36 protein-coding genes and 1 pseudogene are annotated in these 40,642 nt (G+C 71.4%); 16 read left to right on the forward strand and 21 right to left on the reverse strand.

Annotation, left to right across the window (positions count from 1 at the left end; translation table 11 throughout):
* Nucleotides 1–549 precede the first annotated feature (549 nt).
* Nucleotides 550–1,656, forward strand: coding sequence for an acyltransferase family protein (locus ADK36_RS39590; RefSeq protein ID WP_048580854.1), 1,107 nt, complete (start codon nt 550–552; stop codon nt 1,654–1,656).
* Between the two features lie 8 nt (nt 1,657–1,664).
* Here ADK36_RS39590 and ADK36_RS39595 read toward each other — a convergent pair whose 3' ends face one another.
* From ADK36_RS39595 to ADK36_RS39605, 3 genes are all read right to left on the reverse strand, one after another.
* A complete protein-coding gene (locus ADK36_RS39595) occupies nt 1,665–2,261 on the reverse strand; it encodes a TetR/AcrR family transcriptional regulator (protein WP_048580853.1) in 597 nt (198 codons plus the stop codon).
* A gap of 19 nt (nt 2,262–2,280) precedes the next feature.
* Complete coding sequence (locus ADK36_RS39600) at nt 2,281–4,344, reverse strand: discoidin domain-containing protein (RefSeq protein ID WP_048580852.1); 2,064 nt, start codon at nt 4,342–4,344, stop codon at nt 2,281–2,283.
* 174 nt (nt 4,345–4,518) lie between these two features.
* Complete coding sequence (locus ADK36_RS39605; protein WP_048580851.1) at nt 4,519–5,295, reverse strand: class I SAM-dependent methyltransferase; 777 nt, start codon at nt 5,293–5,295, stop codon at nt 4,519–4,521.
* 207 nt (nt 5,296–5,502) lie between these two features.
* On the opposite strand from ADK36_RS39605, the gene ADK36_RS39610 reads away from it, so the two are divergent.
* Nucleotides 5,503–6,204, forward strand: coding sequence for a CPBP family intramembrane glutamic endopeptidase (locus ADK36_RS39610; protein ID WP_053201078.1), 702 nt, complete (start codon nt 5,503–5,505; stop codon nt 6,202–6,204).
* A gap of 16 nt (nt 6,205–6,220) precedes the next feature.
* Here ADK36_RS39610 and lpdA read toward each other — a convergent pair whose 3' ends face one another.
* The 3 genes from lpdA to ADK36_RS39625 all read right to left on the reverse strand — a co-directional run bounded on the left by lpdA (nt 6,221) and on the right by ADK36_RS39625 (nt 11,969).
* Nucleotides 6,221–7,633: a dihydrolipoyl dehydrogenase gene (gene lpdA, locus ADK36_RS39615; protein WP_048580849.1), complete on the reverse strand. Its 1,413-nt coding sequence runs from the start codon at nt 7,631–7,633 to the stop codon at nt 6,221–6,223.
* Between the two features lie 154 nt (nt 7,634–7,787).
* On the reverse strand, nt 7,788–8,645 hold the full coding sequence (locus tag ADK36_RS49265) for an SCO2400 family protein (RefSeq protein WP_048580848.1): 858 nt from the start codon (nt 8,643–8,645) through the stop codon (nt 7,788–7,790).
* A gap of 132 nt (nt 8,646–8,777) precedes the next feature.
* Nucleotides 8,778–11,969 carry an amidohydrolase family protein gene (locus tag ADK36_RS39625; RefSeq protein ID WP_053201080.1) on the reverse strand — a complete coding sequence of 1,064 codons (3,192 nt, stop codon included), beginning with the start codon at nt 11,967–11,969 and terminating at the stop codon, nt 8,778–8,780.
* A 186-nt stretch (nt 11,970–12,155) separates the two neighbouring features.
* Between ADK36_RS39625 and ADK36_RS39630 the strand changes: the two genes are divergently transcribed.
* Both ADK36_RS39630 and ADK36_RS39635 read left to right on the forward strand, forming a co-directional pair.
* A complete protein-coding gene (locus ADK36_RS39630; protein ID WP_048580846.1) occupies nt 12,156–12,866 on the forward strand; it encodes a ThuA domain-containing protein in 711 nt (236 codons plus the stop codon).
* Nucleotides 12,836–13,948: a Gfo/Idh/MocA family protein gene (locus tag ADK36_RS39635; protein WP_048580845.1), complete on the forward strand. Its 1,113-nt coding sequence runs from the start codon at nt 12,836–12,838 to the stop codon at nt 13,946–13,948. Before ADK36_RS39630 ends, ADK36_RS39635 begins: the two co-directional genes overlap by 31 nt.
* Nucleotides 13,949–13,978: 30 nt before the next feature.
* Here ADK36_RS39635 and ADK36_RS39640 read toward each other — a convergent pair whose 3' ends face one another.
* A complete protein-coding gene (locus tag ADK36_RS39640; RefSeq protein ID WP_048580844.1) occupies nt 13,979–15,457 on the reverse strand; it encodes a glutamate-cysteine ligase family protein in 1,479 nt (492 codons plus the stop codon).
* Nucleotides 15,458–15,723: 266 nt separating this feature from the next.
* Here ADK36_RS39640 and ADK36_RS39645 point away from each other — a divergent pair, with 266 nt between their 5' ends.
* Both ADK36_RS39645 and ADK36_RS39650 read left to right on the forward strand, forming a co-directional pair.
* A complete protein-coding gene (locus ADK36_RS39645; protein ID WP_048580843.1) occupies nt 15,724–16,911 on the forward strand; it encodes an MFS transporter in 1,188 nt (395 codons plus the stop codon).
* A 154-nt stretch (nt 16,912–17,065) separates the two neighbouring features.
* On the forward strand, nt 17,066–17,881 hold the full coding sequence (locus tag ADK36_RS39650) for an SAM-dependent methyltransferase (protein WP_048580842.1): 816 nt from the start codon (nt 17,066–17,068) through the stop codon (nt 17,879–17,881).
* Between the two features lie 54 nt (nt 17,882–17,935).
* On the opposite strand, the gene ADK36_RS39655 is transcribed toward ADK36_RS39650, so the two are convergent.
* Nucleotides 17,936–18,841, reverse strand: a complete 906-nt coding sequence (locus ADK36_RS39655; protein ID WP_053201081.1) for a helix-turn-helix domain-containing protein — start codon at nt 18,839–18,841, stop codon at nt 17,936–17,938.
* 229 nt (nt 18,842–19,070) lie between these two features.
* Here ADK36_RS39655 and ADK36_RS39660 point away from each other — a divergent pair, with 229 nt between their 5' ends.
* Together ADK36_RS39660 and ADK36_RS39665 are read left to right on the forward strand one after the other, a co-directional pair.
* Nucleotides 19,071–19,460, forward strand: a complete 390-nt coding sequence (locus ADK36_RS39660) for a VOC family protein (protein ID WP_048580840.1) — start codon at nt 19,071–19,073, stop codon at nt 19,458–19,460.
* A gap of 46 nt (nt 19,461–19,506) precedes the next feature.
* Complete coding sequence (locus tag ADK36_RS39665) at nt 19,507–20,253, forward strand: maleylpyruvate isomerase family mycothiol-dependent enzyme (protein ID WP_048580839.1); 747 nt, start codon at nt 19,507–19,509, stop codon at nt 20,251–20,253.
* Nucleotides 20,254–20,297: 44 nt separating this feature from the next.
* Here ADK36_RS39665 and ADK36_RS39670 read toward each other — a convergent pair whose 3' ends face one another.
* On the reverse strand, nt 20,298–20,678 hold the full coding sequence (locus tag ADK36_RS39670) for a MarR family winged helix-turn-helix transcriptional regulator (RefSeq protein WP_048580838.1): 381 nt from the start codon (nt 20,676–20,678) through the stop codon (nt 20,298–20,300).
* Between the two features lie 85 nt (nt 20,679–20,763).
* Between ADK36_RS39670 and ADK36_RS39675 the strand changes: the two genes are divergently transcribed.
* Together ADK36_RS39675 and ADK36_RS39680 are read left to right on the forward strand one after the other, a co-directional pair.
* On the forward strand, nt 20,764–22,242 hold the full coding sequence (locus ADK36_RS39675) for an MFS transporter (protein ID WP_053201083.1): 1,479 nt from the start codon (nt 20,764–20,766) through the stop codon (nt 22,240–22,242).
* Between the two features lie 81 nt (nt 22,243–22,323).
* The gene (locus tag ADK36_RS39680; protein ID WP_048580836.1) at nt 22,324–22,608 is read left to right on the forward strand and encodes a DUF6332 family protein; all 285 of its coding nucleotides are present in this window, start codon (nt 22,324–22,326) and stop codon (nt 22,606–22,608) included.
* On the opposite strand, the gene ADK36_RS39685 is transcribed toward ADK36_RS39680, so the two are convergent.
* The 4 genes from ADK36_RS39685 to ADK36_RS39695 form a co-directional block, all read right to left on the reverse strand.
* Entirely contained in the window at nt 22,569–23,234 is a 666-nt protein-coding gene (locus ADK36_RS39685; protein WP_048580835.1) for a response regulator transcription factor, read from the reverse strand. The two genes, ADK36_RS39680 and ADK36_RS39685, sit on opposite strands and share 40 nt — an antisense overlap.
* Nucleotides 23,231–24,490, reverse strand: coding sequence for a sensor histidine kinase (locus ADK36_RS39690; protein ID WP_107083666.1), 1,260 nt, complete (start codon nt 24,488–24,490; stop codon nt 23,231–23,233). The genes ADK36_RS39685 and ADK36_RS39690 overlap by 4 nt, the downstream gene beginning before the upstream one ends.
* Before the next feature lie 185 nt (nt 24,491–24,675).
* On the reverse strand, nt 24,676–24,810 hold the full coding sequence (locus ADK36_RS51100; RefSeq protein WP_267887442.1) for a hypothetical protein: 135 nt from the start codon (nt 24,808–24,810) through the stop codon (nt 24,676–24,678).
* A gap of 69 nt (nt 24,811–24,879) precedes the next feature.
* Nucleotides 24,880–25,584: a TetR/AcrR family transcriptional regulator gene (locus ADK36_RS39695; protein WP_048580833.1), complete on the reverse strand. Its 705-nt coding sequence runs from the start codon at nt 25,582–25,584 to the stop codon at nt 24,880–24,882.
* 143 nt (nt 25,585–25,727) lie between these two features.
* Between ADK36_RS39695 and ADK36_RS39700 the strand changes: the two genes are divergently transcribed.
* Entirely contained in the window at nt 25,728–26,177 is a 450-nt protein-coding gene (locus ADK36_RS39700) for a nitroreductase family deazaflavin-dependent oxidoreductase (protein ID WP_048580832.1), read from the forward strand.
* 34 nt (nt 26,178–26,211) lie between these two features.
* On the opposite strand, the gene ADK36_RS39705 is transcribed toward ADK36_RS39700, so the two are convergent.
* Entirely contained in the window at nt 26,212–27,462 is a 1,251-nt protein-coding gene (locus ADK36_RS39705; RefSeq protein ID WP_048580831.1) for a geranylgeranyl reductase family protein, read from the reverse strand.
* 133 nt (nt 27,463–27,595) lie between these two features.
* Here ADK36_RS39705 and ADK36_RS39710 point away from each other — a divergent pair, with 133 nt between their 5' ends.
* Nucleotides 27,596–28,951 (forward strand): dipeptidase, encoded by a 1,356-nt coding sequence (locus ADK36_RS39710; RefSeq protein WP_048580830.1) that lies wholly within the window; start codon nt 27,596–27,598, stop codon nt 28,949–28,951.
* A gap of 25 nt (nt 28,952–28,976) precedes the next feature.
* Nucleotides 28,977–30,035 carry a hypothetical protein gene (locus ADK36_RS39715; RefSeq protein ID WP_048580829.1) on the forward strand — a complete coding sequence of 353 codons (1,059 nt, stop codon included), beginning with the start codon at nt 28,977–28,979 and terminating at the stop codon, nt 30,033–30,035.
* Here ADK36_RS39715 and ADK36_RS39720 read toward each other — a convergent pair.
* The 4 genes from ADK36_RS39720 to ADK36_RS39735 all read right to left on the reverse strand — a co-directional run bounded on the left by ADK36_RS39720 (nt 30,002) and on the right by ADK36_RS39735 (nt 33,763).
* A complete protein-coding gene (locus ADK36_RS39720; RefSeq protein ID WP_048580828.1) occupies nt 30,002–31,045 on the reverse strand; it encodes an NUDIX hydrolase in 1,044 nt (347 codons plus the stop codon). The genes ADK36_RS39715 and ADK36_RS39720 overlap by 34 nt on opposite strands.
* Nucleotides 31,046–31,188: 143 nt before the next feature.
* Complete coding sequence (locus ADK36_RS39725) at nt 31,189–31,455, reverse strand: hypothetical protein (RefSeq protein ID WP_037796093.1); 267 nt, start codon at nt 31,453–31,455, stop codon at nt 31,189–31,191.
* 52 nt (nt 31,456–31,507) lie between these two features.
* A complete protein-coding gene (locus tag ADK36_RS39730) occupies nt 31,508–32,494 on the reverse strand; it encodes a TIGR01777 family oxidoreductase (protein WP_048580827.1) in 987 nt (328 codons plus the stop codon).
* Nucleotides 32,495–32,809: 315 nt separating this feature from the next.
* A complete protein-coding gene (locus ADK36_RS39735) occupies nt 32,810–33,763 on the reverse strand; it encodes an ROK family protein (protein ID WP_048580826.1) in 954 nt (317 codons plus the stop codon).
* 168 nt (nt 33,764–33,931) lie between these two features.
* Between ADK36_RS39735 and ADK36_RS39740 the strand changes: the two genes are divergently transcribed.
* Entirely contained in the window at nt 33,932–35,026 is a 1,095-nt protein-coding gene (locus ADK36_RS39740; RefSeq protein ID WP_199830348.1) for a LacI family DNA-binding transcriptional regulator, read from the forward strand.
* Nucleotides 35,027–35,033: 7 nt separating this feature from the next.
* Nucleotides 35,034–35,936: pseudogene (locus tag ADK36_RS39745) on the forward strand (hypothetical protein).
* On the opposite strand, the gene ADK36_RS39750 reads toward ADK36_RS39745, so the two are convergent.
* On the reverse strand, nt 35,867–37,819 hold the full coding sequence (locus tag ADK36_RS39750; protein ID WP_048580824.1) for a serine/threonine-protein kinase: 1,953 nt from the start codon (nt 37,817–37,819) through the stop codon (nt 35,867–35,869). The pseudogene ADK36_RS39745 and the gene ADK36_RS39750 sit on opposite strands and share 70 nt — an antisense overlap.
* 104 nt (nt 37,820–37,923) lie before the next feature.
* Nucleotides 37,924–39,228 (reverse strand): DUF6986 family protein, encoded by a 1,305-nt coding sequence (locus tag ADK36_RS39755; RefSeq protein WP_048580823.1) that lies wholly within the window; start codon nt 39,226–39,228, stop codon nt 37,924–37,926.
* A gap of 204 nt (nt 39,229–39,432) precedes the next feature.
* Here ADK36_RS39755 and ADK36_RS39760 point away from each other — a divergent pair, with 204 nt between their 5' ends.
* Nucleotides 39,433–40,341, forward strand: coding sequence for an endonuclease/exonuclease/phosphatase family protein (locus ADK36_RS39760; RefSeq protein ID WP_053201086.1), 909 nt, complete (start codon nt 39,433–39,435; stop codon nt 40,339–40,341).
* 57 nt (nt 40,342–40,398) lie between these two features.
* Here the strand turns inward: ADK36_RS39760 and ADK36_RS39765 are convergent.
* Nucleotides 40,399–40,642 (reverse strand): electron transfer flavoprotein subunit alpha/FixB family protein (locus ADK36_RS39765; protein WP_199830349.1); only part of this gene is annotated, 244 nt, incomplete at its 5' end.

Below are 40,642 nucleotides of genomic sequence, written 5' to 3' on the forward strand. Positions count from 1 at the left end.
ACTTGCTGTCCTTGCCGTGCTCCTCGTCCTTGGAGCCGCTCCAGTCGTCCTCGTCGTTCAGGAGAGTGAGCGCTCCGCCGCCCGTGTGCACACCGCCACTGGGCCCGTCGTGCTTGCTCTCCTTGCCGTGCTCCTTGCTGTAGGACTGGTCGTGGTCCTTGCTGTGGGAGGAGTCCTCGTCCTTGCTGTGGGACGAGTCCTCCTTGTCCTTGCTGTGGGACGAGTCCTCGTGGTCCCAGTCACCCGTCGTCATGGCGTAGGCTGCGGGCGCGATCGCCAGCGCGGCCGTGGCCGTCGCGGTGGCGAGCAGCATGCGGACAGAGCGCATAGTGAGTCCTTCCGTCACGGCCTGGGCGGCTGACGCTTCATCACCACTGGGGCCAGGCCTGACGTGATCCACCGTCAGCCATTCCTTCCGGTCGCACCATTCGGAGCGTTCACACGGGTTACGGCCCCACCCTGACGGCCCTACGGCCGGGCCCCCGGCCTGCGAGAAGCCGTGTCCCGCCGGAGAGGTTTGCCTCGTCCATAAGTGGTGAGACGCGTGGGATGCCGAAGCACAGCGTCACAGCCGTGGCCACCTCTCCCGCTGCCGCCACGCCGCCGCCACCTGCGCTTTCGAAGCAGCGCGACGCCTTCTTCGACAATGTCAAGTACGCGGCGATCGTGCTGGTGGCGATGGGCCATGCGTGGGAGCCACTGCGGGACGGCAGCCGGACCGTCGACGCGCTGTACATGCTCGTGTACGCCTTCCACATGCCGGCGTTCATCGTGGTCTCCGGCTATTTCTCCCGCGGCTTCGACGGCCGCCCGGAACGGCTCGAACGGCTGGTGACCGGCCTCGTCGTGCCGTACGTCGTCTTCGAGACGGCGTACACCCTGTTCACCAGGTGGACCGACCAGGAGCCGGACCGCCCGGTCAGCCTGCTGGACCCGCTGTATCTGACGTGGTTCCTGGCGGCGCTGTTCCTGTGGCGGCTGACCACACCGCTGTGGCAGCGGGTGCGCGCGCCGCTCCCCCTGGCCCTCGCCGTGGCGATGCTGGCCACCCTGTCGCCGTCCATCGGCAACGACCTCGACCTGCAGCGCGCCCTTCAGTTCCTGCCGTACTTCGTGCTGGGGCTGTCCCTGAAGCCGGAGCACTTCCGGATGGTCCGGCGCCGCGCGGTGCGGATCGCGGCCGTGCCCGTCTTCGCGGGCGCGTTCGTGGTGGCGTACTGGGCGGTGCCCCGGATGACCGGCAGCTGGTTCTACCACCGGGACAGCGCCGAGGAGCTGGGCGCGCCCGCGTGGTACGGGGCCGTGATGACACCGGTCCTGTTCGCCTGCTCGCTGGTCCTGGTGGCCTGCTTCCTCTCCTGGGTGCCCGGACGGCGGCTGTGGTGCACCGTGCTGGGGACCGGCACGCTGTACGGCTATCTGCTGCACGGATTCGTCGCCCAGGGGTCCAAGCACTTCGGCTGGTACGACCCCGCCTGGATCCACCGGCCGCTCGGCGCGATCGTCGTCACCGCCGTCGCGGCCGTGGTCGTGACGCTGCTGTGCACACCGCCCGTCCGGCGGGTGCTGCGCTGCGTGGTGGAGCCGGACATGCGGTGGCTCTTCCGGCGGGAGGCGACCGAACCGGCGCGCGACCGGGCCGCCGTCCGGGGGTGACGGCCCCGTCAGGTCTCGTGAGCCAGCCCGGCGATGTGCGCGGTGACCGTGTCGAGGATGCCGGTCCAGGCCGCGTCGTCGCCGAGCACGAGGTAGTTGAGGGTGAGGCCGTCGGTCATGGCGGCCAGGTAGCGGGCCAGTACGGGGACGGGGACGCGCAGCCGGAAGCCCATGGTCTGCCGCAGCTGCTCGATGAGCTCGGCGTACGTCTCGGCGTACAGCTCGTACTGGCGGCGTGCCAGATGCTCGAAGCCGGGCTGGCGCAGCGCGTACTGCGTCAGCTCGTAGGTGAGCATGTGCTCGTCCGGGTGGGCGCGGACGTGGTCCCAGTACGCCTGGAAGCCGGCCCGGACGGTCCCCTCAAGGGTGGCTCTGGGCCGTATGGCTTCCTTCACCACCGTCACGGAGTGGTCGGTGAGGGTGGTGATGACGGACTCGATCAGCTCCTGCTTGGAGTCGAAGCAGTAGTGGAAGACGCTCAGCGAAACGCCCGCCTCGGCGGCGATGGACCGGGTCGTCGTCCTGGGGACGCCGTCCCGGCTCATCGCCCTGATCGCCGCTTCGGTGAGCTGTCGCCGCCGCTCGGCGGACGGCAACCGTGCCATGGAGCCCCTCTCGTGGGTGTCAGCTGCTGTGGACGCCGACCTCGTGGAGGGAGTAGCCCCAGTCGGTGCCGCGCTCCAGCCCGTGGACGCGTACGTATCTGGCCGGTGTGCCGGTGAACCGGGCCGTGTCCAGGCCGCCGTCACCGGCTGTCGTGGACCAGGCGGTCCGCCAGTTCACTCCGTCGGTGGAGAGCTCGATGCGGTACGCCTTCCCGTACGCGCGCTCCCAGTCGAGGGTGACCCGCTTGACGAGCTGCGTGGACCCGAGGTCGACCTGGTACCACTGGTCGTCGCTCCAGTCGCTGGCCCAGCGGGTGCCGCTGTCGCCGTCGACGGCGCGGTTCGGCTGGTAGCTGGTGAACAGGCTCCACTCCGAGGAGCTGGCGGACGTGGTCGTGCCGCTCGCGAGGTTCACCCCGGCGGCGTGGTTCTCGGAGGCCGCCCAGGTGTCGAGGTAGGACTCTGCGCCCCGGAAGAGGTCGTCGACCACGTCCTGGCCGCCGACGCGGCGGATGTCCTCGATCCAGTCCGGGACGAGCCCGTAGTGGGCGGCGCCGTCGGTGTTCAGGTCCCAGGTGCGCTCGCCGGTGGTCTGCCGGTCGATGACGGAGCCGCCGTCGACGCTCTTGAAGGGGTACGTCACCTTGTTGGGTGCGTCCGCTCCGCGCGGTCCGGGCCAGCCGCCGACGCCGTTCATGTCGGTGCCGTAGCCGTAGCCCACGCCGTACTTGTCGCGCAGGGCCTCGGTGCGCTTCGCCTCCGCGATGAAGCCCTCGGAGCCGTGCATGTACTGGGCGATGAAGCCGCCGAGGCCGTAGACCCGTTCGGTCCAGTCGAGGTCCATCCAGCTGTGCGAGGAGAGCACACCGGGGTAGGACGCGGACTCGAAGATGTCGAGCACCCGGCCGGTGGCCTTGACGCTCATGTGGTCGATCTCCAGCATCATCTTGCGTTTCATCATGCCGCGGACGGCGTACTCGCCGAGGTCGGTGAGCCCTCGGACGTTGCACTGGGCGTCAGCGCTGTACGAGGGGACCTCCTCGCCCACCGGGAGCTTCGCCTCGGCCGCGGCCGCCGTCGCGTTGCCGATGGGGTTGTCGTGCTGCGGGCCCGTGCACTTCTCGGTCTTCCAGTAGGTGCCGGTCGACAGGAACTGCCCAACGTTGATGGCCGTTCCGAGCGAGCCGGAGTCGAAGCGCACCCCGCACAGGGCGTTGTCGAACTTGTGGCACAAGAACATGCTGCGCACTCCGAGCGCGTGCAGTTCGTCGAGGCCCTTGTCGATGTCGGCCTTGCTGCACTGCGCGATGTCCAGGATCTGCTTGCAGCCGAAGGGCTCCGAGGTCTCGACGCCGAGGATGACCGCCAGCTTGCCCTGTTCGATGACCTGGCGGGCCTGGGCGCTGTCGGTGACGATCCGGAACCAGCCCTTTCCGGTGCCGCCGTACATCTTGTCGACGAAGGCCTGCATGTCGTACGTCAGCTTGGCCTGGAGCCGGATGGACGTCATCTCGTCGCAGCTGCGGTCCTTGAAGAAGTACACGGAGCAGATCACGCCGTTGGTGACGAGGTCGTTGACGAGCACGCGCTGGCCGCCGCGCCAGGCCCGCTCCACCCAGGCGTAGTAGTTCTGCTGGTGGGTCAGCGAGTCGTGGGCGGGCCAGTCCTTGAAGGTGGGCCAGCCGTTCGGGTCGTGCTTGCCGTCGCCGCCGTTGGTGATGAAGTCGAAGATCGCGAGGGAACCGTCGGGGTAGTGCTCGGGGCAGTCCTTGAGGGCGTCGGCGACGCCCTGCTCGGAGAACGGCTTTCCGCAGATCAGACGGCCGCCGAAGGCCTCGTTGGAGAAGATGTGGTCGTGCGCGTCGACGAAGCCGCGCACCTCGCCCTTGGCGTTGGTGCCGGTGAAGGGCTCCCCCGTGACATTGACCTGCGAGTCCGGGGCCGGCCGCGCGGTCGGGTTCCACCAGTCGGTTCCGGCCGCCGAACTCGGCGTGGGGCCGAGCGTGACGGACAGCACGAGCAGGAGGAGCGACACCACGGTGACGTGTTTGCGTCTACGGTACGGGCGTCCGGCACTGGTCACAGCCCACGTCCCTCGGTCGGCGGGATGGCGGGGTCGGATTGTCATGACCTCGCAATACGTGCGACGAGGATGGCCACTACCGCTTTACGAGTCAAGAGTCCGGGACAGATGACCTACTGCGGACTGCCGGGACCCACTGGCCGGAACTGGTTGAACTTCTGACGGGCCGTCGGTTCACCCCGCGTGGGTGACCCGGATCTTGGACTGGCCGTGCGGGAGCTCCTCCCAGTCCGCCATGAAGCGGGCCCGCAGGCCATGCCTCTCGGCCAGCGCCAGGAGCGTCTCCGTGCGGTAGTAGAAGTCCTCGCGCAGGACGTGGTGTTCCTGCCCCTCGGTGCGGTCGAAGGTGAAGTCGAACCAGCCGCCGGGGGTGAGCACCCGGCCGACGTTAGCCAGGCACTCCTCGATGACCGGCAGCGGCGAGTGCGAGAAGACGCTGTGCGCGTGCACCACGTCGAAGTGGGCGTCGGGCAGGAACCGCAGCCGCAGGTCGCGTACCGGGGTCAGCGTGGGGAGCCGCTGCTGCAGCCCCATGTCCACGAGGGTGTCCTGCGCGGCGAACAGGATGTCGGGCGAGATGTCGATGCCGTAGTAGTGGCCGGGGTCGAGGTGCCGGATGAACCGCCAGCCGCCGCGCAGGTTGCCGCAGCCGATCTCCAGCATCCGGTGCTCGGGACGCAGGCCGTGGCCGAGCAGGTAGTCGAACTGCATCGCCCCGAGCGCCAGCCACCGCTCACGGTTGTGACTGCCGACCGCGGCGTCCGGGTCGGCCCGGGTGTCGGAGCGCATCACGGCACGGTAGTAGGAGACGTGGTCCGGGTGACGGCGGCGCAGCCACATGTCCCGTGCGGTGCGGGCCAGATGACGGGGCACACGGTCGGGATGGCGCAGGGCGTAGGCGACGCGATGGCCGAGGGCTGCGCGGTTGGCGGTGAGGTTCTTGGCCGGCATGGGTGGGGCCTCCCTGGGGACGCGGTACCACCGAGGATGCTCAACGGGGCGGCGCGGCGCCACAGGTGCGGGCGGGCGATACCGGACGGCCGTGCGGACGAGTTGTCGGCCGGATGAGTGAGGAATTCGTGGTTCGCCGTGGAAGATCCTCGCCGGACCCACCCCAGGACCGCGGGCAGGACCGTGACGGGGGATGCTGGACGCCGGATGCCGATCGTGTGTGCTGTCGCCGTTCTCGCCGTCGCGAACCTGCTGAACAACTGGCTCGCGCGGGGTCCTGCCCTGTACGTGGTCGTCTGCGTGACCGCGACGGCGGTCCTGCTGCTGATCGCCCGCTGGGACGGGCTCACCCTGACCGACCTGGGGCTCGACGCGGCGGCGGTGCGCAGGGGACTGCGCTGGGCGCCCGTGCTGGTCGGGGTCGTCCTGCTGGTGCTGGTGCTGCTCCTCGCCGTTCCGGCCGGGCGCGAGGCGTTCCGGGACGCCAGGGCGGCGGATCTGTCCGTGGGGCGGCTGTTGTGGGTGACGCTGGTGCGGGTGCCCCTCGGGACCGTGCTGCTGGAGGAGACGGCCTTCCGCGGCGTGCTGTGGGCCATGATCCGGCGGCGGCGCGGCACGGCGTGGGCCACCGCCGTGTCGTCGCTGCTGTTCGGGCTGTGGCATCTGATGCCCTCTCGGGGCATCAACCGCTCCAACGCCGCCGTCGCCTCGGTCTTCGGGGACGGCCCGGCCGGTGTGGCCCCGACGGTGGCCGTGGCGATCGCCGCCACGGCCGTCGCCGGGGTCGTCCTGTGCGAGCTGCGCCGCCGCTCCGGGAGCCTACTGACGCCCATGGCCCTGCACTGGGCGGTGAACAGCCTCGGTTACGCGTTCGCCTGGGCGGCCGCCCGCTGGTGGCTCGCCCGCTGAGTTCCGGGCTCCGGCATCAGAAGTTGATCATGTGACCGGCGAGGCCGTGCACCGCTTCCTTGACCGCCTCGCCGAGGGTGGGGTGCGCGTGGACGTTGCGGGCGACCTCGTGCACGGTCAGGTCCCACTGCTGGGCCAGGGTCAGCTCGGGCAGCAGCTCGGTGACGTCGGGTCCGATGAGGTGGCCGCCGAGGAGTTCGCCGTACTTGGCGTCGCTGATCAGCTTCACGAAGCCGGTCGCGTCGCCGAGGCCGTGCGACTTGCCGTTCGCGGTGAAGGGGAACTTGGCCACCTTGACGTCGTGGCCGAGTTCCCGGGCCTGCGCCTCGGTGTAGCCGAAGCTGGCGATCTGCGGCTGGCAGTAGGTGGCGCGCGGGATCATCACATAGTCCAGCTCCATCGTCTCGGCGTCCGCGATGGTCTCGGCGGCGATGATGCCCATGGCCTCCGCGGCGTGCGCGAGCATCAGCTTCGCGGTGACGTCGCCGATGGCGAAGATGTGCGGGACCGAGGTACGGCAGCGGCCGTCGACGTCGATCGCGCCGCGTTCGGTGACGGTCACGCCGGTCTTGTCCAGGCCGTAGCCGTCGATGTTCGGCTGGAAGCCGATCGCCTGGAGCACCTTGTCGGCCTCCAGGACCTGCTGGGCGCCGTCCTTGCCGGTGACCGTGACGCGCACCTGCTCGCCGGACTCGTCGACCGCGTCGACCCGGGTGGAGGTCAGCACGTCGATGCCCAACCTGCGGTACTGCTTGGCGAGTTCGGCGGAGACCTCGGCGTCCTCCAGCGGGGCCATCCGGTCCAGGAACTCGACGATGGTGACCTTCACGCCGTAGTTGTGCAGGACGTAGGCGAACTCGACGCCGATCGCGCCGGCCCCCGCGATGACGATCGAGCGCGGCAGCTCCTCGGCCAGGATCTGCTCCTCGAACGTCACCACGCGCGCGCTGCGCCGGGTGCCGGGCAGCAGCTTGGGCGAGGCGCCGGTGGCGATGATGCACTGCTCGAAGCCGATGGTGCGGGTCTCGCCGTCGTAGCCCGCCACCTGGAGGGTGTGCGGGTCGAGGAAGGTGCCGCGGCCGTCGATCTCGGTGATCTTGTTCTTCTTCATCAGGTAGTGGACGCCCTTGACCCGGCCGTCCGCGACCTTGCGGCTACGGCGGAACGCCTCCCCGAAGTCGAAGGTGACCTGCCCGTCCACCTTGATGCCGAACGTCTTCGCCTCGCGGGTGAAGATGTGCGCCAGTTCGGCGTTGCGCAGCAGCGCCTTGCTGGGAATGCAGCCCACGTTCAGACAGACGCCGCCCCAGTACTTCTCCTCCACGACCGCCACCCGCTTGCCCAGCTGGGCGGCGCGGATCGCCGCGACATAGCCGCCGGGGCCCGCTCCGAGTACGACGACGTCGAAGCGCTCGTCCTGCTCGACCATGGGGAGTTTCCTTCCTGAGGGCATCGTCCTGCTCTGCTGGTGCCGACCGCCGTCAGGCGTCCGGCTGCTTCCAGCATGACCGCATCCACGAGGTTGTGTGGGGTTGCGGGAGGGTGACGGTGATCTCAGGTGGCAGGCGTGTTGCAGGCCGTCATCAGCCGAGGCACACCACGTTGAGCACGCAGAGCTGCGCCGGGGAGGTCTCCTCCGGGGCCGGGCTCGTCGGCGCCGGGGTCGCCCCGGAGTCGGCGTTGTCGGTCGGTGTCGGGTCCGGCGTCTGCTGCTCGGCCGTCTCGCCGCCGGTGTTGTCGCCGGAGTTGGTCCCGCCGGGGTTCGAGGAGACGGTCTGCGTCTGCGGGACCGTGGTCGCGCCGGGACTCGGCGTGGAGGCGACGTCCGGTCGGGTGAACTGCCGGGTGGCGCGCGGCGTGGTGACGGGCTCCCGCGCGGCGTCGGTCGGGGACACATGTGTGGAGGGTGTGTCGGTGCGCGGGGCCTTGCGGGTGTCCGGCGGAGTGGACACCGGGCGGGTGAATTCCGTGGCCTGCTGCTCCGTGGCCGCCGTCTTCGGGTTCTCCGGCGCGGTGGCCGCCTGTGCCTTGTCGGTGGTCCCCCGGTTCATCGCCGAGACGGTCAGGCCGCCTCCGACCAGGGCGACAGCGGTCGCGACCACGGCCCGGCGCTGGTTCTTCTTCCAGCGGGCCCGCTGGCGACGCCGCGCGGCCCGGCCCTCCGGGGCGACGGGCACGCCTTCCCCGTCGGCGGGCGGGGCGACGGGCGCCGTCTCGTCCAGGTCGGCGGACGGCACCGTCTCGTCCCGGAAATAGCCGTCGTACCAGGTGTCGGCGGCGGAGGGTTCCCATGCGGCCGTTCCGGTCGCCACCGCGCTCGGCGCGGCCGGCACCGTCGGCCCCCCGATCGCGGAGGGATCGATGTCCGGGGCGTAGGCGCCGCACCCAGGGCACACGAGGGCCCCGTTGAGATGCCGTCGGCACGAGGAGCAGTAGTCCATCTGCGTTCATCCTGGGGGTCGCACGGGGAATCGAACGGCTCGCAACGCTAACGAGGCTTTGGACGGGCTGTGTGCAGCCGGAGTGATGCTCCTGCGCAGATGTCCCAGGAAGTGTGTGTGGACCATGACCACTCAGACTTCACAGCACCCCTCGCGGCGCATACGGCGGCTCACCTCCAGCCACTCGCTCGCTGTGCCCGTGTCGGTCTCGAAAGCGTCGACCAGATCCATCTGCTCGAAGAGCACCCCGCCCCGCAGGACCGCCGTCGTACGGATGAGGGTGGCGAAGTCGGTGAACGGGTCGCCGTCCACGACCGTGAGATCGGCGAGCTTGCCCTCCTCCACCGTGCCCAGGTCGGCGTGGGCGCCGAAGGCCCGCGCGGGCAGCAGGGTCGCGGTGCGCAACGCCTCGGCCGGTGACAGGCCGGCGCGGTGCAGGGCGCGCAGGGCGAGGTGCAGATGCAGGCCGACCGGGACGAGTGGCTGGTCCGTGCCGAGCGCGACCAGTCCGCCGCCCGCGAGGATACGCCGGTAGACGCTCATCTCCCTTGCCAGCGTGCCGAGTTGGGCGTCGGTCGGTGGCTGCCCGGCCCCCTCGCGGACGAGCGCGGTGTCCCACGGCGGCATGAGGGCGGTGACCCGCGGGTCGTCCGCGAGCGCGGGGTCGGCGCCCAGCAGGGCCAGTGCGGTGAACGGCGTGGCGACGAGGTGGAAGTCGGTGGCGGTGTAGATCTCCACCACATCCTGGTACGTCCGCCCCGCCGCGGAGGTCGCGTGCCCGAACTCCAGCCGCTGAGTCGCCTGGAGGTGGGTCGTCAGGTCCTGCCCCACCTGCACACCGGGACTGCACAGGTGGCTGCCGCTGCGCACCCCGAGCCGCTCGTGCCCGAAGTCCGCGGCCTCCTTCATCACCCACCCCGGAGCCCGGACGTACGTCTTGACGAAGTCCCAGTCCAGCGCGGCCCCGCGCGCCAGCGAGCGGCGCAGGCCCTCGCGGGTGCGGTGGGCGCGGCCCATGCTGTAGGCGACCCTTGCCCCGTCGAGCAGTTCGCCGGTGGTCAGCAGCCGGGGTCCGGCGAGGGCACCGGCGGCCACCGCCTCCCGGATGCGGGCCTGTTCGTAGGCGAAGCCGCCCAGGGAGACGGCCGTCGTGATGCCGTACGCGAGTTGCAGTGCGGTCTGGCGGCCGCCGTACGTGGTCTGCCACGGGTGGGTGTGCGCGTCCCACAGGCCCGGGATCACTGTGCTCTCGCTCGCGTCGACCCGGTGTGCGGCCGGGCGGCCGGTGCGGTGCGCGGAGACCTCGGCGACCCGTCCGTCGCGGATCACGACGTCGATGTCCTCGCGGACGTCCTCGCCGGTTCCGTCCCAGAAGCGGCCGGCGCGCACGACCGTGTCCGCCGGGCGGGTCCTGCGGTAGTCCAGCGGGACGCGGACGGTACGGGTCCTGCCGCTGCGGATGTCGACGAGGCGCAGGGTGCCCGCGGAGAGGTAGAGCAGGGTGCGGGCGTCGGCGGACCAGGACGGGTGGTCGGCCGGTTCGGTGGTGAGCCGGCGTGGCGCACCGTGCGGGGTGCCGTCGGCCCGGACCGGGAGCAGCCACAGCGCGGACTCGGCGATCACCGCCATCCAGCGGCCGTCCGGCGACCAGACGGGGCCGGAGTCGTAGCGGTCGGAGAGCGAGGTGTGCGGGGCGAGGGCGTGCAGGGCGGTGGCCCGGGTGGTCGTGTCGACGACGCGGATGAGGTTGTAGCCCTCGCGGAAGCGCTGGTTGAGGCGGTTGCGGTCGCAGAGCGCCACATAGCGGCCGTCGGGCGACCAGCTGGGCCGGCCGGGCAGCCCGCCCGCGCCGAGCGGGGCGGCCAGGACGCGTTCGGCGCCGTCGAGCAGGTCGCGCACCACGAGGTTGCCGGACACGTCCAGGCAGGCCAGCCGCGTCCCGTCCGGCGAGAGCGCGGGGAATACCCGGCCGCCCGCCGCGAGCACGGTCTCCGCGCCGGAGCCGAGGTCGCGGCGCCGTACGGCGAACAGTCCGTCCCGGTCGTCGGCGTACACGAGTGCCGTGCCGTCGGGTGTCCACGTCGGCGCCGACACATAGCGCGTGGCGGGCACTTGAAGCACTTTGCGGGGCGCTCGGCCGCCCGTCGTCCCGGCGGTCCACAGCGCGTTGAGCGCGGCGAAGGCGACGCTGCGGCCGTCCGGCGACAGGGCGGGCAGGTGCAGCGCGCGGACGGGCCGGGCGCCCGCGCCCTCGAAGTCGTACGCCTTGCCGCGGTAGCGGGGCCGGTTCACCGGCAGCGTGGCCGTGAAGGGAATCTCCTCGCCGTCCCCCGGCGCGTCGGGGTCGACCAGGCGGAAGTGTCCGTCGACCGTGAGGAGCAGCCGCTCGGTGTCGGTCCAGCGGGGCGGGGCGGGGAGGACGTCGCCCGCCACGGCGACCGGCTCGCCGTCCACGACGAGGGTGCAGGAGGCGGCGGGTGCGGCTGTGGTCCGCAGGTGGGCCAGGCGCCCGGCGGGCGAGACGGCCGGGGTCATGAGCTGGGCGCCGGAGTCGTCGGTGTACTCCACGGTGACGGGGCCCGACCCGTCGGCGGCCACGGACGCGATGGTGGTCGCCCGGAGCGTGCCCGTCGCGGTGACACCGGCCCGTACGAACAGCACCCGCTCGCCGTCGGGCGACCAGGCCGGGTCGAAGTCCTCCCAGCGGGCGTCCTGTCCGGGGCCCTGCTGACCGGGGCGCCCGGTGAGCCGGGTCGGCGCGCCGGTGCGCACGTCCACGACCCAGATGCGGTACGGGGCGCCGGTGACGGTGTCTCCACCGCGCTCGGAGGCGAACGCGATCCGGGTGCCGTCCGGCGACCAGGCGGGACCTCGGTCGTCCCAGGGTCCGTCGGTGAGCTGCCGCAGCCCGGTGCCGTCGGGCCGCAGCGTCCAGAGGTGGAAGCCTCCGCCGCGGTAGGCGCAGACGACGAGGCGGCTGCCGTCGGGCGAGAACTGGGGGCGGGTGGGTTCGAGTCCGGGCGCGCTGACCGGGACCGCGGTGCCGCCCTTCCTCGGGAGGGACCAGAGGACGTTCTGAACCTCGGCGACCAGCCGGTCACCGGACGGGGCGAGGGTCGCGGAACCACCTGTGGCGGCGGTGAAGGAGAGGGTGGTCGCAGCGGAGGCGGCGGCCGCGGCCGGCGTATCGCCCATCACCGACGCCGTGGCCGTGGCTGCTGCTGTCGCGGTGGCGGTGACCTGGAGGAATCTACGGCGGGAGAGCGGGCCGGAACGGCGGGCGTCTGCGGTGACTGACGTGGCTGACGTGTCTGCGAGGTCCAAGAGAGCTCCCAGGACGCGGAGTTGACGAGCCGGACAGGAGAGACCACTGATGGCAACGTACGTCGCGGAACCCGGTTACGGGCCCCGCCCCCGAGCGAAAATTTCGCGGAATCCGGCGACTCTTTCCTGAGGGCGGGCGCCTGGCGCATAGTGAGGGCGCTGCTCTGCGACCCATGAAGGGACGAGATGACGCGGAAGAAGGCCCTGGTGGTCCGAGGCGGATGGGAGGGGCATCAGCCGGTCCGGGCCACGGAGCTGTTCCTGCCCTTCCTCCGAGGCAACGGATACGCCGTCCGGATCGAGGAGACCACCGACGTCTACGCCGACGCCGACGAGATGGCCGACACGGATCTCGTCGTGCAGTGCGTGACGATGTCGCAGATCAGCGCCGAGCAGTTGGCGGGGCTGAGTGCGGCGGTCGTGGCCGGCACCGGCTTCACCGGCTGGCACGGCGGGATCGCCGACTCGTTCCGCGCCTCCTCCGACTACCTCCATCTGGTGGGCGGGCAGTTCGCGACCCATCCGGGCAAGGAGCCGTGTGAGCGCCGGGGCGGCGAGGAGGACAACTACCTGCCCCACGTCGTCAACATCACGGACCTGGGCCGCGAGCACCCGGTCACGGCCGGCATCGAGGACTTCGAACTGGACACAGAGCAGTACTGGGTGCTCCACGACGACCTGATCGACGTACTGGCCACCACCACGCACCCCGCCCGGCCGTGGCAGCCGTGGCACCGCCCCGTCACCTCGCCGGCGATCTGGACCCGGCAGTGGGGCGACGGCCGGGTCGTGGTGACGACGCCGGGGCACAGCCTGGACGTCCTGGAGAACCCGAGCGTCCGCACCGTCATCGAGAGGGGCATGCTGTGGGCGACGCGCACCGCATCGGCGTCGTAGGGCTCGGGGTCATCTCCCGCGCCTACCTGGACACGCTCGTCGGCCATCCCGCCGTGCGGGTCACCGCGGTCGCCGACCTCGACGCCTCCCGGTCGGCCGCGGTGGCCGCCGAAGTGCCCGGCGTCGAGGCGCTGACCGTCGCGGAGTTGCTGAGCAGCCCGGACGTGGACACGGTACTGAACCTCACCGTCCCCGCCGCCCATGCCGAGATCGCCCTCGGCGCCATCGGCCACGGCAAGCACGTCTACGGCGAGAAACCGCTGACCGCCGACCTCGCCGACGCGCACGCCGTGATCGAGGCCGCCGCGAAGGCGGGGGTCGGTGTGGGGTGTGCGCCGGACACGGTCCTGGGCACCGGCGTCCAGACGGCCCGGGCGGCCGTGGCAGCGGGGAGCATCGGACGCCCCCAGTTCGCCACCGCCGTGATGGTCACGCCGGGGCACGAACGCTGGCATCCCCACCCCGACTTCTACTACACGGCCGGGGGTGGCCCGCTGCTGGACATGGGGCCGTACTACCTCGCCTCCCTGGTCCATCTGCTCGGTCCGGTGCGGGCGGTGGTCGGGGCCTCCGGCCGGCTGCGCGCCGAGCGCGTCATCGGGTCCGGGCCGCGCGCGGGCGAGCGGATACCGGTCGAGGTGGACAGTCATGTCTCCGGAGTGCTGGAGCACGTGAGCGGGACCCTGACGACCATCACGACGAGCTTCGACGGTGTGGCGACGACCGCCGCGCCGATCGAGGTGCACGGCGAGACGGGCACCCTCACGGTTCCGGATCCGAACCGCTTCGACGGTGAGGTGCGGCTCTTCGAACTCGGCGCCACCCAGTGGCGTGCGCTCCCGCCCTCGGCGGGCTACGTCGACGGAGCCCGGGGCGTCGGACTGCTCGACTTCGTCGCCGCCGACGAGCGGCGGGCGCCCCGCGCGAACGGCGAACTCGCCCTGCATGTACTGGAGACGATGAGCGCGCTCCTCCGCTCGTCGGCCGAGGGGCGCCGTATCGAGCTGTCGACGTCGGCGAAGGTGCCTGTTCCCGTTCCTCTGACGGCTGCGGAGGTCTGGAGGGGGCGCGGAGCCTCCTGACCCGCGCCGCGGTACGCGCGGTGAGCGCGGTCAGTCCACGGGCCACGTGTGCGCGGCCGCGTTCAGATGCATGTAGTCCATGTACGTCGTGGTCATGCGCCGGAGCGCCTCGCCCCGGTCGGAGACGCCGGCCTTCTCCAGATGGTGCACCGTCTCCGCCTGCCACAGGGCCCCGTTGCGGGCGGTGAGGCAGCGCTGCTCGACGATGCCCAGCAGGGGTTCGCGCCACGCCGCGTCCAGGCCGGCCAGCTCCAGGCCCCGATGGGCGAGAGGCAGCAGACGCCGCAACACCAGTTCCGGGACCGGCACTTCGCCCATGCCGGGCCAGTACAGCCGGGCGTCGATGCCGTCACGGGCCGCGGTGTGGAGGTTCTCCTCGGCGACCGAGAACGACATGCGCGTCCAGATGGGGCGGTCCTCGTCGACCAGGGCGCGGGTGAGGCCGTAGTAGAAGGCTCCGTTGGCGATGATGTCGGCCACGGTGGGGCCGGCGGGCAGGACCCGGTTCTCGATGCGCAGATGCGGGCCGCTGTCGGTGACGGCGTAGACGGGACGGTTCCAGCGGTAGATCGTGCCGTTGTGCAGCGTCAGTTCGCCCAGTTGCGGAGCCCCGCCGTCGTCGAGCGCCTGCTGCGGGTCCTCGTCGTCGCACAGGGGCAGCAGCGCCGGGAAGTAGCGCACGTTCTCCTCGAACAGGTCGAAGACGCTGGTGATCCAGCGTTCGCCGAACCACACCCGAGGGCGTACGCCCTGGGCCTTGATCTCCTGCGGGCGGGTGTCGGTGGCCTGCTCGAAGAGGGGGATGCGGGTCTCGCGCCACAGCTCCTTGCCGAAGAGGAAGGGCGAGTTCGCCGCGAGGGCGATCTGCACGCCCGCGACGGCCTGGGCCGCGTTCCAGTAGTCGGCGAAGTCCTTCGGTGCGACCTGCAGGTGGAACTGGGTGCTGGTGCAGGCGGCCTCGGGGGTGATGGTGTCGGCGTACGTCGACAGTCGCTCGACGCCGTCCACCGTGATCCGCAGGTCCTCGCCGCGGGCCGCGAAGATCTGCTCGTTGAGCAGCCGGTAGCGCGGATCGCCGGACAGGGCCCGCTCGCCGACGTGCGCCTCCCCCAGGGTCGGCAGGATGCCGATCATGATCAGGTGGGCGCCCACGGCCGCGGCGCGGTCCTCGGCGTGGTTGAGCGCGTCACGGATCGCCTGTTCCCAGGCGCCGGGGCCACCGGTCGTGAGCTCCCGGGGCGGGATGTTGATCTCCAGGTTGAAGCGGCCCAGCTCGCTCGACCAGGCGGGATCGGCGATCGCCTGGAGCACCTCGGTGTTGCGCATCGCCGGCAGCCCGTCGGCGTCCACCAGGTTGAGCTCGATCTCCAGTCCGACCCGGGGGCGCTCGCTCTCGAAGGTCGACTCGCGCAGCATCTGCGCCAGCACGTCGAGGCAGCTGTGCATCTTCTCCCGGTACCGCCGGCGATCCTCGCGTGTGAACACCAGGGCCGGCACATCACGTCCCATCTGTGCCCTCCCGAGTTCCCTCGGCGGATACGTACTCGTCCCAGAGTCGCACTTCGGAAGCCACCCGGACAGTCGGCCCGCGTACGCGGTCCCGCAGCGCGGTACGACCAGGCGATGCCAGGCTCCCTGAGGCCCCTGCGCCGCCGCCCGTGCCTCCCCTCCGGTCGCCCTCCCGTCTCCCCTTGCCATCTCCCCTTGTCGTCTCCCCCGCACCCACCTAGCCTGAATTTGTGCCGCTGATAAACAAAACCCGAACGCACAACGCCGTGCCGGGCCCCCCGAACGACCTCACCCTCCTCCGTATCGCCCTGACCACCTTCTTCGCCCTCGACGGCTTCATCTTCGCCGGCTGGGTCGTCCGTATCCCCGCCATCAAGGAGCAGACCGGCGCCTCCGCCAGCGCCCTGGGCCTCGCCCTCCTCGGTGTCTCCGCCGGAGCCGTCGTCACGATGGTGCTCACCGGCCGCCTCTGCCGCCGCTACGGCAGCCACCTCGTCACCGTCATCTGCGGCATCCTGCTCTCCCTCAGCGTCGCCCTGCCCCCGCTCACCCACTCCGCACCGGCCCTCGGCGCCGTCCTGTTGCTCTTCGGCGCGGCCTACGGAGGCATCAACGTCGCGTTCAACAGCGCGGCAGTCGACCTGGGCAGAGCCCTGCGGCGGCCCATCATGCCCAGCTTCCACGCCGCCTTCAGCCTCGGCGGCATGATCGGCGCCGGCGCCGGCGGGCTCGTCGCCGGGGTGCTGTCCCCCGCGTGGCATCTGCTCGGCCTCACCGTGATCGGGCTGGTCGTCACCGCCCTGGCGGGCCGCGTCCTGCTGCGCGTGCGGTCCCCGGAGCCTCCCGAGAGCTCACCGGCGGACGAGGCCGTACCCCGCCGACTGGACGCCCGGACCCGTCGGCTCGTCATCACCTTCGGCCTGATCGCCCTGTGCACGGCCTACGGCGAGGGAGCGCTGGCCGACTGGAGCGCCCTTCACCTGGAACAGGACCTCCACGCCACACCGGGCGCGGCGGCGGTCGGCTACTCCTGCTTCGCGCTCGCCATGACCATCGGACGGCTCACCGGCGCCTGGCTGCTGGCGCGCCTGGGACAGACCCGCACCCTCGTCTCGGGCGGCGCGACCGCCGCGGCCGGGATGCTGCTCGGCGCGCTCGCCCCCTCCCTCTGGGCAGCACTCCTCGGCTTCGTGGTCACCGGGCTCGGCCTCGCCAACCTCTTCCCCGTCGCCGTGGAACGCGCCGGCACGCTGGCCGGTCCCGACGGAGTCGCGATCACCTCCACCCTCGGCTACGGCGGCATGCTCCTGGGCCCGCCCGCCATCGGCTTCATGGCGGACTGGTTCTCGCTTCCCCTCGCACTCACCAGCGTCGCCGCCCTCTCCGCCACGGCAGCGGTCATCGGACTCCTCACCCGACGCGCGGCGGCCCGCCTGCCGGCGGCCGGGAGTTGAGCCTCGGCGACGGCCAACAGACGTTCAACAGCCGTTCAGGCGAAGATGAGTTGGGGCAGGCGGTGCGCATGAGTCGTGCTGCGGGGAATAACGTGGGCGCCCACGACCGGTGTTCGCCGGACCCGTGGTTCTGACCACACACGCGGGAGCGTCCATGACTGATGAGCCAGCGAACTCCGGGCAGGAGGCACTGCCCAAGATCGACACCTCGGTGCCGCAGTCGGCCCGGATCTGGAACTACTGGCTGGGCGGGAAGGACAACTACGAAGTCGACCGTGTGGCCGGTGACGCGTTCCGCAAGATCTTCCCCGGTATCGAGACCGGAGCCCGTGCCGCCCGGTACTTCCTCGCCCGCGCCGTCCGTCATCTGGCCGCCGAGAAGGGCATCCGGCAGTTCCTGGACATAGGCACCGGGCTGCCCAGTGTGGACAACACCCATGAGATCGCCCAGCGGGTCGCCCCGGACAGCCGCATCGTCTATGTCGACAACGACCCGTTGGTGCTGGCCCACGCCCGTGCACTGCTCACCAGTACCCCGGAAGGTGTCACCAACTACGTCGACGCCGACCTGCGTGACCCGGGCACCATCGTGCGGGAAGCCGGGAAGACGCTGAACTTCGACCAGCCGATCGCCCTCATGCTGATGGGCATCCTGGGCCACATCGAGGACTACGACGAGGCGCGCTCTATCGTGCGGCGGCTGGTGGACGCCCTGCCCTCCGGCAGCTACCTCGTGCACTACGACAGCACCGACACCAGTGAGGCCTACCTCCAGGCCATCCAGGAGTACAACGACGGCGGTTCGATCCCGTACATCCTCCGCAGCCCCGAGCAGATCGCCGGCTTCTTCGAGGGTCTGGAACTCCTCGAACCCGGCGTGGCGTCGTGCTCGCGCTGGCGTCCCGACGCCGGTGCCTGGGGTCTGCCGGCGGAGGTGCACCAGTACGGCGGTGTAGCCCTCAAGCGCTGAATCCCGCAGCGAGCGGCCGCCGGTCCCCCGGCTGTCGCCGGAGCACGCCGCGGATCAGGTCTCCTGGAGGATGCGATGGAGAATCGTCGGAGTCTCGTCCGGCGATTCGGCCTCGACCACCAGACGGTTCATGACATCCCAGTAGCGCTCGATCTCGCTCGGCTTGTCGGGGTAGAGGGCGGTCGCCAGTTGCTCGAGATAGACCACGTCGGGCAAGAGACCTCCGGGCAGGCGCAGGATGGTCACGGGGCCGGATTCCGCGGCGTGGCCGCCGGCGAGGAACGGCATGATCTGGACGGTGACATGCGGGAGCCGGCAGATCTCGATCAGGTGCCTGAGCTGATCGCGCATCACGTCGAGACCGCCCACCGGGCGGCGTAGCGCCGCCTCGTCGATCACGGCCCAGAGCTGCGCCGCCGGTCGGCGGTGCAGAATCCGCCCGCGTGTCATCCTCAGCGCGCATCGCCGGTCGACCTCCTCCGCACCGGCGTCCGGGTGGGCGAGCCGGATGGATGCGCGTGCGTAGTCAGGGGTCTGGAGCAGGTGGGGAACACGCTGGACCTCGAAGCAGCGGATGAGGCTCGCTGCCTGTTCGACCCCGAGACAGACCTGCGTCCAAGCGGGGACCACATCTGCGTAGTACTGCCACCAGGCAGGGGCGTTGGCCTGTTCGGCCAGGGTCAGCAAGGTGGCACGCTCTGCCTCGTCGGTGACGCCGTAGTGGGTGAGCAGGTCGGCCACGTCGCGCGGTTTGACCCCGTGGCGGCCACCCTCCAGTCGGCTGATCTTGGACCGGGAGGCACGGATGACGTGCCCCGCCGCCACCCGGGAGACACACCGTTCCTCCCGCAGCCTGCGCAGCCGCTCCCCCAGCACCAGCCGCGCCACCATGGGCCCGGCCGACCCGCCGTCCAGAACGCTGCTGTCAGCCGGGGTGTATGCGGCCTCGTCGGAGCGCATGGGCATTCTCCCTGCGGTGTACGCGACTCGGCGCGCGTACGAGCGGTGCGGCCGCCATCCTAGGGGCAGTTGGGTGCAGGGTCTTCGGGCCCCGGGAATGATCTTCGCCTGTGTCGCGGGGGTGACGGACCGGTCCTCGCCATCCGTTGCCCACCCCGCCCGTCGTCCACTCCGCCCGTTGTCCATCCCGCCCGTTGTCCACCCCGCCCTCGGTCCGCATCATGACCGAATGGCACGACTCCACGACATCGTCATCGACTGTGCCCACCCGGCCGTCACGGCCCGCTTCTGGGCCGCCGCACTCGACGGTTACTCCGTCGCCCCGTACGACGACGCCGAACTCGCGCGTCTGCGAGCGCAGGGGATCGCCGGCCCGGAGGACGATCCGACCGTGCTCGTCGAACCCTCCGGCGGCGGCCCCCGTCTGTGGTGCCAGCTCGTGCCGGAGCCGAAGCGGGTGAAGAACCGCCTGCACCTGGACCTGGTCTCCGGCGCCGCGGAGGCCGAGATCGGACGGCTCGCCGGTCTCGGCGCGACCGTTCTGGCCCGCCATGAGGACCACTGGGTGCTGGCCGACCCCGAGGGCAACGAGTTCTGCCTCTTTCCCACCGCGTCCTGAGCCGGCGCTGCCCCTCGACCGCACTCCATCCGGCACACTCACCCCCATGGAGACAGCCGACTTCGTTCCAACCCTGGACCGCGAGGGTCAGTTGATGGCCGCGGCCGCCGAAGAGGCCGGGCCGGACGCCAAGGTGCCGACCTGTCCGGACTGGCAGATGCGGGATCTGTTGCGGCACACGGGGATGGTGCACCGCTGGGCGGCGGCGTTCGTCGCCGAGGGGCACACCGCCTACCACCCCGACGGCGGCCTGCCCGACCTCGACGGCACCGCGTTGCTCGCCTGGTTCAGGGAGGGGCACCGCCACCTCGTCGACACGCTCGCCGACGCCCCCGCCGACGTGCGGTGCTGGCACTTTCTGCCCGCCCCGTCGCCCCTCGCGTTCTGGGCCCGCCGGCAGGCACACGAGACGACCGTGCACCGCTTCGACGCGGAGACTGCCCGCGGTGGCACACCGAGCGGGATTGACCCCGGCTTCGCGGCGGACGGCGTCGACGAGGTGCTGTGCGCCTTTCACGCCCGGCCGAAGAGCCGGGTCCGCAGTGCCGAGCCCCGGGTGCTGCGGGTGCGGGCGACGGACACGGACGACGCCGTGTGGACCGTACGGCTGTCGCAGGAGCCGCCCGCGGCCGAGCGGGGTGACACCGACACCGCTCAGGCCGACTGCGAGATCTCCGGACCGGTCGCGCGGCTGTATCTGGCGCTGTGGAACCGGCTTCCCTTCCCACAGGTGACCGGCGACGCCTCCCTCGCCACGCTGTGGCGGGAGAACTCCGCCGTCACCTGGAGCTGAAGCCGAGCCACGCTACGCGGGTCTGAACCCGGGCCGTACGCAGGTCAGTTCGCCAGCATCCTCGTCAGTACCGCACGCTGTACCGGCAGCACCGCGCCGTGCAGCGTGCGCCCTTTCGCTGTCAGGCACACCTTCACGCCCCGCCGGTCCTCCTGGCACATGCCGCGCTCGACGAGCCCGTCCTTCTCCAGCCGGGCGATCAGCCGTGACAGGGCGCTCTGGCTCAGGTGCACGCGCTCGGAGATCTCCTGCACTCGGTACGACGCACACGAGCCGTCCGCCAGCACGTCCAGGACCTCGAAGTCGCTTGCGCACAGGCCATGTCGACCGAGGGCGCGGTCGAGTTCGCACTGCGTGCGCGCATGCAGCGCCAGGATGTCGTGCCACTGGTCCACGAGCGCCTGCTCGGGCTTCTCCGCCGCCATGGGCGCACCGTAGCAGAGATGCGCAATTATTGCATCGGAATTAAATGTACTTGCAGTTGATGCATACGCATGTACTGTCTTCGCCATGACCTCTCCGCTCACCACCCCCGCGTCCGACGGACGCTGGACCCCCCGGCTGTGGGGCACCTTGCTGGTGCTGTGCGCCGCGATGTTCCTGGACGCGCTGGACGTGTCGATGGTCGGCGTCGCCCTGCCCTCCATCGGCGCCGACCTGGGCCTGTCCACCTCGACCCTCCAGTGGATCGTCAGTAGCTACATCCTTGGCTACGGCGGCCTGCTGCTCCTCGGCGGACGGACCGCCGACCTGCTGGGCCGACGCCAGGTCTTCCTGGTGGCCCTCGGCGTCTTCGCGCTCGCCTCACTGCTCGGCGGGCTCGTCGACTCGGGCCTGCTGCTGATCGCCAGCCGTTTCGTCAAGGGCCTGGCCGCGGCCTTCACCGCGCCCGCCGGGCTGTCCATCATCACCACGACGTTCGCCGAGGGCCCGGTACGCAACCGGGCGCTGGCGATCTACACCACCTGCGCCGCCACCGGCTACTCGATGGGGCTCGTCTTCTCCGGCCTGCTCACCGAGGCCAGCTGGCGCCTCACCATGCTGCTCCCGGCGCCCGTCGCGCTGATCGCCCTGGTCGCCGGCCTGAAGCTGCTCCCGCGCAGCGAGCGCGAACGGGCCACCGGCGGTTACGACGTCCCCGGCGCCATCCTCGGCACCGCCTCGATGCTGCTGCTGGTGTTCACCGTCGTCGAGGCGCCCGAGGTGGGCTGGGGCTCGGCCCGCACGGTCCTGTCCTTCGTCGCCGTCGTCGTCCTGCTGACGGCCTTCGTCCGCGTCGAGCGGCGCAGCCCGAGCCCGCTGATCCGGCTGGGCGTGCTGCGCTCGGGGGCCCAAGTGCGCGCCCAGCTGGGGGCGTTGACGTTCGTCGGCAGCTACATCGGCTTCCAGTTCCTGGTCACGCTGTACATGCAGCAGCTGCTCGGCTGGTCCGCGCTGCACACGGCCCTGGCCTTCCTGCCGGCAGGCGCGCTTGTGGCACTGTCGGCGACGAAGGTCGGTGCGATCATCGACCGGTTCGGCACCCCACGGCTGATCGCGATCGGCTTCGCCCTCATGGTCGCGGGCTATGTCCTGTTCCTGCGCATCGACCTCGACCCGGTCTACGCGGCGGTCATCCTGCCCACGATGCTGCTCGTCGGCTCGGCCTTCGCGCTGACCTTCCCCTCGCTCAACGTCCAGGCCACGAACGGCGTCGACGAACACGAGCAGGGCATGGTCTCGGGCCTGCTCAACACCTCGGTCCAGGTGGGCGGGGCGCTCTTCCTGGCCGTCGTGACGGCGGTCCTGACCGCGAACACGCCCGAGGAACCCGCGTCCCCGCAGGCGGTCCTCGACAGCTACCTGCCCGCTCTGGCCGTGGTCACGGCGATCGCGGTCGTGGGTCTGCTGATCGCCCTCACCGGACTGCGCACCCGCCCCGAGCGGCAGACCGTCGTGGTCGCCAAGTCCCTGCCCCAGGAGGCGGAGCGCGTCAGCGTACGCGACTAGGCCCTGTCGGGGGAGCCTCCGAGACCCTGTGCCCGGCGGAGCCGCTTGCTCCGCCGGGCGCACTGCTGTTTGACTCGGAGTATGGAGAGTTACGGGGGACGGCGCCGTCAGGCCGAGCGGGACGCGATCACCGTCGAGATCGGGTACGCGCTGTTCAGTGCCGCGTTCGCGGCGGCGGTGCTGTTCGGGGCGATCGTCGGGCCGGCGTTCGTCTTCGACGTGTCGGACGGCACGCGCGGCACACTCGTCGGCGTGGGCACCACGGTCGCGGTCGTGCTGTTCTTCGCCCGGGTCGTCAGCGTCCTGACGCGGTTCCGACAGGCGTCTCAGCCCAACCAGCCCGGCCGCACCAACCCCGACTCGTAGGCCAGTACCACGAGTTGGGCCCGGTCGCGGGCGCCGAGCTTCACCATGGTGCGGCTGACGTGGGTCTTCGCGGTGAGCGGGCTGACCACCAGACGGCGGGCGATCTCCTGGTTGGACAGTCCGATGCCGACCAGCGCCATCACCTCCCGCTCGCGCTCGGTGAGTTCGGCGAGGGCGTCGGCGGCCGCGGGCTCCTTGGAGCGGGCGGCGAACTCGGCGATCAGCCGCCGGGTCACGCCCGGTGACAGCAGCGCGTCGCCCTCGACCACCGCCCGCACGGCACGCAGGAGTTCGTCCGGCTCGGTGTCCTTGACCAGGAACCCGGAGGCGCCCGAGCGGATGGCCTCGAAGACGTACTCGTCGAGTTCGAAGGTGGTGAGCATGACCACCTTGACGCCCGTCAGCTCGCCGTCCTCGGTGATCCGCCGGGTCGCGGCGAGCCCGTCGAGGAGTGGCATGCGGATGTCCATCAGGACGACGTCGGGCCGCAGTTCGCGCACCCTGCGCAGCGCCTCCTCGCCGTCGGACGCCTCCGCGGCCACCTCGATGTCGGGCTGGGCGTCGAGCAGCGCCCGGAAACCGGCCCGCACCAGTGACTGGTCGTCGGCGAGCAGTACGCGGATCACCGGTCCTCCTTGACGTCGTTGTTCGGTTCGCCGGCGGGAGTCTTCAACGGCAGTACGGCGAGCACCCGGAACCCCCCGTCGGCACGCGGGCCCGCCTCGATCGTGCCACCGAGCGCGGCCGCCCGCTCCCGCATTCCGGCGAGTCCGTTGCCGCTGCCGCCCGCGTCGGCGCCGGTCGCGGGACCGTCGTCGTCGATACGCAGTCGGAGCGTCGTCCGTTCGTCGTGATCGAGCTGCACGCGCGCGTGCCGCGAACCCGAGTGGCGCACGACGTTGGTGAGGGCCTCCTGGATGATCCGGAAGGCGGCGAGGTCCGTGCCGGGCGCCAGGCTGGGCGGTTCGCCCTCGACCTCGACGGTGAGGCCCGCGCTCGCCGCCTGCTCCACCAGTTCGGGCAGCCGGTCGAGGCCGGGCGCCGGGGTGCGCGGGGCGTCGCCGGGGGCGCGCAGGGTGTCGAGGACCTGGCGGACCTCGCCGAGCGCCTCCTTGCTCTTGGCCTTGATGGTGGTGAGCGCCGTGCGCGCCTGCTCGGGATCGGTGTCGAGCAACGCCAGGCCGACGCCCGCCTGCACATTGATCACGCTGATGCTGTGTGCGAGGACGTCGTGCAGCTCGCGGGCGATCCGCAGCCGTTCCTCGTCGGCACGCCGCCGCGCCGCCTGCGCCCGCTCGGCCCGCTCCTTCGCCCACTGCTCGCGCCGGGTCCTGGCCAGCTCCGACACCGCCACGATCGCCGCCACCCAGGCGGCGATCACGCCCTCCTGCCCCCAGGGCGCGGCCGAGTCACCGGACGGCGGCAGCCACTGGTACAGCCAGTGGGCCACCAGGGCGTGCCCGATCCAGAGCACCCCGACCGCGGCCCAGGCGGCCTTGCGGTGCCCCGTGAGGATGGCGTTGAAGCAGGCCAGGGCGACCGCCACGAAGACCGGCCCGTACGGATATCCGGCGCCCAGATAGACCATGGCGGCCGTCGCCGTCCCGAACGCGACGGCCACCGGGTACCGCTTGCGGAACAGCAGCAGTGCCGACGCCACGAACAACAGCGCGCGTGCGAAGGGGTCGAGGGGCGCCCGGTCGTCCAGCTGCCCCTCGGCCGCGAAGTTCGAGCCGGCCATCACGAAGACCGTGATCAGCAGGGTGGAGCGCCAGGGCCAGCGAGGGGCGTGCTCGTCGTCGGCCCACCGGTTCCACCCCGGTGGACCGTGCCGCCACCACATCTGCGGCCCGCCGCCCCGGCGTGCCTGCTGCTCGTCCATGTCCGCCACGCTAGACGCGATGACCGCCGGGCGGCGTCACCCGCGCGTGGTGATCACACGTACTCCCCGCGAAGTACGTCCGCCGCCTCGCGCTCCCGGATCCGCGGCCCGGCGAACCGCATCGTCACCGGCAGCAGCACGAGGCGGATGAGGGTTTCGGCGGGGCGCCGCGGGTCCCGGACGCGTCAGTCCCGGGCCTGGTCGAGGCCGGCACCGGCTATCCGCTCACCGGCGTCGAGGCCGACGATCTGCGCGATCGACGCCGACTGGTGGACGCGGCGGAGTCGCGGCGCGGGACCCGCACGGCGCGCCCTGCGCACCCGGAGCCTGCGCCAGGACCCGGAACTGCTGCCGTCATCCGTGCCGGTCCGCTGACGGCTCGCGCCGGTCTAACCCTGTCCGTCCACCAGGCCGACCTCGCGCGCGAGTCGGCCCACCGCATGCCGGAAGAACGCCGCCCGGTCCTCCACGACCCGGTTGAACTGACCGAACAGCTCGAACCCGACGAGCCCGAAGAGCTCGGCCCAGGAGGCGACGAGGGCCGCGACACTGGCCGGCGGGAGGTCCGGGGCCAGGTCGGCGGTCATGCGCTCGGCCTCGGGGCGTAGTGCGGCGGGCAAGGGTGCCGGTTCGATGAGGCCGGAGGTCCCGTGGGCCTCGCGCAGGATGCCGATGAAGACGAGGCCGACGCGGGAGGCGGACGGGACCGTGGTGTCGGGCGCGGTGTACCCGGGCACGGGCGAGCCGTAGATCAGCGCGTACTCGTGCGGATGCCGCAGCGCCCAGTCCCGTACGGCCTCCGCCACCGCCGTCCAGCGCTGTACGGGTCCGGCGTCGGCGGCCTTGGCGTGCGCGGCCTCGGCGCTCTCCCCGAGGGAGTCGTAGGCGTCGATGATGAGGGCGGTCAGCAGGTCGTCGCGGCTGGGGAAGTAGCGGTAGAGCGCGGAGGACACCATGCCGAGTTCGCGGGCCACGGCGCGCAGCGAGAGCTTGGCGGCGCCCTCGGCCGCGAGTTGTCTGCGGGCCTCGTCCTTGATGGCCGCGGTGACTTCCATCCTGGCGCGGGCGCGTACGCCCTTTGCGGTGCTGCTCATGAGGGCCAGTCTTCCACGAGGAACGGAGCGGTGCACACATTCGAGAGCACTGCTCTTGCTTTGGGTCGGCAATCTCGTGCACACTGCTCCCAAGCGAGAGCACCGCTCTCTCAATCTTCCGAACCGGAACTCCGGAGGTCGCCATGACGTCGCCGTACTACCTCAAGGGCAGCCCGCTGAACGTCCGCCTCAACAGCGTCATCGGCTGGCTGGCCCGGCGCGGGCTCAGCATCGCGGGCACCGCGGAGATGTCGGTGCGCGGGCGCAAGAGCGGCAAGATGCAGCGCATCCCGGTCAATCCGCACACGTACGACGGCACGCGGTACCTCGTCTCGGCCCGCGGCCACTCCCAGTGGGTGCGCAACATGCGCGCCGCCGGTGGCGGGGAGCTGCGGGTCGGGCGCAAGGTGCGTGAGTTCGCCGCGGTGGAGCTTCCCGACGAGGAGAAGCTCCCGATTCTGCGGACCTATCTGGAGAAGTGGGGCTGGGAGGTCAACCAGTACTTCCAGGGGGTCACCGCCAAGTCCTCCGACGAGGAGATCATCGCGGCGGCACCGGACCACCCGGTCTTCCGGATCACCGTCGAGAAGTGACCCGGTCCGACGTCAGGAGGTGCCCCTGGCCACGTCAGGAAGTGCCCTCGTCATCGGCCGGCGTCGGCGTCGGCGCCTGGCGGCGGTCCATCGCGGTGAGGGCGCGGTGGGCCATGGGGTGGGTGCGGACGATCTCGGCCAGCGACGTCGAGCCGCGGGTGATGTCCATGAACGCCTTCCAGGCGGGCCGGAAGCCGGTCAGTGTGGCGTGGAAGAGACCGGGACGGCGTTCGAACACGGTCAGCAGACGCTTGCCCACGCTCATCTCGACGCCGAGTCCCGCCTTGACCGCGAAGGCGTAGTTCAGTGCCTGGCGCCGGGTGTCCACCGCGTCGTGCGCCTCGGCGATCCGCACCGCCCACTCCCCCGCCAGCCGCCCCGACCGCAGCGCGAACGAGATCCCCTCGCGCGTCCACGGCTCAAGCAGCCCCGCCGCGTCCCCGCACACCAGCACCCTTCCGCGTGACAGCGGCGAGTCGTCGGCGCGGCAGCGCGTCAAGTGGCCGGAGGAGATGCTCGGTTCGAACCCGGCGAGACCGAGCCGGCCGATGAACTCCTCCAAGTACCGCTTGGTGGCAGCCCCTTCACCGCGCGCCGAGATCACCCCGACCGTGAGTGTGTCGCCCTTGGGGAACACCCAGCCGTAACTGCCGGGAATCGGCCCCCAGTCGATGAGGACCCGCCCCTTCCAGTCCTCGGCGACCGTCTCCGGCACCGGGATCTCCGCCTCCAGGCCGAGGTCCACCTGGTCGAGCTTGACCCCGACATGCGCTCCTATCCGGCTGGCGCTGCCGTCCGCGCCGACAACGGCCCGCGCGAGCAGCGTCTCGCCGCCCTGGAGGACGACGGCGACGCTGCGCCGGTCCGGCACCGCCGAGCCGTGCTGCTCGACGCGCTGCACGGTGACGCCGGTGCGCAGCTCGGCGCCGGCCTTCTGCGCGTGCTCGACGAGTTGCTGGTCGAACTCGGGACGGTTGATCAGCCCGAACAGCATCTGCTTGGAGCGCCGGGTCCGGGTGAAGCGGCCGTTGTTCGAGAAGGTGACCGCGTGCACGCGGTCACGGAAGGGCAGTTCGAAGCCGGGCGGGAGCGAGTCGCGCGAAGGGCCGATGATGCCGCCGCCACACGTCTTGTAGCGCGGTAGCTCCGCTTTCTCCAGCACCAGCACGCGCCGTCCGGCGACGGCCGCCGCATACGCGGCCGAAGCGCCCGCGGGCCCCGCGCCCACCACGACGACGTCCCACACCTGCCGCACGTCGTCCGCCGAAGAGTTCTCGCTGCTCACGATGGTCTACTGCTCCCGCTCAAGCCGCCGCCTGCTGCTGTCTCCCGCATCCTACGGCGGGCATCGTCGCAGGCCACTGTGGGAGGATCACAGCACTCACAGGTACAACGTCGCACCCACAAGGAGCGTGCCCATGTCGTCGAATCCGGTCGCCGAGACCGTCGCCTCGCTGATGCCCAGGGCCAAGGCGGAGCTCACCGAACTGGTGGCATTCAAATCGGTGGCGGACTTCGACCAGTTCCCGAAGAGCGAGAGCGAGGGTGCCGCCCGCTGGGTCGCCGACGCGCTCGGCGCCGAGGGCTTCGAGGACGTGGCACTGCTCGACACCCCCGACGGCACGCAGTCGGTGTACGGCTACCTGCCCGGGCCCGAGGGCGCGAAGACGGTCCTGCTCTACGCCCACTACGACGTGCAGCCCCCGCTGGACGAGGCCGCCTGGCACACCCCGCCCTTCGAGCTGACCGAGCGCGACGGCCGCTGGTACGGGCGCGGTGCCGCCGACTGCAAGGGCGGCCTGATCATGCACCTGCTGGCGCTGCGCGCCCTCAAGGCGAACGGCGGCGTGCCGGTGCACGTGAAGGTGATCGCCGAGGGCTCGGAGGAGATGGGCACGGGCGGTCTGGAGCGGTACGCCGAGCAGCACCCGGAGCTGCTGGAGGCCGACACCGTCGTGATCGGCGACGCGGGCAACTTCCGCGTCGGGCTGCCGACGGTCACCTCGACCCTGCGCGGCATGACCCTCGTCCGCGTACAGATCGACACGCTCGAAGGCAACCTGCACTCCGGCCAGTTCGGCGGGGCCGCGCCCGACGCGCTCGGCGCGCTGATCCGCGTACTGGACTCGCTGCGCGCGGAAGACGGCTCGACGACCGTGGACGGGCTGACCGGCGAGTCGTCGTGGGAGGGCCTGCAGTACGAGGAGGAGCAGTTCCGCCAGGACGCCAAGGTCCTCGACGGCGTCGAGCTGATCGGCTCCGGCACGGTCGCCGACCGCATCTGGGCGCGTCCCGCCGTCACTGTCCTCGGCATCGACTGCCCGCCGGTCGTCGGCGCCACCCCGTCCGTGCAGGCGAGCGCCAGGGCGCTGATCAGCCTGCGGGTGCCGCCGGGCGTGGACGCGGCCCAGGCGACCAAGCTGCTCCAGGCCCATCTGGAGACGCACACCCCGTGGGGTGCCCGGGTGCGCACCGAGCAGATAGGCCAGGGCCAGGCGTTCCGCGCCTACACGGGCAGCCCGGCGTACCAGGCCATGGCGGACGCGATGGCGGTGGCGTACCCGGGCCAGGAGATGCAGTACGCCGGCCAGGGTGGCTCGATCCCGCTGTGCAACACCCTCGCCACCCTCTACCCGCACGCGGAGATCCTCCTCATCGGCCTGAGCGAGCCGGAGGCCCAGATCCACGCCGCGAACGAGAGCGTGTCGCCGGAGGAACTGGAGCGTCTGTCGGTCGCCGAGGCGCTGTTCCTGCGCAATTACGCGGCGAGTTGAGATCCTCACAGCTGATGATGGGGCGATGATCCGAGCCGAACGCCTCACCGCCCACACCGACATCGCCACGTCCCTTGCGCTTCTCAGCGATCACGAACTCACGGCCCTCGTGGAGTCGGGCGAACCGCTGGGCACCGGAATCGGCGGCCGCGCGACGCTGATCGAGGTGGACGGAAGACGGGTGTTCGTGAAACGGGTCCCGCTCACCGACGTGGAGACGCGACCGGAGAACGTCCGCTCCACGGCGAACCTCCTCGGGCTGCCGACGTTCTTCCACTACGGCATCGGCAGTCCGGGGTTCGGCGCCTGGCGGGAGCTCGCCGTGCACACGATGACCACGAACTGGGTCCTGGCCGACCGGTTCGCGGGGTTTCCGCTGACGTACCACTGGCGGGTCCTGGCCGACGTACCACAGCCGTCGCATGGGTTGCTGTCAGATGTGGACCGGGCCGTCGCCTACTGGGGCGGCGACCCGCGGGTGCGCGAGCGCATCCAGGGACTGCGGACGGCATCCGCGAGCCTGGCGCTGTTCCTGGAGTACGTGCCGTACACGTTGAACGAGTGGCTGGACGCCCGGCTGCGCACGGATGAAGCAGACGCCGCGTGCACGTTCGTGGAAAGGGAACTCGCGGCCGCCACCGGGTTCCTCCGCGAGAGCGGGCTGGTGCACTTCGACGCGCACTTCCTGAACTTCCTCACGGACGGCGAACGACTCTATCTCGCCGACTACGGCCTCGCCCTCTCCTCCCGTTTCCCTCTCTCCCCACAGGAACGCGGCTTCTTCGAGCAGCACCGGCACTACGACCGCGACTACACGGGGTTCCACTTCGTGAACTGGCTCGCGACCGCCCTGTACGGCTATGGCGCGGACGATCGCGAGGCCTTCGTACGTGACTGCGCGGGCGGGGCGAGGCCGCGGGACATCCCGCGGGCGGCCGCCGACATCATCGAGCGGGGTGCGCCGGCGGCCGTCGTGATGGGTGACTTCATGAAGCGGTTGCAGCACGAGAGCAAGTCGACCCCCTACCCCCACGACGAGCTGCGGCTCGCTCAGGAAGGCGCCGGAATGCCCGCCTCCAGATAGAGCGCGGCCCCGCGTTCCCGCGCCCGGAGCGCCCAGCGCAGCCGCTCGTAGCGCACCGGTGGAAGAAGGCCGGCCGCCTCCTCCTCGGTGACGAAGCGCCAGTCGCGCAGCTCGGGTCCGGGCAGCAGGAGGCGTTCGGCCTCGGTGGAGTCGAGGCGGCCGCCGTCGAAGAGGAGACGCAGACCTCCGTACCCGGGGGGCACGGGCCGCTCCCAGTCGACGACGAGGAGCCGCGGTACGTCGTCCAGCCGTATCCCCGTCTCCTCGGCGACCTCGCGGATGCCCGCCTGCGCGGGGGCCTCGCCCGGTTCGACGACGCCGCCGGGAAACTCCCAGCCCGCCTTGTAGGTGGGGTCGACGAGCAGCACCCGGTCCTGCTCGTCGAAGAGCAGGACGCCCGAGGCGACGGTCTCGGCGGTGGGCTCGGGCGTCTGCACGATGTCGCAGACGGGGACCGTGCCGCTGCCGACGGCCTCGGCGATGCGGACGGCGGTCTCGTACGGGGTCAGGCCACCGTTGTCGACGGGATACGCGTCGGCGGTGAGCCAGGAGGCGAGTGCGGCGCGGTACGGCTCTATGTGGTCGTACGACCACTGGCGGACCCGTATCTCGCCGTCTGGTAGCTCGGGCGGGAGCTCCCGCCCGGCTATTCGCTCGCGCAGGATCGTTTCCGCCGGGACGAGGAGCACATGCCGAACGGTGACGCGGCGGGCGGCGAGGCCGCCGAAGATCTCGTCCCGGTACTCCTGGCGCAGCAACGTCATCGGGACCACGAGCGTCCCGCCGAGCTCGGCGTGCAGCGCGGCCGCCGTGTCGATCACGAGACGCCGCCAGATCGGCAGGTCCTGGAAGTCACCGACCTCGGTGAGGTGTTTGGGCGGGAGCAGGTGGGTGAGTGCTCCGCCGATGACCTCGGGGTCGAAGAGCGTGCTGTTCGGGATCAGCTCGATCAGTTCGCGTGCGGTGGTGGTCTTCCCCGCACCGAACGCGCCGTTGATCCAGACGATCACGTTTCCCCCTCTTCTGTTGGCCCCCTGTGGCTTGCCCGCTCCACCCTGCCACGGAAACCAGTTCCCGTAGAGAGCGCATGACAGCGGCGCCGTACCCCTCGGATGCGGGGGTACGGCGCCGCGTGGTCGAGTCGGTGGGCTCGTCAGCCCTTCTTTGCCTTCTTCCCGTGCGGGGCGTCGTTCACAGCCCGCTCCGTTTCGCGGTTGATGGCCCGGCCGACGGTGTCCAGGGCCTTGTCGACGCTGACGCCGCCGAGCTTGGTCTCGGCACCGGCGGGCAGCCCGGCGTCGGGAGCACCGCTGGCGGGGGAGCCGGTCACCGGGAGCTCGATGGCGTGGGACGGAGTGACCGCCGCGACGACGAATCCGGTGGCCAGGGAGGCGATGGCAAGCATGCTGCGCTTCTTCATGACCGGTTCAACGGCGAAACGGAGGTGGGAGTCACGCCCCGCCTCCGGGTGATCACGACAGCGACGGCGCGCCCGCCCCGGGCCGCGCCCCGTCGAGCCGGCGCTGCCGCACACGCCGTACGAGATCGTCGGCCGCCTCCGGCCATCGGGCGTACTCGAAGGCGAACCCTTCGTCGAGCAGCCGACCGGGAACGACACGTCGGCTCTTCAGCAGGAGCTCGGTGTCCGAGCGCAGCGCGAACGCGCCGAGCTCCGCCATCCACTTCGTCGCGGGCAGGCCGACGGGGACGCCCCACGCGGAGCGCAGTGCCCGCATGAACGCGCGTTGCGGCAGCGGTTCGGGAGCGGCGAGGTTCACCGGGCCGGTGAGGTCGTGCCGGTCGACCAGGAACTCGACCGCGCGGACGAGGTCACGGTCATGGATCCAGGAGACGTACTGCGCGCCGCCCGCGACGGGCCCGCCGAGCCCCAGCCGTGCCAGCCGCAGCAGGATGTCGAACACCCCGCCGCGATCGGGGCTCATGACCATGGCGGAACGCAGGGCGACCTTCCGGGTGTGCGGTGTGTCGGCCTCCTCCTGGGCCCGCTCCCAGGCCTTGGCGATCTCGACGCTGTAGGCCCAGTAGTCCGGAACGTCGGGCTCGCTGCCGCCGACGACGCCCGTCGCCTCGTCGTGGGGCGCGTCGAAGCGGTGGGCGTAGATCGTGGCCGTGCTCATCTGGAGCCAGACCCGCGGCGGCCGGGCGGCGCGCGCGATCGCCTCGCCCACGACCTGGGTGGAGTGCACCCGCGAATCCATCATGGCCCGCAGATTGGGCGGGGTGTAGCGGCAGCTGACGCTGCGCCCGGCCAGATTGATCACGATGTCGCTGCCGTCGATCACCGTGGTCCAGGGGCCCCGCGTCTCCCCGTCCCAGCGGACCTCGCCCTCGCGCGTGGGCCGTCTGGTCAGGACGACGACCTCGTGGCCCGCGCTGCTCAGCGCACGGTTCAGGACCGCGCCCACCTGCCCGGTTCCCCCGGGAATCACTATCTTCATCGGCTCCCCCTCGCGTGTGGGGACGAGCCTAGCGCAGCTTCTTGAACATGTTCAAAAGAACCCGGCCGCCGCTCGGCCGACCGCACCCCCGACCCCCGATCGACTTCCTTCCGACAGACTCCGAGACTTCACAGGTGCGGAGAGACGTAACGATGCGTCACCTTCACACCCCGACGCCCCGCCGAAGGGTGGCCGGAGCACTCGCAGCGGGGCTGCTGACCCGCTGACCTGTCGAGCGGAACGGGCCATCCGGCGCCGGCCTCCCGCCCCCCTCCTCCGGTCGGCGCCTGAACGTTCCTGCCTCAGCCGGGTCCCTCAGACCCCCGCCGCCGTCGCCCCCGCCTTCCCCGCGAGCGCGGCCGCCGCGGCCCCGACCAGCCCGGCGTCCGTACCCATCTGGGCCGGCGTGATCGTCAGGCGCTGGGCGAAGGACAGGGTGGCGTAGTCGTGGAGGGCCTTGCGCAGCGGCGTGAAGAGGACGTCTCCCGCCTTGCCCACTCCCCCGCCGATCACGGCGATGTCGATCTCGACGAGGGTCGCGGTGGCCGCGACCCCGGCGGCGAGGGCCTGCGCGGCCCGCTCGAAGGAGGCCACGGCGACCGGGTCGCCGTCCCGCGCGGCGGCGGCCACCGCGGCGGCGGACGTGTCGCCGTCCGGCCCGGGACGCCACCCGTTCTCCAGCGCCCGCCGGGCGATGTTGGGGCCGCTCGCGATGCGCTCCACGCAGCCGCGCGAACCGCAGGGGCACAGGTCGCCGTCCAGGTCGACGCTGATGTGGCCGATGTGGCCGGCGTTGCCGGTCGGGCCCGGGTGCAGCCGGCCGTTCAGGACGAGCCCGCCGCCGACGCCCGTGGAGACGACCATGCAGAGCGCGTTGTCATGGCCCCGTGCGGCCCCCTGCCAGTGCTCGGCCGCCGTGATGGCCACACCGTCGCCGATCAGCTCGACGGGCAGGCCACCGGCCGCTTCCTGGACCCGCCGGACCAGGGGATAGTCGCGCCAGCCGGGCACGTTCACCGGACTCACGGTGCCCGCGGAGGCGTCCACGGGTCCCGCGCTGCCGATACCGAGAGCCGTGGCGCGGTCCCACAGGGGCGATGCGGTGAGTTCGCCGACGACCTCCTCGACGGCCCGCATCACCGTTTCGCCGTCCTCTCGCGCGGGCGTCGCGCGCTGAGCCCGGGCCACGATCGTGCCGTGGCCGTCCACCAGCGCTCCGGCGATCTTGGTGCCGCCGATGTCGAGCGCAGCCACGAGGTCGGTGTGCATCAGTGTCAGTTCTCCCCGTCAACCATTCGGATCTCCCCGTCAACCACGGGAATTGGGTGACCGGTCTCGCGGTGGGGGCGCAGGCCGGAGATTGCGGTGGACAGTGTCCCCTGGATCTGACAACGTTGTCCAGGCCCTATGCTCGACGCCACATCCTCATACAAGCCCATGGACCGACGCATCCCCGTGGACGACAGGACAGGACACCGCATCGTGCCCGAGACCATCCGGCGATCCGACCGCGCGCCCGAGAACCGCTACGGCAACCGTCCGACCATGAAGGACGTCGCGGCGCGGGCCGGAGTCGGTCTGAAGACCGTCTCGCGCGTGGTGAACGGCGAGCCCGGGGTCACTCCGGAGACGGAGCGCCGTGTCCAGGAGGCCATCGACGCCCTGGGCTTCCGCCGCAACGACAGCGCGCGGGTGCTGCGCAAGGGCCGTACGGCGAGCATCGGCCTGGTCCTGGAGGATCTCGCGGACCCCTTCTACGGCCCGCTCAGCCGCGCGGTCGAGGAGGTCGCCCGGGCCCACGGGGCCCTGCTGATCAACGGCTCCAGCGCCGAGGACCCGGACCGCGAGCAGGAGCTGGCGCTGGCGCTGTGCGCACGGCGGGTGGACGGGCTGGTGATCATTCCGGCCGGTGACGACCACCGGTACATGGAGCCGGAACTCAAGGCGGGCGTCGCCACGGTGTTCGTCGACCGGCCGGCCGGGCAGATCGACGCCGACTGCGTCCTGTCCGACAACCACGGCGGCGCCCGCGACGGCGTCGCCCACCTCATCGCCCACGGCCACCGCAGGATCGGCTTCATCGGCGACATGCCCCGCATCCACACGGCCGCCGAGCGGCTGCGCGGCTACCGGGCCGCAATGGAGGACGCGGGCATACCGGTGGAGGACTCCTGGATGTCCCTCGGCGTCACCGATCCGGAGCGGGTGCGCCGGGCGGCCGAGGAGATGCTCACCGGCCCCTCCCCCGTCACCGCGATCTTCGCGGGCAACAACCGGGTGACGGTCACCGTGATCCGGGTCCTCGCCGAACAGACCCGTCGCGTCGCCTTCGTCGGCTTCGACGACATCGAACTCGCCGACCTGCTCCAGCCGGGCGTCACCGTCGTCGCCCAGGACGCCGCGGCCCTCGGCCGTACCGCCGCCGAGCGGCTGTTCCGCCAGCTCGACGGCACCCTGGTCACCCCCGAACGCATCGAGCTGCCCACGCGCCTGATCACGCGCGGCTCGGGCGAACTGCCGCCGGCGGACTGAGCGGCCCATGGACGACCGCACGAACGGGACGCCGCGGCCCGCACACGGCCGCACCTTGGAGGCGCTCGGCCTGGCCGACGCACCGCGCGATCAGCCGCTCCTCTATCCGGGCGCCTGGCCGTCGGACTCCGGTCTCCTCGACGGGGACCGGCTGCTGCCCCTGGAGCGTCTGGTGCACGACGACCGCACGCCCGTCCTCGCGGTCGGCTCCAACGCCTGTCCCGCCCAACTGCGGCGCAAGATGGACGCGTTCGGGATCACTTCCCCCATCCCCATGGTGAAGGTCCGGATCACCGGCATCGGGGTGGGCGTCTCCGCACACGTGAGCCGCCTGGGATACGTGTCCGCGTCCCCCTTCGACGCACCCGGGCACGTCCGGGAGCTGTTCATCACCTGGCTCGACGCCGAGCAACTCCAGGTGATCGACGCGAGCGAGGGCGTGCCCGTGCGGCACGGCAACTACGACCGTGTCTGGCTGCCGGCGCCCGACCTGCGGATCGAGCTGGCGGACGGCAGCACCCTCCCGGGCACCTTCGTGTACGTCAACCGCCATGGCGTCCTGCACGACGGCACCGGCGCGCCGCGCACCCACCCCGGTCAGCGGGCGCTGATCACCGAACTCCTGCTGGGCTCTGCCCGGTTGCGGAAGCTGTTCGGTGTCACGCCCGAGGAGTTCTGCGCGCGAGCGCGAGCCGACGCGCGCCTGTGCGAGCGGGGCACCCGGCTGTTCGCGGAGGAACGGATGGTGACGGCCTCCGGGCTGGAGAAGTACGTCGGGGTTCAGCGGACCTGAGTTCAGCGGACCCGAGTTCAGCGGAGCCGGCTTCAGCAGAGCTGGGGTCAGCAGACCGGGAGGCCGGGCACCGGCTCGTCGTTGTTGCCGCCCTCGATGTACACGTCGCTGATGTAGACGTTTGTGTTGCCGCTGTCGTCGTCGGTCTTGGCCCACCAGACGTTGGTCCACTGGCCGGACGTCTCGCGGCGGCCGAGGTTCTGCTGGCAGTAGAAGTAGTTGGTGCCGGAGTTGAGGACGCCTACCTCGGCGCCGGAGGCCGTGTACGACTTGGCCTGCGTCCAGACCTGGCAGTTGTACTTACCGCCGCCGATCGAGTGGCAGGCGTCGGGCTGTGGGGTGCTGCCGCCCCCGCCCGTGGTACCTCCGCCGCCCGTCGTTCCTCCGCCGCCGGTGGTACCGCCGTCGCCGGAGCCGCCGCCCGCGGTGCCCCCGTCGCTGCCGCCCCCGCCCGAGGTCTTGGTCGGGGACGAGGTGGTGGGCCGATCGGCGGGCTCGGCCCCCGCCGTGCCGCCGGGGGACTTGGTCGCGTCGGGGGACTTCTTGTCGTCGCCCTTGTCGGTCAGGCCCACGTCACCCGAGGGGCGGGCGTCGGGGCTGCTGGTCGCCGGGGCGGAGGCGCCCGTGGAGGTGGTGGCCGAGGTGTCCTGTGCCTCGGTCCTGGCGTCGCCCTCGTTGTTGACCAGGGCGACCGTGACGCCGGCCGCCGCGAGGACGACGGTGACGGCCACGGCGGCGAGGAGTGCGCGGCCCTTGCGCCTGACCGGGGAGCCGGAGGAGGTGCCCATGGGGCCGGTGGCATCCGGGTCCCGCGGATGCGGCTGCGGATGCGGGTGCGGGCCGCCGTACGGCGTCACGGGCGGGTGCCCCGGGGTGCCGTATCCCGGTACCGGTACCGGTCCGCCATGTCCCGCCGAGCCGGGGTGGCCGACGGGACCGAAGCCCTGTGGCGACGGTGTGCCCTGTCCTGGGGTCGCGGGCCCCTGCGCCGCGGCCCCGAAGCGCGGCGCCCCGGGCAGGCCGGAGGCGGGTACGCCCTGCTGCGGGGTGTCGCCGCCCTGAGCACCCTGCGTGCTCTGTTGCCGACCGCCGTACCCGGCGTCCGGCGAGCCGCGCAGTGCCGCCGTGGGCGCGTCCGTGGCGCCCGAGTCCGCCACCGCCTGGAGGAGTTCCCGCGCCTCGTCGGCCTCGGGACGGGACTCGGGACGCTTGTCCATCAGTCGCTGGAGGACGGGGCCGAGGGACCCGGCGTTACGGGGCTCCGGCAGGGGCTCGCTGACGATCGCGGTGAGCGTGGAGAAGGTCGACGTACGGCGGAAGGGGGCGGAGCCCTCCACCGCCGCGTACAGCGTGGCGCCCAGGGCCCAGACGTCGGAGGACGGGCCCGGATCGGCGCCCTGGGCACGCTCGGGGGCCATGTAGTCCAGGGAGCCGACGAGATGGCCGGTGCGGGTCAGATGGGTGGCCGAGCCGTCGGCCGGGTCGTCCATCGTGGCGATGCCGAAGTCGGTCAGGACGACGCGACCGGAGCGTTCGAGCAGGATGTTGCCGGGCTTGACGTCACGGTGCAGGACACCGGCCCGGTGGGCGGCGGCCAGCGCGTCCATGACCTTGGCACCGAGGTCGGCCGCCTCGCGCGGATCGAGCGTGCCGCGGTCGCGCAGCACCGCTTCCAGGGAGGGGCCGTCGACCAGTTCCATGACGATCAGCGGGCGGCCGTCGACCTCGGCGACGTCGTGCACGGCCACCACGCCCGGATGCTTGACCCGGGCCGCCGCGCGGGCCTCGCGCTGCATCCGCAGCCGCAAATCGGCGAGTTCGGGACCGTCGGCGTCCGAGTAGGTTCGCAGTTCCTTGACGGCGACCTCGCGGCCCAGCACCTCGTCGACGGCCCGCCAGACCACGCCCATGCCGCCGCGTCCGAGCTGCGCCAGCACGCGATAACGCCCGGCCAGCAGCCGACCGGTCTCGTCCGCCTGTCCGTTGTCCCCCGATGACACCGCTGCCCCGTTCCTGTGACACCACTGACACGTCGATGCGTGGCGTACAGACTACGGGGCGGCGGTGACAACGCCAGCCGGTGGTTGCGAAAGTGACAGGTCCGCTACTTCGCGGAAGCCGTCAAATCGCCCCTGCGGGGTGCCGCGAAGCCCTCCAGGTCGGCCCGGGTCAGGCCGGTGAGGCGAGCGACCTCGCCGATGTCGAGGGCTCCGCAGTCCAGGCCGCGCAGCAGGTAGCCGCTGAGGGCCTTGGCGGTGGCGGGCTCGTCCATGACGTCGCCGCCGGCCCGGTTGGCGTACCGGGCGAGACGGGCCGCGGCCTGCTCGAAACCTTCACGGTAGAAGGCGAAGACGGCCGCGTACCGGGTGGGGATGTGGCCGGGGTGCATGTCCCAGCCCTGGTAGTAGGCGCGGGCCAGAGCGCGGCGGGTGAGGCCGTAGTGCAGTCGCCAGGCGTCGTGGACCTTGGCGGTCGGGCCGACCGGCAGGACGTTCGTCGAGCCGTCCGACACGCGTACGCCGGTGCCCGCCGCCGCGACCTGCATGATCGCCTTGGCATGGTCGGCGGCCGGGTGGTCGCTGGCCTGGTAGGCGGCGGAGACGCCGAGGCAGGCGCTGTAGTCGAAGGTGCCGTAGTGCAGGCCGGTGGCGCGGCCCTCGGCGGCCTGGATCATCCGGGCGACGGAGGCGGTGCCGTCGGTGGCGAGGATGGACTGGCTGGTCTCGATCTGGATCTCGAAGCCGATCCGGCCGGGCTCAAGTCCGCGCGCCTTCTCGAACTCCTCCAGGAGCCGCACCATCGCGGTGACCTGCTCGGGGTACGTCACCTTGGGCAGCGTGAGCACCAGCCCGTCGGGCAGGCCGCCGGCCTCCATCAGACCGGTGAGGAAGATGTCGAGGGTGCGGATGCCGCGGTCGCGTACCGGCGCCTCCATGCACTTCATGCGGATGCCCATGTACGGGGCCGCCGTGCCGTTCCGGTACGCCTCGGCGATCAGCCGTGCCGCGCGGGCGGCCGACTGGTCCTCCTCGGCGTCGGGGCGGGGGCCGTATCCGTCCTCGAAGTCGACGCGCAGGTCCTCCACGGGCTCGCGCTCCAGCTTGGCGCGCACGCGCGCGTAGACGGGCTCGGCGAGTTCGTCGGACAGGCCGAGGACGGCGGCGAAGGAGGCGGCGTCCGGGGCGTGTTCGTCGAGGGAGGCGAGGGCCTGGTCGCCCCAGGAGCGGATGGTGTCGGCGGCGAAGACGTCGCCGGGGACGTAGACGGTGTGGACGGGCTGGCGGCTGCCGGGATCCCCGGGGTAGCGGCGCTCCAGCTCCGCGTCGACCGGCGCGAGGGAGGCGCTGATCTCCTCGCTGACGGCTCCCGCGAGGCTCGTCGCCACCTTCTCCTGCTGGCCCTGACCCATCCCACACCCTCCAATTTTCCGCTATACGGAATCAACAATCCGTAGAACGAAGCTATCTGGGACCTTCCGACTGGTCAACACCATGTCCACGGGGAGTCACTCCACCATCTCGCCATGTTCACGCTCATCTCAGGACGCGGTATCACACTTCCATACGCACGCCCCGCACGACTCGTCCGGCCGTTCCCACCGAAGGAGTCCGAAGTGCCGATCCACAGCCGAGTCACGCGCCGTCTGGGCCTGAAGGCCGCGTTAGCAGCGGCGGTCACCGCACCCCTCTCCAGTACAGCACTGCCCGCCTCGTCCGCCTCGGCAGGCGAACGCCCCGCTCGCGGCCACCTCCAGGTCATGTCCTTCAACCTGCGCTTCGCGAGCACCACCGAGCCCCACAGCTGGGCCGTACGCAGACCGGTCATGCGCGAACTGCTGAACCGCGAGGCACCGCATGTCATCGGCACCCAGGAGGGCGTCTTCGCGCAACTGCTGGACATCGACTCCGACCTCGGCCCGCACTACGACTGGCTGGGCACCGGCAGGCTGCACGGCAGCCGCGACGAGTCGATGGCGATCTTCTACGACACCCGCCGTCTGCGCCCGGCCGAGTACGACCACTTCTGGCTCTCCGACACCCCGTACGTGATCGGCTCCAACACATGGGGCGCGGCCTTCGCCCGTATGGTCACGTGGATCCGCTTCCGCGATCTGACCGACGGCGGACGGGAGTTCTACCTCCTCGACACCCACTTCGACCATGTGAGCCAGTACGCGCGCGAGCGCAGCGCCGCGCTCATCGCCGAGCGGATCGCCGGGTTCGACCGCTCCCTGCCGGTCGTCGTGACCGGGGACTTCAATGTCGCCGCCCACAAGAACACGGTGTACGACAAGCTGCTCGGCGCCGGTCTCGTCGACACCTGGGACACCGCACGCGAGCGCAGCGCGCTGTACGCGACCTTCCACGGCTACAAGCCGCTGACGCCGGACGGCGACCGCATCGACTGGGTCCTCAGCTCGCCCGGCGTCACGGCGTACCGGGCGGCGATCAACACCTTCTCCGACGACGGCCAGTTCCCGAGCGACCATCTGCCCGTGCAGGCGTTCCTGGGCCTAGGATGACACGAGGCCCCCGTGACCGCCGGACGGTCACGGGGGCCTCGATGTGCCCGGTCGGGATCAGCCCTTGCGGGTCTTGATCTCCTCGGTGAGGGTCGGGACGACGTCGAAGAGGTCGCCGACGACGCCGTAGTCGACCAGGTCGAAGATCGGGGCCTCGGCGTCCTTGTTGATCGCCACGATCGTCTTCGAGGTCTGCATGCCCGCGCGGTGCTGGATCGCGCCGGAGATGCCGGAGGCGATGTACAGCTGCGGCGAGACGCTCTTGCCGGTCTGGCCGACCTGGTTGGTGTGCGGGTACCAG

It is taken from the genome of Streptomyces viridochromogenes (assembly GCF_001270495.1).
Lineage (GTDB): Bacteria > Actinomycetota > Actinomycetes > Streptomycetales > Streptomycetaceae > Streptomyces > Streptomyces viridochromogenes_A.

What these genes read in the sequence shown, in the direction of transcription:
- ADK36_RS39695 (WP_048580833.1), bottom strand. Translation starts at nt 25,584, where the DNA reads ATGAGCAGCACCGCAAAGGGCGTACGCGCCCGCGCCAGGATGGAAGTC.
- ADK36_RS39680 (WP_048580836.1), top strand. Translation starts at nt 22,324, where the DNA reads ATGGAGAGTTACGGGGGACGGCGCCGTCAGGCCGAGCGGGACGCGATC.
- ADK36_RS39630 (WP_048580846.1), top strand. Translation starts at nt 12,156, where the DNA reads ATGACGCGGAAGAAGGCCCTGGTGGTCCGAGGCGGATGGGAGGGGCAT.
- ADK36_RS39590 (WP_048580854.1), top strand. Translation starts at nt 550, where the DNA reads ATGCCGAAGCACAGCGTCACAGCCGTGGCCACCTCTCCCGCTGCCGCC.
- ADK36_RS39735 (WP_048580826.1), bottom strand. Translation starts at nt 33,763, where the DNA reads ATGCACACCGACCTCGTGGCTGCGCTCGACATCGGCGGCACCAAGATC.
- ADK36_RS39730 (WP_048580827.1), bottom strand. Translation starts at nt 32,494, where the DNA reads ATGAAGATAGTGATTCCCGGGGGAACCGGGCAGGTGGGCGCGGTCCTG.
- ADK36_RS39640 (WP_048580844.1), bottom strand. Translation starts at nt 15,457, where the DNA reads ATGGGACGTGATGTGCCGGCCCTGGTGTTCACACGCGAGGATCGCCGG.
- ADK36_RS39690 (WP_107083666.1), bottom strand. Translation starts at nt 24,490, where the DNA reads ATGGACGAGCAGCAGGCACGCCGGGGCGGCGGGCCGCAGATGTGGTGG.
- ADK36_RS39700 (WP_048580832.1), top strand. Translation starts at nt 25,728, where the DNA reads ATGACGTCGCCGTACTACCTCAAGGGCAGCCCGCTGAACGTCCGCCTC.
- ADK36_RS39710 (WP_048580830.1), top strand. Translation starts at nt 27,596, where the DNA reads ATGTCGTCGAATCCGGTCGCCGAGACCGTCGCCTCGCTGATGCCCAGG.
- ADK36_RS39655 (WP_053201081.1), bottom strand. Translation starts at nt 18,841, where the DNA reads ATGCGCTCCGACGAGGCCGCATACACCCCGGCTGACAGCAGCGTTCTG.
- ADK36_RS39605 (WP_048580851.1), bottom strand. Translation starts at nt 5,295, where the DNA reads ATGCCGGCCAAGAACCTCACCGCCAACCGCGCAGCCCTCGGCCATCGC.
- ADK36_RS39675 (WP_053201083.1), top strand. Translation starts at nt 20,764, where the DNA reads ATGACCTCTCCGCTCACCACCCCCGCGTCCGACGGACGCTGGACCCCC.
- ADK36_RS39670 (WP_048580838.1), bottom strand. Translation starts at nt 20,678, where the DNA reads ATGGCGGCGGAGAAGCCCGAGCAGGCGCTCGTGGACCAGTGGCACGAC.
- ADK36_RS39715 (WP_048580829.1), top strand. Translation starts at nt 28,977, where the DNA reads ATGATCCGAGCCGAACGCCTCACCGCCCACACCGACATCGCCACGTCC.
- ADK36_RS39595 (WP_048580853.1), bottom strand. Translation starts at nt 2,261, where the DNA reads ATGGCACGGTTGCCGTCCGCCGAGCGGCGGCGACAGCTCACCGAAGCG.
- ADK36_RS39650 (WP_048580842.1), top strand. Translation starts at nt 17,066, where the DNA reads ATGACTGATGAGCCAGCGAACTCCGGGCAGGAGGCACTGCCCAAGATC.
- ADK36_RS39755 (WP_048580823.1), bottom strand. Translation starts at nt 39,228, where the DNA reads ATGGGTCAGGGCCAGCAGGAGAAGGTGGCGACGAGCCTCGCGGGAGCC.
- ADK36_RS39660 (WP_048580840.1), top strand. Translation starts at nt 19,071, where the DNA reads ATGGCACGACTCCACGACATCGTCATCGACTGTGCCCACCCGGCCGTC.
- ADK36_RS39610 (WP_053201078.1), top strand. Translation starts at nt 5,503, where the DNA reads ATGCCGATCGTGTGTGCTGTCGCCGTTCTCGCCGTCGCGAACCTGCTG.
- ADK36_RS49265 (WP_048580848.1), bottom strand. Translation starts at nt 8,645, where the DNA reads ATGGACTACTGCTCCTCGTGCCGACGGCATCTCAACGGGGCCCTCGTG.
- lpdA (WP_048580849.1), bottom strand. Translation starts at nt 7,633, where the DNA reads ATGGTCGAGCAGGACGAGCGCTTCGACGTCGTCGTACTCGGAGCGGGC.
- ADK36_RS39740 (WP_199830348.1), top strand. Translation starts at nt 33,932, where the DNA reads ATGGACCGACGCATCCCCGTGGACGACAGGACAGGACACCGCATCGTG.
- ADK36_RS39725 (WP_037796093.1), bottom strand. Translation starts at nt 31,455, where the DNA reads ATGAAGAAGCGCAGCATGCTTGCCATCGCCTCCCTGGCCACCGGATTC.
- ADK36_RS39665 (WP_048580839.1), top strand. Translation starts at nt 19,507, where the DNA reads ATGGAGACAGCCGACTTCGTTCCAACCCTGGACCGCGAGGGTCAGTTG.